Below are 45,406 nucleotides of genomic sequence, written 5' to 3' on the forward strand. Positions count from 1 at the left end.
GTGAGACTCAGGGGCATTGAACCCCTTCGTCTCACCGCCTATCCCCCATCCCGCCAAGCTGCGCTGTGGCGGGAGTACCCCGGAGGTTCTGATGGGTTCGTTGCAAAAACAACAACTGACCCAGAACAACTCGGTCTGACTTCTAATCTGGTTGGGGAACTCTCAAGAAGCGAGAAAGAGCGGGACAATGCCCAGCGCCTGCCGGATGTCGTCATCCAAGCCCTTGGCAAGGGTCAGAATCAAGCGCAGGAGGGATCCGGTTGCAGGTTTGCCCCAGACAGGAGATCATAGAGTCCTATCAAAGCAAAAAGCTCCCATTGACAGCGTGACGGTGGAACCTAAGCAGACTCAGCTAGACCCTCGGCCCGCCGGCCTCACCACAGCTACCGGAACCATCAAAGCCCAGTTGGATTTGCTGTTGCTGGGGCTGGAGTCCCTGAGCGGAGAAATTTCCGAGGCGGTTCTGGCTGCAGCCAAAGCCCTGAACTTGGAAAAGCAGATCGGCGATCGGGTGGCTCTCTGGCGGCTGCGCAACGCCAACCCTCTGCGCCGCAGCAGCGGTGGGCGAAAAGAAGTCGATATCGAAGAGGCGCGCGCCCTGGTGCTGGTGATTGCTCATCTGGCTGCTCAGAAGCAGGCCCGTATCCGCAGCACCTTGGAGCAACTGGAAGCTGCTGTTGAACAGGAGCTCAGCCCTTTCCGTCAGCCACTGGTGGGCGACTATCTAGATGAGTTTATCTCCCACTACCGCAGCCGCATGGTGGATGGGGATGTGCGTGACGAGAACAGCCTCGCCGAGCTGGCTCTGCGCATCTTGATCGAGCTGATGTTTTACAGCAGCCCAAGAGGGGCCCAGCGTCTATGGAAAGCCCTGCTCAACCGCCCTGAGATGGATCTGCCCGCCGGCAGCGACGAAGAAGGGGAGGTAGCCCATAGCTCCGGATCGGATGCTTTGCCCTCTTCCTGAAATAGGCTCCTTGCTTGTGTTGTTTGCCCGCCAGTTGCCATGCCCAGTCTCACCCTTATCAGTCATACCTATCAACAGCCCACCTCGACCCTCACGGTGCGGGGAGAGGCACCTGGCCTGCCCGAAGCTGCCGAGGGTTCCTCAACGCCGCCCCTGCGAGCCATCCAGCAGAACTTCGAGTGTCAGTTGGAAATTCGCCAGGGGGAGACCACCAAAACTCTGCAGGGGGACAGTGTTTGGCTCAGCGATTTGATCGCGGTGATCGACCGCTACGTCGGATCCCAGCTCAGCGGCGCGCCCAAGGGAACCTTCAGCGGTACTGTGGCCATCCGTCCGCTGGATTTTATTTTTCATCGCCTCACGGTGCGCCAAGGGGAGAATCAGATTGCCCAAGTGGATCTGTCGATGACCCAGTTGTACGACCTGTTGGAGAACCTCTCTCAGGTGGCCGATGACATTCCCCAACTGGCCAGCCTGGGAACGCCGGTAACGCGGGCTTGGTATCGACAGCCTGCCGGGAGCGCTGCCCTGCTGGTGGGAGGGATCGCCCTGGTGGCCGGGGTCGGGATCTGGGCCAGCCGCACCCCGGAGAAGAGGGCTCCCACTGCTTTCAACTCGGCCCAGGAGCAGCTCACCGCGCCGGAAGCCTCTGGAGATCCTCTGCTGCGGCTGCAAAACACCCTGGCCCAGCAATGGCAGTCTCCTCCCGATTTGCAGGAGAGCTTGATCTATCGAGTAACGGTGGATGCGGCGGGATCCCTGCTGGCTGCCGAGCCGGAGAATGAGCTGGCCCGGGAACGCCGCGCCGAAACTCCTCTTGCCGACCTGCCGGAGTTGCCGCCGGATCCCTTGCCGACGGGTGCCAAACAGTTCCGCATCAGCCTAGGGCCAGAGAGCCGGGTAGAAGTGACCCAGATAGAGCCCCTCTGAAATCCGGGCTGAGGAGAACGTCACTCCAGACAGATGACCGGCCCCTCTGTGCCACACTGCTCGCCGTGCAGCCACTCTTCCTGGGGATCCGATTGAGCCAAAGACATAGCCGCCAGCAGAGCCAAAGCAGCGACTACCCCCGCGAGCCAGATGCTGCGCATGGTTTTCTCCCCATCTGCGATGAGTTCAATCTCTCGCTTTTCCGCCCGTGTCTTGGTGACCGGATGAGAGGTTCGAAGGCGATCCAAATCACAGTCAACGGCTGGCCGCTCGCCCTCTCCCCTTGCCGTCGCGGTAGAGTTTGGCAGTGATCTTAATCTGCAGGGATCCCCACTTTGCCCTCTTTCAGCGCAGATCCCGGCCAAAAGGCAACAAAGACAGGATGACCAGCTTCAGGTGCTGTTTGGCAAAGGGGATCCCAACGACGGTGACGGCCAGGATCACAGCCCAGAAGAGGTGGTTGAGCACCAGGGGCCAGCCGAAGAGCAACAGCCAGATCACGTTGAAGATCAGCAGCAGCGGGCTGTTGGCAACTCCACCACTTCTTTGCCGAAGGGGGCAAGCACTGCAAACCCCAGTTTGATGCTCTGCCAGCCAAAAGGAATGCCGATGATGGTCAGGCAAAGGCTTAGCCCCCCCAAGATATAGCCCAGACTGGTCAGCAACCCCCCGAAGATCAGCCAAATGATGTTGCCAATTAAGCTCATGATTCAGAACCTCTAGCGCTGAGCCCGGACTGCAGGGCAGGTTTCCGCTCCCCGCCCCCTGGACAAGCAGACGGGGCGGACCCCTTTTTATTGTTCCCATCGCCAAAGCACGTTCCCTTGAGCCTCGCCGAACTGCAATACTTCGTCAAGGTTTGCAACGCTTTTGGGGAGCTGTGGTAGGATGCCTGCTGTCTGACGAGCCGATCTACTTGCAGCGAGGAGAGCGCCTTGAGCCTGAGAGTTGCTGTTGTTGGGGGTGGCCCAGCCGGAGCCTCTGCCGCCGAAGTTCTAGCCCAAGCCGGAATCGAGACCTTTTTGTTTGAGCGGAAGCTAGACAACGCCAAGCCCTGCGGGGGCGCTATTCCCCTCTGCATGGTCTCAGAGTTCGACCTCCCTGAGGAGATTATCGACCGCAAAGTGCGCAAGATGAAGATGATCTCCCCTTCCAACTACGAGGTGGATATCGCCCTCGAAAAGGAAAATGAGTATATCGGCATGTGCCGCCGCGAGATCCTGGATGCCTTCTTGCGCAACCGCGCTCGCCAAAAAGGGGCGGAGCTGATCCACGGCAAGGTGATGCATCTGGAAATCCCCCAAAATGGCCGGGATCCCTACATCCTGCACTACAGCGATTTTTCCGACGGCTCAAATCGGGGAGTACCCCGTTCGCTGGCGGTGGATCTGGTGATCGGGGCAGATGGCTTTCACTCCAAGGTGGCAGAAGCCATCGGTGCCGGCGACTACAACTATGCTCTGGCCTTTCAGGAGCGGATTCGGCTCCCGGACGACAAAATGGCCTACTACGAGGAGCGGGCAGAGATGTACGTGGGGGACGATGTTTCTCCGGACTTCTATGCCTGGGTGTTCCCCAAGTGCGACCACGTGGCGGTGGGCACCGGCACCATGAAGGCCAACCAAGCCCAGATCCAAAAGTTGCAGGCCGGGATCCGCGCCCGCGCTGCCGAGCGGATTCGGGGCGGCCAGGTGATCAAGGTGGAAGCCCATCCGATCCCAGAGCATCCGCGTCCGCGCCGTGTGGTGGGTCGGGCAGCCCTGGTGGGAGATGCGGCAGGCTATGTAACCAAGTCCAGCGGCGAGGGGATCTATTTTGCCGCCAAGTCGGGCCGCATGTGCGCCGAGACCATCGTCGAGACCTCCGAGGGCGGGAAGCGCATCCCCAGCGAAGAAGATCTCAAGCTGTACCTCAAGCGCTGGGATCGCCAATACGGCCTAACCTACAAGGTTTTGGACATTTTGCAACGGGTGTTCTACCGTTCCAACGCCACCCGCGAGGCCTTTGTGGAGATGTGCGCTGACCGGGATGTGCAGCGGATGACCTTTGACAGCTACCTCTACAAGACGGTGGTGCCCATGAACCCTTGGGTGCAGTTCAAGATCACGGTTAAGACTCTAGGCAGCCTGCTGCGAGGGAACGCCCTGGCACCTTAGGGATCCCTACTGCCACTGGAAGGTGACGGTGACCCGATCCCAATTGGCATCGGTTTTCAGAACCCTAGCAGAGGCGCGTTGTCCCGGCGGCACGTCGCTGGGTTCAAACGCGACCACCCGCGTCTCCACCACCTCCTCTCCCCGGTAGAACGTGAAGCGAGCACGAGCGTTGAGGACGGTGCGGGTGCTGCGGTTGATCGCCTCTACGCTCAGGCGGCTGCCAGCCCCCACCCGTTCTTCCTGAATCGAGCCCACGATCACGAAATCTCCCGGGTTGGGTGCAGATTCGGCGGCAGCAGTCGGCGTTGGGCTGGCCGTCGGTGGGGCCGTCTCGGCCTGGCCGGGATCGGGCTGCTTCAAGAGCGCCAAGACGCGGGCCAGCTCCTGCTGAAAGAAGACAAAGGCTTCCCGCGATTGGTTGGCCACCTGGGCCAAGATCAGCCGATCCGACTCTTCCAGGGGGATCTCCAGGAGGGGGGCCGGCCCTTTGAGGGCGACCCGAATGCTGGCGACTTCTTGGTTGATGAATTTATCCAAGTAGGGAAAGATGTTGAGAATGCAGTCTTGAAAGGATCCCATTGGCATAACGCGATTGTTCGTCAGCACTAAGTCGGCTCGCTCACAGCTAGTTCGATCCTCCATATCGATTTCCAGCGGCACCCGAAAAGATCCCAGGCTGGTGTTGGTGATGGTGACGTTAATGCCGTCCACTTCCTGCCGCCAGCCGTGGATGATCTCCAGGCTAGGGCTGGTCACTTCCTCGGTGAAATACTCTCCGGCCCAGGCGGGGGATCCCCATAAAGCTAGGGCCGAGAGCAATCCAGGGAGATAGTAAGTCCGTCTCCAATTCACCTCAACTTTCCCTCCTTGAACTCGCAGATGTCGGGGTAGAGCCAAACCGCACCCAGATGTTGCCTGCTGCCCCGAGATGGCAATAGCCTAGCCCCAGGGCTAGCACAAACCAAGAGGAGACAGCGTTGGTTTAACGGCTTTCAACCTTCTCCTTACTCGGCTCGGCAGCCGAGCGCCCATCTTCTGAGAAACTCGCGGTTGTCTCTGCAGCAGCTCCCCAGAGACCCTACTTGGACGCTCCTGCCGCTGCCGTTTTCCGACTTGTCAGGTGAGGGATCCCGTGTGCGATAGGATCAAAAGGTGCCAAAATCCTGAAAGCCTCGGATCGAGTGCGCCCGTGTTCCTCACCCTTTCAGCAGTATGGCCAGATCTCCAGCTTTGTGGCTCAGTCGCCTCGCTGTTCTGCGAGGGCTGATCTTTATCTTGGCGGTGGTGGTTGCTCTCGTCTACTTGGGCTTCAGCCGCGAAGTTCGTCTTGGCCTTGACCTCAAAGGGGGGACGCAGCTCACCCTGCAGGCTTTGCCCACGGAAGAGGTGCCTGAGATTACCTCTGAGGTGATGCAGGGGGTAGAGGCGGTGATCCAGCAGCGGATCAACGGCCTGGGGGTGGCCGAGCCTCTGGTGCAGATCAGCGGCCAAGATCGCCTGTTCGTGCAGCTGCCGGGGGTGGCAGATCCCGATCGGGCCATTGCTCTTTTGGGCGATACGGCCCGGTTGGAGTTTCGCAAGGGCCTGGTGCCGGTCAGTGCCCTGCCCCGCAACGAGCGGGGAGAGATAACGGCGGGGGAGGATCCCGACGCCCTGTTTGAACGGGTCGGCCTCACCGGCGATCTGCTGCGCAACGCCTATCCCCAAGCCCCCCGCCGCGGATCCCAGACTTGGGAAGTGTTGCTGGAGTTTAAGCCGGCAGGGGCAGAGAAGTTTACTCAGCTCACCCGCGAGTTGGCCGGAACAGGGCGCCCGATTGGCATTTTTCTGGACGACGTGCTGATCAGCGCGCCAATTGTGGGGCCGGAGTTTGCCCGCACCGGCATTACCGGCGGGACGGCGGTGATCACGGGCAATTTCACAGTGGAAACCGCCACCGATCTGGCGGTGAAGCTCAAGGCGGGGGCGCTTCCCGTTCCCATTCGCGTCATTGAAAACCGCACCGTCGGGGCCACGTTGGGGGAAGAGAGCGTGCGCCGCAGCCTCTATGCTGGCATTGCCGGCCTGGTGCTGGTTTTCGTCTTCATGGTGGCCTACTACCGCCTGCCGGGGCTTGTTGCCGATATCGCCCTCCTCATCTACGCCCTCTGTACGTTTGCTCTGTTCCAACTGCTGGGGGTGACCATGACCCTGCCCGGGATCGCCGGCTTCATCCTCAGCATCGGCATGGCGGTGGATGCCAATGTGCTGATTTTCGAGCGCATCAAAGAGGAGCTGCAGGCCGGCAAGTCCATCTACAAGTCCATCTCGGAAGGGTTTAACCGCGCCTTCAGCAGCATCCTCGACAGCAATGTCACCACCCTTTTGGTCTGTGGCGTACTTTTCTGGCTGGGGATGGGGCTGGTGAAAGGCTTTGCGGTAACCCTGGCCATTGGCATTTTGGTGAGCTTTTTCACGGCCATCACCTGCACCCGCACGCTGCTTTTGGCGGCAATGGGGATCCCCGCCCTGCGCAAACCTGAGTTTTACGGCGTTCGCATGGAGGCGGCTCAATCATGACAGCTCAAGAGCTATCCCCCACCGATCCGGCGGTGGGATCCCGGCGGTCGCTTGACTACCGCTTCGACATCGTGGGTCGCAGCAGGCTGTGGTTTAGCTTGTCTCTGGCAGTGTTGCTGGTGGGGCTGGTCAGCATGGCTTTTTCCCTGGCCTCTCTGGGAACCCCCCTGCGGCTGGGGCTGGATTTTGCCGGCGGCACCTTGTTGGATCTGCGTTTTGAGCAGCCTGTCACCACCGACGAGCTGCGGCGGGCTCTGCAGGAACATGACCTGGGAACCAGCATCATCCAACTGGACACCCAGACGGGCCAAGAAGCCCTGATCCGCATGCCCCCTTTGACGGAGCAGGAGCGCCTGGCGGTAGAAGCCACGCTGCGGCAACAGATAGGCCCTTTTGAGCGCAAGCTGGTGGAGACGGTAGGCCCGACGGTGGGGCGTCTGCTCTTGCGCTCCGGCCTTGTGGCCGTGCTCATCTCCTTTGGGCTCATTGTGGTGTATCTGGCCCTGCGCTTCCAGTGGGATTACGCAGTGTTTGCCATTGTGGCCTTGCTGCACGATGTGGTGCTGACAACAGGTCTGTTTGCCCTTTTGGGCCTGACGGTGGGCATGGAGGTGGACAGCCTGTTTTTGGTGGCGCTGCTAACCATCATTGGCTTTTCCGTCAACGACACAGTGGTTATCTACGACCGCATCCGGGAAAATCTGCGTCTGGTCAGCCGCAAGGTCAGCTTTGCCGAGGTGGTGAACCTGTCGTTGAACCAGACTTTTGCCCGCTCTTTGAACACCACCCTGACGACGATGCTGCCCCTGGTGGCCATTGCCATTTTTGGGGGAGCCACCCTGAAGGGGTTTGCCATTGCTTTGCTCATCGGCTTCAGCTTGGGGGTTTATTCCAGCATCTTCATCGCCAGCCCCCTGCTGGTGTGGTGGCGGCAGCGGCGCTATGGCGCCAACAGGGATCCCAATCCCCTGCCTTCCGGCGCAGAGGGGTAGGATCTTCCCTAGCCCAGGGGTAAAGCGGCGGCAACGGCCTACCAGTGCAGTCGCTGGCCGTAGGCAACCAGGTAGCGCTGCAAATCGGCCATTTTGCCCTGGGGCACGATCTGGGCTGGGGTCAAGCCGGGATCCTGGCTGCGGAGCCAAGCCACGGTCAGCCCCGCTGCCGAGCCAATGGTCCACTCGCCGTAATGGGTGCGGGTGGCGGCGTTGACAATGTGGCTGGCGGCGATCCCCTTGCCGCCGATGAGCAGGTTATCCACCTTCTGGGGGATCAGGGCCTCTAGGGGGATGACGATGGGGCGGACGGAAAACTCGTTGACCGGCGCCGAGCTGGCCGACCGGGAAGGCTCCCAGTTGCGGTAGCGACAGCCGTGCATGTCGATGGCGTAGTGGGTGATCCCAACTGCTGTGGGGCTAAAGTCCCGTCCCCCGCTGGCGCCGACGCGAATATCCTGCTCCAGCATCAGGAATTCCGCCTGGCCGTAGGCGGCCCGCCCCAGGATACGCCGCCCCTCCCGGATGTAGGGGTAGAGGCTGAGGCCGGAGCGGGTGCCCAGCAAAGACTCTTCGCCAAACAGCAAGGAGAGGGGATAGCCGGCGCGGGACTGGGTTTCCATCAGCCATTCGGCAAACAGCAGGGCGTGGTTCTCCCCATCTTTGATGGCCGAGACATCCAGCCCCCCCAGCCAGTTGTGGCGCTGCCCTGAGGCCAGCAGCCGCTCTTCCGTTAGGATTAGGGGTGGGTTCATGATCCCCCAGTCGTTGCCGCGGTTCCAGTTCACCAGGGTGAGATCGCCGGGAAGCGGGGTGCCGTAAAAGGGATCCGTGCGGCCTTTGCTGACGATGCGGCGGTAGTTGAAAAAGCTCTGGCCGCTGAAGGTGGGAAACCCCTCCAGGTCGAACTGGCGGCGGTGCTCGGCGCGGGAGTAGCCCGGCTGCAACTGGGCCAGCTCGGCGCGGGAGCGCCCGCCGTCGTCGTGGATGGCCAGCACGAAGGGAAAAGTGAAAGCCTGGGTGCACTCCGGGTTGCTGGCCGGGGCGGCGTTGGGCTCCCCGGTTAGATCTCGCCCTTCTGAGCCCAGCCGGTAGGGGATCCCGGCCCAGCCCACCAGCTCGCCGGTGTCGGTGGCGTCGATCACGAACAAGGGGCGGCCCGGCGGCGCCTGCAGCCGCAGCACCCGCTTGGCAAAGACTTCCGTCTCCTGCCAGCTATACCAGCTCACCAATTCCCGCCACAGCCGCCCCGGCGGCACAAAATCGGGATCCCGCGGCTGCCGCTGCACCGCGTAGATGCTCTCGAGGCGGGAGCCGTCGGCGCTGAAGGTGGCCCCCTTAAAAGCGGTCTGGGTGGCCCAGCGACTGTGGGGGGCGCTGCGGGCGGCCTGTTGCAGCCAGGTTTCCACCGCCTGCAAACCAGCCTGGGGCGGAAAACACAGCCCCCCTACCCAGCAACTGTTGATTTTGGAGACACGGGTTCCCGGCGGGATCCCTGTCCAGGCGGGCAGATGCACCGGCTGGCTTTCGATGAGGGCCTTAAACTCCAGCCAGTGGCGGGAAAAATTGCCCCGCTGCCGCATGGGGAGCGACTCGTCGATGGCTGATACCCCCTGGGAGGTGATCTGGCCCCCCAGCCAAGGGGTGAGCTCGATGAGACAGGTTTGCACGCCCCCCCGCATGGCCTGGCCTGCCGCCGCCACGCCCCCCAGGGATCCGCCCACCACCACCAGCTCGCACTCCCAGATCTCGTCCGGCTGGGGCAGGGGATCCAGCAGCGGCCAGCCGTGGGCCGTAAAACGGGGCACCTCCGGCTCTGGAGCGGCGACGGGCGATCCCCCTTCCGGCTGGGAGAGGGCGGCAAACCCCATCCCCGCCACAAAGCCCAGCAGCGACAGGATCCCCAGCCCCAGAGCTTGTTTGCGCCTGAGTTGCTGCCGCGCCGCTGGGATCCCCTTACCGGCCGTCTTCACCTTAGTTTTGCCTCACACCCCAAGCTTTCTTCCGCAATGCTAGCGGGAGAACCCCTCTTGAGAATAGCTGATGAATAAGGCCCCCTTGAATGGCTGCGGGTGGCTCCGGATCCCCCAGATGGAAGTGCCGGACAAGGGGATCCAAGCAGGTGAAATCGGGCATAGGCAACCGTTGAGCCCTGGATGGCAAGGGCTGGGTCGTTGCCTGGCGTTGGATTGGGCTTTTGTTGGTATCCTACGCGATAGCCGGTCTCCGACTGCTGCTCCATGCTGACCTTGCAAACTGTGGCCGACCTGCTGCAAGCCCCTTTGCAGGGAGATCCCCACCTCTTGGGGTTGCCGGTTCAGGCCCTCTGCACCGACAGCCGCCGGTTGCAGCCAGGATCCGTTTTTGTGGCGCTGCGGGGAGAACGCTTCGACGGGCACGATTTTATTCCGCAAGCCCTGAGCAAGGGGGCCGTTGCTGTCATCAGCCAGCGGCCGGTGGAGGGTCCCCACTTCCAGGTTCCCGATACCTTGACTGCCTATCAGCGCATTGCCAGAGCCTGGCGGGAGCAATTTTCCATCCCGGTAGTGGCCATCACCGGCTCAGCAGGCAAAACCACCACCAAGGAAATGCTGGCGGCTGCTCTTTCGCGCTACGGCAGCGTTCTCAAAAGCGAGGCCAACCACAACAACGACATTGGGGTGGCGCAAACGCTGCTGCGGCTACAACCAGAACACCAGTTTGCCGTTCTGGAGATGGCCATGCGCGGCCCTGGTGAGATTCGCCGCCTTGCACAGATGGCTCGCCCCACCCATGCCTTGATTACCCACATCGGCACCGCCCACATCGGCAGGCTGGGATCCCGCGAGGCCATTGCTGCTGCCAAGTGTGAGCTGCTGCAGGAGTTGGGGCAGGGGATAGCTGTGCTCAATGGTGAGGATCCCTTGCTGTTGGCCACTGCCGCCAGCCTGTGGTCGGGAAAAACCCTCACCTATGGCCTCGCCCAAGGGGACTTGCAAGGAGAATGGGATCCCCAAGCCCAAACCGTAACCGTGGAGGGCTTGACCTTGCCGGTGCCCCTGCCAGGAAGGCATCACGCCCTTAACTGGATGGGGGTGCTGGCGGCTGTGCGCAGCTTGGGTCTGAATTGGGAGCGCCTGCAAGAGCCCCTTGACCTACCGCTGCCTCTGGAGGGGCGCAATCGCCATCTCAAGCTGGCTGGGGACGTGGAGATTTGGGATGAGACCTACAACGCCTCGCCGGAAGCGATGATCGCGGCTTTGCACCTGCTGGCTCAGACTGCGGGAAAACGGCGCTGGGCCATCCTCGGCCCAATGCGGGAACTGGGAGAGCATGCCCCACAGCTCTACGCAGAGGTGGGTCGGGCGGCTGCCTCCTTGAGACTGGAGCGGGTCTGGCTTTTGGATCCCGACGGGGAGATGCAGCCACTGGTTGACGAAAAGCCAGCCGCCGAGGTTGAACGCTTTGAGGAAGCTTCTGCCTTAGTGGAGGGTTTGCAGCAGCAGGTGCGGGCAGGGGATCGACTGCTGTTTAAGGCGGCGCGAGCCGTCGAGCTGGAGCGGGTGCTGCACCGCTTTTTGCAGGCTTGGCAGGGATAAGCTAAGCTAAAGGACAGTCGATAAGTGGCGCCCTATCGAGGCCATCGACCCGAAGCTTGCCCACACCTTCTTCACAGCTGCACTTCTTCTGGACAGCATGTACCACAACCCTTCTCTGCGGGAAGAACCTCGCGATCAGCCTCCAGTAGTGCTGCCCCTGCCCGGTAGCATTTCTATCCTCGACTGGTTGCGCCAGGAAGGCCGGCTGATCGAGCAGCCTCTTGAAGTCCCTGAAGCTGTTTTGGAAGAAGACATCGACGACATCGACGATTTGATCGGGGACGACTACGACGAAGACTTCGAGGCGGAAGAAGAGTAGGCATGCCTGCTGAGATCGCCAACTCGTTTACCCCTCTGCCCAGCACCGCAGAGGTGCCCACTTTGGCGATGCCAATGGAACGCTAACTTGAACAAACAATGTAAACAAACGTAACGATCCCTCAGCCTCAAGGGATCCTCATCGGGCGTGTTTTGGATGGTTCACCGCCATCCCGCGATGATTGTTGCAAATCTAACCTCAGCGGAGAGTAGCCTTGTAAGCCTTGTCAAAAAGGTATTTTGGGGTAGTAGAAATATCTTTTTCGGGGACTTTTTGCGATTTTGAGGAACCCGAGCTCTATCCCGTCCGTCACATAGAAATGTGAACCTACTCTTCACGGAGGGTTACATTGCATGATTCGCAATCTCTTCGCTCTCTCCTTGGCTGTTGCCTCGGCCACCACGTTGGTTGCAGCCCCTGCGGTCATTGCCGGCAGCCACGGCGCGACTTCTGAAAGCGTGAAAACCGCTGCCCCTGCCAGCAAAACCATAGTAGATGTTGCTGCCGAGGCCGGCTCTTTCACCACCTTGATCCAAGCCTTGGAAGCTGCCGACTTGGTGAAGGTGCTCTCCGGGGAAGGCCCCTTCACCGTTTTCGCTCCCACCGATGAAGCTTTTGCGGCGCTGCCGCAAGGCACTCTAGAGGAGCTGCTGCAGCCGGAAAACCGCGAGAAATTGACCCGGATTCTCACCTACCATGTGGTGCCCGGCAAAGTCCTCTCCAGCGATCTAAAGGAAGGTGAAGTGACGACGGTCGAAGGATCTTCTGTGAAGATCTCCTTGAGCGACGGAGTCAAGGTCAACGATGCCAAAGTGACGCAAGCAGACATTGAGGCCTCTAACGGCGTCATCCACGTCATCGACAAGGTGATCCTGCCCCCGCAAAGCTAACTTGTCGGTGCTAAGGCTCTAGATCCCAGGGGGGTCTAGTCCGGCCCCTGCCCTCAGGGGTGTGGGCTTTGCGTTGCAACCCAGCCCGGCGACCCTGGCCTTGAGCTCTACAGGTCGATGCCGACGCTGGAAGTGTAGATCGCCTCCACCGACACGCCGGACACCCGCTGCGGACGCACGATCATGTACTCGTTGTCCATTTGCTTGGGCAATGTGATGAACTCGTCCCCACCCACCATCAGTTGGTTGATCAGCTCTGTGTATTCTCTAGCTTCCTTGACCCGTACCTGCATGGTTTGTCCACCTTCGAGCATGATGTGGACAAGGTATCCATCGGGTTTTCTGGCCATGGGTGCTCCTATTGGGTGCAGCGAAGGTCGATAAGGGGCGTTCTCATGAACATTATTCCCCCATCGGAGAGGCCTGGCCAACCCTTGCCCCCGCCAGGAAATCTGGAGTTGCGGCGCGACCAACCGACTTGAGGCAGTTTCCCGGGCGCCTCCCCGGCCCACAGCTCCCCTCCCAAAAAGAGAGGAAAGGCGAAGGAAGGCCAAAGCAAGTGGTTCCCCTGCGATTGGGGATGGCTATAGATTACTAGGATGTGCCTATTTTGGGCTTCCTACCCAACTTGCTCGATCTCCCCGCTGGCTGGGATAGCTGGAGTGACTGGCGCAAACTCCCTTCAACGGCTGGACTGGCGCAACCTCAACACCCTCTGGGGATCCATTTTGGCCGAGACCTTGAGCCGGCTGGGCTGTCGGGTGGCCGTGGTCTGTCCAGGATCCCGTTCTGCCCCCCTCACCTATGCTCTGGCGCAGCACCCTGAGATCGAGGCCATTCCGGTGCTGGATGAGCGGTCGGCGGCCTTCTTTGCCCTTGGCTTGGCCCAGCAGCTGCGGCAGCCCATCCCGCTAGTGTGTACCTCTGGCAGCGCCGGCGCCCATTTTTTCCCCGCTCTCATCGAGGCGGCAGAAAGTGGTTGGCCCCTTTTGGTGTTGACGGCGGATCGGCCGCCGGAGCTGCGCCACTGCCGCGCCGGTCAGACCATTGACCAGGTGAAGCTCTACGGCCACTACCCCAACTGGCAGGCGGAGCTGGCCCTGCCCAGCGCCGACCTGGAAGCTCTGGCCTACCTGCGCCAAATGATCATCCACGCCTGGGAGCGTGCTCTCTACCCTTTCCCGGGTCCGGTGCATCTCAACGTGCCTTTGCGGGATCCCCTAGCTCCCGTTGCCGATGGCAGCACGGCGCCGCTGGTTCATTTGCAGGAAGATCCGGAGTTTGAGAAGACCTTTTTCCGCGGGGTTATCTCCCCATCTGGCCTGGTCACCCCGGCTGGCGGTTCTGCATTCGCGTCAACAGCTTCCTTTTGGCGGGAGTGGTGTGGCTGTGAGCGGGGGGTGATCTTGGCAGGGCCGGCCCAACCGGCAGACCCCCAGCGTTATGCAGAGGCGGTGGCCCGCTTGGCGCTGGCCCTGGGCTGGCCGGTGTTGGCGGAGGGACTCTCCCCTTTGCGCAACTACGCTTCCCTCAACCCCTACCTCATCACCACCTACGATTTTCTCCTCCAGGGAGAGCAACCTCCTCTTTGGCCAGAGCAAGTGATCCAACTGGGATCCTTGCCCACCAGCAAGGCGCTGCGGCAAACCCTAGCCCAAGCCCGACCCCGCACCTGGCTGCTCGATCCCCGGGCCCAGAACGCCGATCCCCTCCACAACCCCACCACCCACTTGCCCTTTGTCGTGGAGGAGGTGGCGGCAGGGATCCCGGCAGGCAAGGCCAAAGCAACCGCTTTTCTACAAACCTGGCTGCGGGCGGAAGCCAAAGCTCGGGCTGAGCTGGATCGGCTGCTGGCTGACCTGCCGGAGTGGTTTGAGGGCAAGCTTGCCTGGTGGCTGGCCCACCACCTGCCGCCGGAGACGCCGCTATTTATTGCCAACAGCACGCCGGTGCGGGATGTGGAGTGGTTTTGGCCACCCAACGACCGCCGCATCCGGCCTTACTTTAACCGCGGCACCAACGGCATCGACGGCATCCTCTCGACCGCCTTTGGGGTGGCCCATCGCCAGCGCCCGACGGTGTTGCTGACCGGGGATCTGGCCTTTTTGCATGACTGCGGTGGCCTGCGTCTTGCCCAATGCCTTCAGGGATCCCTGACCATTCTTCTCATCAACAACCAGGGGGGCGGCATCTTCGAGCTGCTGCCCATTGCCGAGGCGGGCCCACCCTTTGAGCCCTACTTTGCGACTCCCCAGGCGGTGGATTTTGCCCTCCTCTGCCAGGCCCATGGCATCCCCCAGCAGCGGATAGAGACCTGGGAAGAGCTGGCCCAGGCTTTGGATCCCTTGCCCGCCCAAGGGGTGCGGGTGTTGGAGATCCTTACGGATCGGCGGGCGGACGCGCGGCGACGGCAGGAGTGGTTCCGGCGCTGGTCTGAGCTGCCATCCACGCCGTAACCCGCTTCCAGATCTGTTCGGGCAGATCCTCGGCCTCGCAGTCCAGCCACTGGATCCCTGGCATGGCCCGAAACCAGGTCATCTGCCGCTTGGCAAACTGGCGGGTGCGCCGCACAATCAGAGGCTGCAGCTCGGCTGCCGGGATCCGCCCTTCCAGGTAAGCGCCGATCTCCGCATAGCCCAAGGTCTGCAAGAGGGGCAGGTCTGGGCCGTAGCGCTGCCGCAGCGTTTTTACCTCCTCAATCCAGCCTGCCGCCAGCATTTCTACTGTGCGCCGGGCAATGCGTTGTTCCAGACGGGGCATTGGGCAGTGCAACCCCAAGAGCAAAATGGGGTAGTCAGGAGGATGGGCCTGCCGCAGGTAGGAAGCCGGCTTCCCAGTGGTGTAGATGATCTCCAAAGCCCGCAGGGTGCGCACTTCATCATGAGGGTGAATCTGCCCCGCTGCCACAGGATCCAACTGCTGCAGCCAGGCGTAGCGGATCTCGGGCGGCCACGTCTCCAGTTGAGCGCGCAACTGAGGCTGGGGGGGAACTGCCGGGATCCCTAAGCCTGCCGTGATCGACTGAATGTAGAGCCCTGTGCCCCCCACCAGAATAGGAGTCTGTCCCTGCCGATGGGCTGCGGCAATGCGCGCCTGGGCCGCCTGCTGAAACTCGGCCACTGTATAGGTGTGGCGGGGATCCACAAAGTCAATCAACTCGTGGGGCCAGAGGGCCCGCTCGGCGGGAGTGGGCTTGGCAGTGCCGATGTCGAACTCCCGGTACACCTGACGAGAGTCGGCGTTCAACAGGGGGGATCCCAGCCGCTGGGCCAACAGCAGCGCCTGGCGCGACTTGCCGGTGGCCGTGGGGCCAGCGATGACGACAAGCCCCGGCCTTGCAGTCGAGGAGGGGGAGGGAGGTTCTCGACAGTCGCGCCCATTTGGAGACCGGTTTTGATCCATCCGCCGGCAAGAAAGTTCACCCAGGGCAGCAGATTAAAATTTTCAAAGAACCTTAGCGCTGTGGCTAGAATAGAACATCCATAGTCTCTATCGTCTTCCCAGCTCTTCGAATTTCCCCGTGATCTCATCTTATGTCCCTGCTTCCGTTGCCATGTGGGGCGGGGCACGGCCTCGGTTTAAACTGCCCCTTGTCAAACTGCTTTTCCTGTTGCTGCGGGCCTCGGCACGGCTAGGTCTGGCCGGCCTTGGCAGAGCCCTCGGAGCAGGAATCCTGGCGGCGTTGCTGGCGTGGGAACCGCGCCCTGCCTTGGCAGAGGTTTTGGTGCTCAAGCAGGGAGAAGTGCGAACTTTGCCCCTATTGCAAACAAGTGCCCGGCTGCCCCTGCAGATGGAAATGCTCTATTTGGGCATGGTGGAGGAGCGCTTCTTGAGCTACGCCCGCGCCAACAATTGGGAGACTATTTCCAGCGACCGGGAGGATCCCCGCTGGAGCCGCTGGCAACTGCGCCCGGGCGGTGAGGCCCTTTACCTGCCGGATGCCCCTTCGTCGCGGGATCCCTTAGAGCCCCCCCTCTATGCCCGTGGGTTTTATGTGGAGGCCTACTTCATGGGCGGGCGGCTGGCGGGGATGCACCTAATTGACAATCCAGAAGAGCCGGGCTTCAATTTAAGGCAACTGCAAAGGCTTGTTCGCGCCTGGTTCCCCGATAATCGCCTGATGGTGTACTACCAGGTGCTGCCGGAGGATCCGGACCAGCAGGTGCTGGGCGCCTACTGGGGCACTGTCCCTCCCCCTTACCTTGCCACCATTCAGCGCAACAGCCGCCTGCCCTTCTGCCAGACCTTTTTCAGCCCCACTTCGCCCCAGCCCATCACGCCTCCTTCCACACCTCCCTATTGCCTAGTCCAGGCCGCCGGTGAGGACGGTACCGTGCCTTTGGCTGCCCAGAAGAAGACCAACGCTCTGCGCTAGAATTTCGAGCCCATCCTCCCACCAGAAGGGATCCCTGCCGCTGAGCCGTGGCCCTTCCCAATGGGCTGAGGGTGAGGAGCGCCAGGCCTTCTCCCCTCTCTTTTGCGCCTTGGCCTGAGAGGAGTCCAAGGGCAGGGTTTTCCCAGATCAGCTCAAATCAAACCGTTACCAGCTCGGGGCGGCGGCTGTGGCGAATGGCACGAATGGCTTCCCCGTAGTCCTTGGCCTTGAACACGGCTGAGCCAGCCACGATGGCGTTGGCCCCCGCCTCGATCACCTGCCAGGCGTTGCTGGCCTTGATGCCGCCATCTACTTCAATCCAGGGATCCAAGCCGCGCTCGTCGCACAGGGCTCGCAACTGGCGAATCTTGGGCACCACCGCCGGGATGAAGCTCTGCCCGCCAAAGCCAGGGTTGACACTCATGATCAACACCAGATCCACCAGATCCAGCACGTACTGGATCAGCTCCAGGGGGCTGGCGGGGTTGAGCACCACGCCTGCTTGCTTGCCCAGATCCTTGATTTGTCCGAGGGTGCGGTGCAGGTGAATGGTGGAGCTGGACTCGGCGTGAACGGAGATGATATCGGCCCCCGCCTTGGCAAAGTCGGCCACATACTTTTCCGGCTCCACAATCATCAGGTGGACATCCAGAGGCTTGGCCGTAACCGGGCGCAGGGCTTCTACCACCAGCGGGCCGATGGTGATGTTGGGCACAAAGCGGCCATCCATCACATCCACGTGGATCCAGTCGGCCCCTGCCTCGTCCACCGCCCGCACTTCTTCCCCCAAGCGGCTAAAATCGGCTGAAAGGATGGAGGGGGCGACGACGATCGGCTTTTGCCCAGAAGCTGCTGACGGCTGAGTCATGGTGAGTATCCAAGTTGTAAACCGCAAAATAGGGGAGCTCGCTCCTCTATGGTACGGAGTTTGATCCCCTTTGCAAACTGCCTCTTGGCTCGGAGCCTAGGGTTGCAGGGGAGAGGTGGAGCCAGCACTGGCCTCGACCCACCGCCATCCCCGGAAAACTTAGGCCAGATGTCCCCAGAGATCCGGTGGCTGCGCGTTGCTCTGAGGCTCTGGAGCAGCCTGCTCTGAGGGAGCCGGGTTCACCTCTTCTTCCAGCCGCAGGGCCAGCTGCTGCAACTGCATATAGATGCTGTTGACAGCCAGCATGGCCAAGACGGTGCCGAAAAACTTGGTGCGGGATCCCATAGACCAACTCCTGGGTAAGAACCAAGATAGGACAAAGGTACGTTCCTCGCCGCTGCCCTAGCTCCAACTTAGCGCACAGGCGGAGCAGGCTCTTGGAGAAAATATGGTTTCCCTCGACAGATGCAAGCACTTTCCCGGAGCAATGTCATGACCGCCTCCCCAAAGCCCGCCTACCAGCACCTGCACACCGCCCTTTGGGTCAGCGATCTGGCCAGGGCCGAGCATTTCTACGGCACGGTGCTCGGGATCCCCAAGGCAGAACGGTTTCCCTTTGACTTTCCCGGCGCCTGGTACCAGGTGGGGTCTTCGCAGATTCACTTGATCGTCACTGAGGAGCCGCTTGACCAGGGGCAGCAAGCCAGTCGTGGCAGCAGGGCGAAGTGGGGGCGCCTTCCCCACGTGGCGCTGGGAGTGGAAGATCTGGAGGCGGTGAAAGCCCGCCTGCTGCAGGCAGGCTATGAGGTGCAGCCCAGCGCTTCCGGGCGGGCGGCTGTGTTTGTCCGCGATCCGGATGGGAATGTAATCGAGCTAAGCGCCATTGGCGCAACTGAGCCATGAACCCTCTCCCCCCAGCGATACCGCCTGTAACACCAGCGCGGCGTGGCGATAGGGATCCCCGCTGCCAGTTCGACCCGGCCACCGCCCTGGTCAGCGCGGCGCAGATGCAGCGCCTTGAGGAGGAGATCTTCGCTGCCGGCATGCCCGTGGCCGCCCTGATGGAAAAGGTAGGGCTGGCCGCTTTTGCCCAGTTGCAACAGGATTTTCCCCAGGCCCAGCGCATCGGCATCCTCTGCGGGACAGGGCACAATGGCGGCGACGGCTTGGTGGTCGGACGAGAGCTGCGGCTGGCGCAAAGGTCGGTGAAGGTGTGGCTGGGCAAGCCAGATCTCAAACCCCTGACCGCCGAGCACGCCCGCTACCTCAGGGCCCTGGGGGCGGAGTTTGTGGAGCGGGTGGAGGCGTTGGCCGACTGCGACCTGCTCATCGACGCCCTCTTTGGCATTGGCCTAAACCGGCCCCTGGGGGATCCCTGGGCGGAGGCGGTGGAGTGGGCCAACGGCAGCGGCATTCCCATCCTCAGCCTGGACCTGCCCTCCGGCCTCAACGACCAGACAGGCGAGATCTGGGGCTGCTGCATCCGCGCCAGCTACACCTATGCCCTGGGCCTCTGGAAGCGGGGCCTGTGGCAGGAGGCGGCTCTGCCTTGGGTGGGACGTCTGCGCCGCCTCGATTTCGGCATTCCCCCTTGGGCCTGGCCGGAGGTGGAAGTTCCCCAGGTGTTGCTGCACCCCTGGCCCCATTTCCCCCCCGATCCGCCTTTGGATACCCACAAATACCGCCAGGGATCCCTGTTGCTGGTGGCGGGATCGACAACCTATGCCGGGGCGGCGGTGTTGGCCGGGCTGGGATCCCGCGCCAGCGGCGTGGGCATGGTAACCCTGGCGGTGCCGGCAGAATTGAAAGGGCTCGTCCACAGCGCTTTGCCGGAAGTCTTGGTTCACGCCTGGGAAGGGATCCCCTCCCTGCTGGCCGAGAAACCCTTTCAGGCAGTGGCGGTGGGGCCGGGCGTGGGAGAAACCCGCCGTCTGCTGCTGGAGATCCTGCTGCAGGATTGGGCCGGGATCCCTTGGGTGATCGACGCCGATGGCCTCAACGCCTTGGCGGAAATAGGGGTGGAGCGCTTGCCAGAACACAGGATCCAAGCCATCCTCACCCCGCACCTGGGGGAGTTTCGCCGGCTTTTTCCGCACCTCCCGCTTTCAGATCGCATGGAGGCAGCCCAGAGAGCAGCAGCCCAGAGCGGGGCAGTAGTGGTCTTGAAGGGGGCGCGGACGGTCATCGCCTCTCCTACGGGGGAATGCTGGGTCAACCCGGAAAGCACACCGGCTTTGGCCCGCGGCGGCAGCGGCGATGTTCTGACCGGCCTGATCGGCGGCCTGGTGGCGCGCAGAAGGGCTCAACTGGGTCAGTCGATGGGGATCGCGGAGCTGCTCAGTTGCGCCTGTGCGGGGGTGTGGTGGCATGCTCAAGCAGCCATCCATTTGGCGGGGGAACGGGGTCTAACGGGCGTGGATCCGGCCCACCTGGCGGAGCACCTGCCGAAAGCGCTGCGGATTCTGCGGCAACAAAAGCCCACTTAAGGTTGCAAAAACCCCAGGGCCAGCCCCAGGAAAATGAACAGGCCAAAACCAATCCGATAGACAATGAACACCCAGGTGCTGCTGCGCTGCAAAAATCGAATTAGCCAGTCGATGGACCCGTAGGAGAAGACAAAGGCCGAGAGCGTCCCCAGCCCCTGCGACAGCAGCGCCTCTGCCCTGAACTCGGCGATAAACTCCGCCACCCCGGCCAAAAAGAGGGCCGGGATCCCCAGCAAAAAGGAGTAGCGGGCGGCAGCCGAGCGCTGCAAATCCAGCAACAGAGCCGCCGTCAGCGTCACACCAGAGCGGGATACCCCTGGGATCAGGGCCAAAGCCTGGGCCAGCCCCACACAGAGCCCATCCCCAATGCCCAGGCTGTGCAGATCGCGCCGGCGCTTCCCCACCCGTTCTGCCCAGCCCAAAGCCAGGGCCAAGCCGATGGCGGCGGCGGCAACCACCCACAACTGCCGGGGCGGGGATCCCCAGATGGCCTTGACGGCCCAGCCCGCTATGACAATCGGCAGCGTTCCCACCAGGATCCCCATGAGCAGCCGCCAAGACTCCTCCTGGAAATCTCGCTTCTGCCAAGCCTTCCAGGAGCCGAGGAGCAACTGGCGCAGGTCAGAAGCAAAGTAGATCAACACCGCTCCCAGGCTGCCCAATTGGATCACCGCCGCAAAGGAAGCCCCCGCATCCGGCCAGCCCAGCAAAGCTGGAAACACCCGCAGGTGCGCCGTGCTGCTGATGGGCAGAAATTCCGTGATCCCTTGCACCATGCCCAAGACCAGGGCCTGCCACCAGTTGGGATACCAGATATCGGCCAGCACCAAAGACCGTCTCTCTCGATAGACCAGGCTGCCGTCTGGAGGAGAGTTCCCCTTAGAACGTGAGCCGCTCGGGATCGTCGATGGTAATCAGCCAGTTGCCCACATTGCGGAAGAGGGGGTTGGGCTCTGTCCCCCGTACCCGCGCCTCTACCCGGTAGATGCCGGCAGCGGAAGGATTGCGCACATTGGAGAGCACCAAGCGGATCTCCTGGCCGGCGGCAATGGGCTGACGGGCCACCACCTCCAAAGAGCGAAACTCCTCGTTCCAGTACACTTCCGCCAGCTCCACCGGCTTGCCCTCCACCTCTAGGCGCACGTTCTCCGGGTCGATGACAGCATCGAAATTTCTATCCCCGTTGATCTGCACCTCTGCCACCGCCACGTTCTGAGGCGGGATCGTCAGGCGATAGCGATCCAACCGACCGCGAATGCCGCGAAAATCCAGCCGGTAGCTGAGGACAGGTACCCCTTCGCTGCCGGTGATCACCAGGCCCGACTGCGCCGCTGCCGAAGGGGACAGCACCCCTACCAACAAGCCTGCCAAAATCAGCCTCGTCCCCAGCCGGGCCAAGCGGAGGCTCCACGAACGCTTCACTGCTCTCAACACCCAAACCTCCCAAAAGACATCAGTGTAGGCACAACTTGCCGCTGACCTAGGGAGCAGCAAGGCCATGAGATTAAATTAAATTGCTATCCATTGTAAGGGGTGGGATCCCTTCTACCGAGAGCGCTCAAGGCCCACGCGGGTGCGGAGATGCGCAGTTTTCCCCGCCCCCAGAACCTTGCAGTCGCAACCCTGATGCTCTGCAACGTCCAGGAGCCTGGGGGATGGGCGTCGAAGGATATCACTTAAAGAAACTAAGTACCCCCACCCCGATCACCATCAGCACCCAGAGCAGGGATCCCACCAAAATCACATTCTTGGCCCGGCTCCAGTCGCTGGCCGAGCTGAAGAGCACCGGCACCGCCACCACCAACAGCAAGCTGTAAAGCACCAACACCAACAAAGCAATTTGGAAAATGAGCATCATGGTCTGGATCCCTCACAAAAGTCTTGTCTTGGATAAAAGCTCCCGACAACACCGGGCTGCCCAACCTGATCCGGCTCGCTGCGCACCGGCGGCAGGGTAGATAGGATAACGCTGTAAACTACCCGGCTCCGACCGCCCCCCCTTCCAGCCCCCCAACCCCCCGTATACGGGGGGCAGGGGGGCGGGGGGATTGAGGGGGGTACGGAGCGGGCTTTTGGTAGCCCTGCAGCTGGCAAGCCAACCACGAACCCCCCTCTTGTCCCCCCGCATGCGGGGGGATGTAGGTGGGCTGGTTTACAGCGACCCCCAAAAGTGCAATCACGTTGGCACCGTTCAAATCTGCATCCCCTTCCCAACCACAAGCCGGGTTCACACAGCGAAAATGCTTCCCTTCCCGTTGCCCAATCCACAGGCACTGGTGGCAGGTCTGCGAGCTGTAGGCCGGCGAAACCACCACAACCTTCACCCCTGCCCGCATCGCCTTGTAGTGCACAAACTGCCGCAACTGGTAGAACGCCCAACTGTTTGCCCGCCGCCGCTCCGTCTTGCTGCGCGGCTGCCGGTTGACCCGCTCCCGGATCCCGGTCAGGTCTTCCAAGGCAATAAAACGGTGAGTGGCCAGTGCACTAGCAACAATCGACTTGGAGATGCAGTGGTTCACCCAAGTTTGAAAGCGTCTCTCCCGACCAGACAGCCGTTGCAGCAGTTGCTGACACCGACGTCGTGTACTGCGTGTGCCCTTGCTGGCCTTGCGTTGGAGAACCCCTCTCAAACGGGAGTAGTGGTCTCTGACCTGGTTCAACTGCTGTCCATTCCAGTTATCTCCCTCAGAGGTGTGGGCAATATCTCTCCTACCCAAGTCCACACCAATGGCCTTGACGGCGTGCTCCGGCTCCGGCACCTCAGACTCCACGCCAATCTGGATGGAGTAGGAGCCGCCTTGGCGCTTGACCAACGTGGCTGCTTTGGGATTTGAACCCGCTAGCAGGCCGCGCTGGTAGTGACCTATATCCAGTTCAAAGCGTTCCCGTCCCTCAACGGTGGTCAGCGACACCGTCCAGTCCTTCTCACGGAACGAGAAGATGCGGGCATCGTAGGTAACAAAGCCAGACTTGAACGCCTTGACTGGACGGTTTTTCTGCTGGGCAACCTTGCGGGCACCGGCTAACCTTCTGCACACCTGTTGTGCCAGGTTGCTGGATAGTCCGAAGCGGGTACGAATCTCGCGGTAGCAGAGAGATTGGAGCTTGACGGCGTTGACTATCTTCTCTGGTGTGTTCTCATTCACGCAGTTCAGTGCCTTTGCGAAGGCATCCAGGGTCGCATCCAGCTTGGCGGCTTGCGACACAGACACCTTGAGTTTGCAGGAGATAGTCAGGACTTGGGCCATGTCACGATTATAGGTCGTCCGCATTCCTCCCGACCCTGACCGGCACAGCCCCCGGCCCCCCAGTCCCCCCGTATACGGGGGGATATAGGGGGGTACAGGGCGGGGCTCCTGCGGTTTCTAGCTGACTATACCAAAACTGGGATCCCTCTTTTGGCCATATCCGTCGGGGCAGCCATGGACGAATGAACTACCCAGATACGGACTGCATTCGGAAAGGGTTGAAGTCGGTTGCCACGTCAAAGTAGTCTTCCTGTTCTTGCTGCTTCAGCCAGCCGGTGATGACATAGGTCAGGGGCGTACAGACCGCCTCAACGGCACACTTGAACACGTAGTTGGAGACAATGAGGCTCATCAGACCGGGAAACACCCCCCAGAAGGCGATGAGAATAAACAGGCCCGTATCCACCGCCTGGCCCACCAGGGTGGAGCTGATGGTGCGTGTCCACAGCCAGCGTCCCCGCGTCCACACCTTCAGGCGGGCCAGCACATAGGCATTGGCAAAGCTGCCGCTCCAGTAGGCAATTAGGCTGGCCAGTACAATGCGCGGGGTAAGGCCGAGAATCTGTTTGTAGGCTTCCTGGTAGGGCCAGTCGGGGGCTGCCGGCAGGGATCCCACGATCATCAAGGTCGCCGACATCAGGGCCGCCGAGATAAATCCCAGCCAGATCACCCGCCGCGAGCGGGCATAGCCGTAGACCTCCGTGAGGATGTCGCCGAAAATGTAGCTGAGGGGAAAAAGGACGGTGCCGCCATCGAACGTAAACGGCCCCAAGAGCACGATCTTGGTGGAGGCGATGTTGGAGATCAGCAGCACAGCCACAAACAGGGCCGTCACCGCATCCAGGTGCCGATAGGCGCGCTCAAAAACCCTCTCAGACATCAGGATCCCCCCAACAGCTTGCGGATGTGCTTTAGCTCCTTGACGATCAAGGCCAAGCCCTGGCTGTGCCGTTCCACCTCGCTGGTGAGCTTACGGATCTGCTCTTCCAGGTTAGCGCTGTGGGATTCCTGACGCTCCAGGCGCTGGTTGAGATCAGAAAGCCGCGTCACCACTTCCCGCTGGATAAGGTTTTCCGTGCCTTGGATGAGCAGCGTCTCGATGGCGGTGAGCTTGTTCAAGAGCAACTGGGTGTTGGTTTCCGATCCCGGCTCTGCTGCCGCCGCAGGGGCTACTTGCAGGGCCTTTTGAATGCGAGCCAGAAGAGCCTCCGCCTCAAACGGCTTTTCAATAAAATCGAAATCGACAAAAGGCTCAGGGACGCGGGCTGTTACCTGCTCTTTCATCCCCGACATGATGATGACAGGGGTATTCTTCAGGCTCTCTTCCTGCCGGATGGCCTGCAATGTGTCATAGCCGTCCATCTTGGGCATGACAAAATCCAGCAAGATCAGGTCGGGGTGATGTTTTTTGGCAGCCTCCAGGCCCGCTAGGCCGTCTTTGGCCTCCAGCACCTGAAACTGGTCAGCCAAGATGCTGGCCACCATCTTGCGGATCATGATGCTATCGTCAATGACCAACACCGTCTTGGCTGTCATGCTCGGGCGCCCCCTTTTCCCAATCTACTCGACCTGCTCAGCCTCTTCCTCCAGCGCATGAAGCATCAGAGGCGTCCTTCCTGGGACACCAATAGAGTACTCTCCCTCTCAGGGAAGTGGAGTGTTTACAGCTCCAATTTCGCCGACTCTCCCAAGGCCCAGAACTTGCCGGTTTCGCATCGCTGCCTTGCTATAATCTAACGTAAACAAACATTAAGCATTCGCACCTTGCAGGGTTATGAGCTTACAGTTGAGCTCCGAGCTGTCGCTGCCGATCCCATCTCCAGTCGGAGAAGCTGCTTACCGCGCTTTTCAGTGGGGCAAAAATCTCTTTGGCTTTGCCCACAAGGCTCTCTCCACCCAGGCTTTGGAGCTGATGCTCTCTGTGCTCAGGGAGCTGCAAAGTTTTTCCTCTGGGAAGCCCCTACCGCCGCGGGAGCGGGTGAAGGTCAGCCCAGCTACTTTGCAAGAGTTGCGGGCTCGTTACGAACGGCTGCTACAGGTCGATTGGCAAGACGCCGAGGCAGGTTACTACCCTCACGCCCTTCTTTTCGATAACCCCTGGCTGGACTTTGCCCGCTACTACCCGCAGGTATGGCTGGATCTGCCGCAGATCACTCAGCGGGTACACAGCCGGCGCTACCAAGAGTTTTCTCCAGACATCTCCACCGAGGGCTATCCAAAATACTACCTGCAAAATTTTCATTACCAAACCAACGGTTACCTGAGCGACAGCTCGGCTGAGCTCTACGACCTGCAGGTGGAACTGCTGTTTGGTGGCGCGGCAGATGCGATGCGGCGACGGGTGATCCGCCTGCTCAAGGATGGTCTCGATCCTGCTCTATCCGACCCCCACATCCTCGACGTAGCTTGTGGCACCGGGCGCACGCTGCGCCTGCTGCGGGGATCCCTGCCCAAAGCGGCGTTGTACGGCCTGGATCTTTCCCCTGCCTATCTGCGCAAGGCCAACCGGCTGTTGCAGGAGTTGCCCGGGGAGCTGCCCCAGCTCATCCGCGCCAATGCCGAGGCCATGCCCTACGCCGACGCCACCTTTGATGCGGTTGTCAGCGTGTTTCTCTTCCACGAGCTGCCCGGCCCGGCCCGCCAAAATGTCATCAACGAGATGAGCCGGGTGGTGAAGCCGGGGGGCGCCATTGTCATCTGCGACTCGGTGCAACTGCTGGACTCGCCCGAGCTGGAGGAGACGATGGAAGCTTTTGTGCAAACCTTCCACGAACCCTACTACCGGGACTACATCCGCGACGACCTGGGGGTGCGCCTGCAGCAGGCAGGCTGTGAGGTGTTGCGCCGAGAAACCCACTACGTCAGCACTTATATCTTGGCCCGTAAGAGTTGAGCGCCCTTGCCAAAAGCTTAAGAGGGTAAGGAGATTCGCGGTCGCCTGGCCAAAGGCTGTATAGTAGTATCAGACACGAAACCTCGGATAAAAAGCTAGGTCATCAACGCCCTTAAGTGCAAGGCGTCAGAATCTTTTCTATACTTAGGCTCATGTCCCCTCCGTATGGATCCCTTCGTGCCGGCATCACTGCTCTCAAGCAGGAGCGCTACTTAGAGGCGATCAACCTCCTTGAGTCTTTCTGCTACTGCTGCTCGATTCACGAGAGCTCGCCCCGCCAGAAGGAGCGCAACGGTTCCAGGATAAACCCTGAGGAATGCGCTTTGGCGCGGGTAGCCCTGGTCATGGCCTATCAGGGCAGCGGCGACTTGGAGCGCTCGACCGCGCTCTGTCAGGAGCTGTTGGAGCAGGGGGAACCCTCCTCAACAACACCCCTCTGGGCGCAGGAATGGGCAGCTCAAGCTCTGCCCACCCTCAGGCAGGCTTCAGAGCAGTCTATGCCGCCTGAGGAGGTGATGGCGCGGCTGCCCGTCCCCCGGCAGTTGGAAGACTGTCAGACCCTGTGTAGCTCCCGCGATCCCGCCCCGCATTTACTCAAGTCTGCCAACTAATCCTGCCAGTAGGCTGAAGTTGGCAACTCTGGGTGAAGAGCCGACAGGAGAAGTTGTGTTTTCGCCAGGAGCGCGCCTCTAGGTGTTCGAGTCTCACATGTTAATCGTAGAGTATGCCTGCTGCTGAGCCCACCACCTACCACTTTATTGTTGCCAGTCTGTCTTTTTTGCGCTCTGAACCTCTGGAGGAAGTGCTGGAGGAGCGTCGCCGACACTACGAGGAGCACCATCGCTCCATCGATTTCTTTTGGGTGCCCCAGCCGGCTTTCATGGAAGCTCCAGAGCTGCGTCCCCTGCGCCACAAGTTAAAGGAGCCGCTGGGGGCAGTGGTCTCGACCAATGAGGATTTCATCCGTTGGCTGGCGGTGCGCCTCACTTTTGTGGAAAAGGGCAGCTTCGTGGCCCCCAGCGAGTCGATCCCGGATCCCTTGCGCTCCCTGTCCTTGGCAGAGGGTTGATGAGATCCTGCCGGCGCGACCGATGGGAGGTGTCGCCCCCTCCTCGAGACGGGCGCGCAAGTTTGATTGCGGGATGGGCCAAGATTAAGATCAGGGCACCTCTCTCCGTCCAGCAGCAGTGGCGGCACGAGCCGGCATGAAAAGCACCTGTCAGGGCCAAGGCGGGGGAGGGAGAAAGGTTACACGGGGCACTATGACTTTGGAGCGACGAGGGGATTGGCCGGAAGGGGAGGCGGAGGTCTGCCAGCGGACTCCTCATCTTCGGGATCTTCCTCCCACATTTCCTTCAACTGAGGTGCTAAAGTCGGAGGCCCCCCCACTTGAGCCGCCGGCAAGTCCTCCCTCCGGCTCGCTGGCGTGTTCGTCCGGGAATCCCTTGCCGGAGCCGCTCCCTGAGGATCCCAAAGACGACGGCCCAACCGAGAAGCTGAAGCAGGAGGATGCTGCTCTGGCCGGGCCAGGCCTGAGAAATTTCCTGGCCGTGCTGCGCCGACGCAATTTCCTGCTGCTGTGGATAGGGCAGGTGTTTTCCCAGTTGGCCGACAAGGTGTTGTTGGTGCTGCTGATTGGGTTGATCTCGAGGCAGTTTCAGCCGGAAGGGGCCTCCATCAGCGGCTGGGTGGCGGCGATCATGCTGGCTTTTACGCTGCCGGCGGTGTTGTTGGGCAGCCTGGCGGGGGTATTTGTGGATCGCTGGCCCAAGAAGGGGGTGCTGGTGCTCTCCAACGTGGTGCGCGGGATCCTGGTGCTGCTGTTGCCGCCGCTGCTCTGGCTGACGGCGGGGCGCAACCTTTGGCCAGGGATCCCTTTGGGCTTTGGCGGGCTGCTGTTGATTAGCTTTGCCGTGTCTGTTTTGACCCAGTTTTTTGCCCCTGCCGAACAGGCCACTCTGCCCCTGATCCTGCCCAGGCGGGAGCTGTTAGCGGCCAACTCCCTCTACACCACGACGATGATGGCTTCGCTGATCGCCGGCTTTGCCATCGGCGAGCCGCTGCTAACGCTGGCGGATCGTTGGGGGCGTGCGTGGTTGCCCGGCTGGGAGGTGGGGCCAGAGCTGTTGGTGGGGGGAGCCTACCTGTCGGCGGGAGCCCTGCTGCTGCTGTTGCAACCCCACGAGAAGCTGGAGCCCAGACCTTGGGAGGCTCCCCATCTCTGGGAAGATCTCAAGCTGGGCCTGGAATACATCGGGCAAATGCCCTTGATCCGCGCGGCCCTGCTGCAAATGGTGGTGCTCTACTCGCTGTTTGCGGCGCTGGCGGTCTTGGCGGTGCGCATGGCCGAGGTGACGGCGGAGCTGGAGGCAGATCAGTTTGGGGTGTTGCTGGCGGCTGCCGGCCTGGGCATGGCCATTGGGGCCTTTTGGGTGGGGCATACGGGCCGGCAGGTGAGCCGTCGCGCCTGGAGTGGGCTGGGATCCCTGTTGCTGTGTCTGTCCTTGGCGGCCTTGTCCTGGACGGAGGGGAAGCTGTTTCCCAGCTTGGCTTGGATTGCCCTGCTGGGCTGTGGAGGGGCGTTGGTGGCGGTGCCCATGCAAACCCTGCTCCAGGAGGAGACCCCCGAACATCTGCGCGGCAAGGTTTTTGGACTGCAGAACAATGCGGTCAACATTGCTCTCAGTTTGCCGCTGGTTTTGGCGGGGGTGGCGGAAACCTATTTCGGCCTTGCCTGGACGTTTCTCGGCCTGGCGGCCCTGACCGGGTCGGCGGGGCTGTACCTCTGGGGTCTGCTGGGCAGAGAGGGGCACAGATAAGTTTTTCTGCTGGATAGCTGCGACGTAGGGCTGGGTATCTGTCAATGCCTTGTCGGTCTGGGTTTCTCCCCTGAGAGGGGAGGAGCGGGCCGAGGTGGGATGCGAGTCTGCTACCCTTATAGAGGCTTTGGAATCGCACATCCCCTTGTAGATCAGCGTTCTGGCGGCGTAGGGATCCGCCCATGCACATCGCCTGGATAGGCAAGAAGGCACCTTTCTGTGGCAACGTCACCTATGGCCGTGAGGTGACCAACGGCCTCTTGGAGCGGGGACATCAGGTGAGCTTTTTCCATTTCACCAACGAAAGCCCCTCCCCCAGCCTGGAGGCGCCTGCTGTAGAGGGATCCCGTCCGGGGAGCCGTTGGCGTGCTGAGCTGGCGGGGCGGGATGTCTCCCTGCCCTGTCTGTACAAGTCGCAGATTTATACGATCCCAGCTCCCAACGCCAGGCGGCTGCTCACCCAGGCGCTGCGGGAGTTGCAGCCGGATCTGGTGCATGCCTCGCTGACGATTTCTCCCATCGACTTTGTCTTGCCGGAGATCTGTGCGGAGCTCAACCAGCCGCTGGTGGCCACCTTCCACCCGGCCTTCGACCGGCGGCGGCGCAACATTGCCTCCCGCACCCAATACCTGGCCTACCAGCTCTATGCTCCTTGTTTGGCCCACTACGACCGCACCATCGTCTTCTCGGAAACACAGCGGCAGATCTTGCTCAGGCTAGGGGTGAGCCGCGAGCAGGTGGTGGTCATTCCCAACGGCGTCGACGTGGATAAGTATTCGCCGGGGCCCTCCACCCTTAAGCAACGGTTGGGGCTGGAGCGGATCTTCGTTTACCAAGGGCGGATCTCGCCGGAAAAAAATGTGGAGGCCTTGCTCAAAGCCTGGAAGCAAGCTCAAATGGGCGAGAAGTGCGGCCTGCTCATTGTGGGGGATGGGCCGCTGCTCAATACCCTCAAGCCCTTCTACACCCGCCAGCACGGGATCCACTGGCTGGGCTACGTTGCCGACGAGCAGCAGCGCATCGAGATCCTGCGCGGATCCGACGTGTTTATCCTGCCCTCTTTAATCGAGGGGCTCTCTTTGTCGTTGCTGGAGGCGATGGCCTGTGGGGTGGCGGCGGTGGCCACCGACGTCGGGGCCGACGGCGAGGTTTTGGCCGATGGAGCCGGGATCCTGTTGGATCCGGCTCGGGTGACGGTGGAGCTGCAAACGCTGCTGCCCCTGCTGCGGGATCAACGGGAATTTACGCAACTGCTGGGGATGAAAGCCCGCCAGCGGGTGCTGGAGCGCTACACCCTCAGCCACAACCTCAGCCGGTTGGAGCAGCTCTACCAGGAGCTGTGCCGGGGATCCCGTCAGCGCCGCCGCGCGTAAGGAAGACTATTGGGATTGGGCTGAAACTTTTGCGACAAAGCTTTTGATATTTTTGCTAAACTGCATCGTTATGTTTCCAAGGGATTGCCTCTAAGTTCCCGATGGATGAGTACGGCCCGCAAAAAGCCTTTCCGGCGCAGCCCCCTGCCGGGCTGTCGGGTTCGTCCTGGACGGAGTCTTTGCTTGCCCAAGGCGCGGACAGAAACTCCTTTCCCGCCAACGTTCCGGCTGCGTCGCTGCCGCCCACCGACGAGCAGGGCGATCTGCGCTCGGCCCAAGCTGGCCCAGATGGGGATCCCGCCGGTGCGCCCAAGGCGGCCTCGGAGGAGAGAAAGCTGACGGAAGTGAAACCGGCCATCTTGCCCGCCCCGCCGAAGCCGGAGCCGGTGGCAGAGCTGGGGACAGACCAGCAGCCGATGCTGTATTTGCTGGGGGGATTGGCCTTTGCCCTGCGCTCCTTCAACAACCTGAACCAGATCCTAGAGCTCACGGCTTTTGTGGCCAGCCAACTCACCGCTGCCGACGGCGGCGCGCTGGTGTTGTTCAACCCCAACGGCACCATCCAGCTAGATCAACTGCATTGTTCGGACCTCGACCGCCGCGAGCAGATTCGCGCCGAGATGGAGCAGATCGCCCAAGCTCTGTCTGCGCAGGAGCCCATTTTAAAAACCGAGGGATCCCTGTCTGTGAAGATCCCAGCCCTGGAACATCTCTTGGACGAGCGCCTGCGCCAGAGTCTGGGGCCAGATGTCCGCCTGTTCGGGACGCCGCTGTTGATTCGCAGCTCCGTCCAGGGGCGCCTGTACGTCTTCAGCCGTCAGCCCGGCTACCAGTGGAATGAACGTCGCCAACAACTGCTGCGGTTGGTGGCTGACCAAGCGGGCGTGGCCATCGAGAACGAGCGCTTGACGGCGGCCTTGCGCCGCAAAATGGCCCTGGAAAAAGAAATGGAGATCGGCTCCTACATCCAGACCCAACTGTTGCCCCGCCAGTACCCCCAGGTTCCGGGCATTCGGCTGGCAGCCCGCTGCCGTGTGGCCAGCAAGGTGGGGGGCGATTACTACGATTTCATTAAGATCCCCAGCGAGCGACCGGAAAACTCTAGGGCCGCCGCCGATGAGCCGGTTGGATCCCTGGCCCCTTCCCCTGAGCCATCCGAAGACTTTCGCCTGGCCATCGTAATTGGGGACGTGATGGGCAAAGGTGTCCCTGCCGGCATGTTGATGAGCATGACCCGCGCCATGGTACGGGCAGAAGCCCTCAACCGCCACTCGCCGGCCCGCGTTCTCCAACATCTCAACCGGGCCATGTACAGCGATCTGGAGAACTCCAATCGCTTTATCAGCCTGTTCTACTCAGAGTACGATCCCCGCTCCCGTCGCCTCTGTTTCAGCAACGCCGCCCACAACCCCACCCTCTGGTGGCGGGCCCGCAGCCGCGACATCCAGCCCCTCGACACAGAGGGAGCGCTGATCGGCTTGGAGGAACACAGCCAATACTCGGAAAGCTGCGTGCACCTGCAGCCGGGAGATGTTGTAGTTTATTATACCGATGGCTATGTCGAGGCCGCCAATACCCGCGGGGAGCGGCTGGAGACTTCAGGTCTGATGGAGGCCATCCAGCGGGCTGCCAGTCGCTACGAGTCGCCCGAGGAGATCCTGGAGAACCTTTTTGAGCAGATGGACGCCTTCCGGGGCCGCCAGGGATCCCACCCTGTTGTCCCAGGGCCGCCAGTGGATGCAGGGCTCTTGTTTCAGGATGAGATTTCCCTGCGGCCTGAGCCGGTGGACGATACGACGCTGGTGGTGTTGAAAGTACTGCCCGATTCTGAGCCAACCTAGCTACGAAGGTTCAAACTAAGGGTACCCTCTAGCTAGGGAGGCCACTTAGGTGGCGGCCCGCTTTCCCAGTTGACCTTTGCCTGAGGTACATGCATGCACTCCACTGCTTCTGGCTCTGAGCCCTCCTTAGTTTACTTGCCGGCCTCGCCGGCCTTGCAGACGGAAGCGATCGTCGCCCAGGTGTTCCGGCAGGACGTGCTGGGCGATATCCGCAAGGGCTGGAACAACTTCGTGGAATCGGGCCAAATTTGGGCCCTTTTGATAGGGATCGTGGCAGGCTACATGCTCAAGAGCATCACCAGCTCTCACTAAAGGCGGTGGCGCCCGGATTCCCTGGCCCCAAGGTGGCGGCGTTTTGGCTGTCGTTGCCTTGCTTGCTCTTTTCCGCCTCAACTGCAGCCAAGTCTTTCTGTGGTGGTCATCTCTCTCCCCGTTCCAAGCCCATGGCTAAGCCGACGGCACCTTCCACCCCGCGCCCCTGGAGCGGACGCTTTGCGGGATCCCTCCACCCTAGGATTGCCCGCTTCAACGCCAGCATTGGCTTCGACATTCGCCTTTTGCCCTACGATGTGGCCGGATCCCTGGCCCATGTGCAGATGCTGGGGGCCTGCGGCATCTTGAGCCGCGAAGAGGCAGAGCAAATTCGGCAGGGGCTGGAGCAGATCGAGAAGGAAGTTGCCGAGGGCATCTTCCAGCCTGACCCTGAGGCGGAAGATGTCCACTACGCCGTCGAGCGCCGTCTGGTGGCCTTGGTGGGGGAAGTGGGCAAAAAACTGCACACGGGGCGCTCCCGCAACGACCAAGTGGCCACTGACCTGCGCCTCTACCTGCGGGATGAAATCGACACCATCCGGCAGGCTCTCTGGGAGCTGCGGGGGGTTTTGTTGGACTTGGCCAGCCAGCATGTGGAGACAATCCTGCCCGGCTACACCCACCTGCAGCGGGCCCAGCCCATCAGCTTGGCCCACCACCTTTTGGCCTATGAAGAAATGCTCTGGCGGGACTGGCAACGGTTGGGACGGGTGCGGGAAGAGGTCAACGTCTGTCCCCTGGGCTCCGGGGCCTTGGCCGGCACTTCCTTGCCCATCGACCGGCAACTGGTTGCTCATCTGCTGGGCTTTGAGCGCATCAGTGCCAACAGCCTAGACGCCGTCAGCGACCGGGACTACCTGGTGGAGTTCCACGCTGCCGCCAGCCTGATCTTGGTGCATCTCAGCCGTCTCTCGGAAGAGCTCATCCTCTGGGCCACCCAGGAGTTTGGCTTTGTCGCCCTCACCGATGCCTGTGCCACGGGCTCCAGCCTCATGCCCCAGAAGAAGAATCCCGATGTGCTGGAATTGGTGCGGGGCAAGACAGGGCGGGTGTTCGGCCATCTCCAAGCTCTGCTGGTCACCTTGAAGGGGCTGCCCCTGGCCTACAACAAAGATTTGCAAGAGGACAAAGAGGGGCTCTTCGATACCGTCGATACTGTGAAGGCTTGCTTGGAGGCGATGACCATCCTGCTGCGGGAAGGGATCCAATTCCAAACCCAACGCATGGAGGCCGCGGTGCAGGAAGACTTCTCCAACGCCACCGACGTGGCCGACTATCTGGTGCGAAAAGGGATCCCCTTTCGCGCCGCCCACGATCTGGTGGGTCAGATCGTGCGTACCTGTGTGGCAGAGGGAATTCTGCTCAAAGATCTGCCCCTGGAGCGGTGGAAAAGCTTTCATCGAGCCTTTGAGGAGGATATCTTTGCGGCCATCGATCCCCGCCAGGTGGTGGCCGCGCGGCTCAGCGCTGGAGGCACTGGCTTTGCGGTGGTGCGGGAAGCCTTGCAACGGGCCCAGGCCCGCTACCAACAGACAGAGCCGGCAGAAGAACCCCCGCTGCCCCCCTCCTCACCTGGCTCTGGGCTGCCCTTGGAGAGCTGAGCAGCGGCCCTGCCTCCATTCCCGCTTGCCCCCTCTGTCCGCGACCCCAGAGCGACCTCCCAGCCATTGGCCTTGAGAAAGCGGAGGAAGGATGCGATCCCAAGCCATCTCCCCACCCCCCTCTGCCCTGGGAGAAGTGGTGGAGGCCAACACCACCACCCTTGTGGCCCAGTGCCTAGAGCCAGAACGCCTGAGCTTCCCGCCCCTGCCCGCCCTCGGCAGTTGGATCCGCTCGCAAGACGAGGAGACCGGCAACTGGATCTATGGAGTGGTCTGCTATGCCGCCATCACTCCCATCGACACCGTTCACCGTCCCAGGGCCTTGGGCCTCTCCCCCCGGGAACTGCGGGAGCAGCAACCCCAGATTTTCGCCATGTTGCGCAGCGATTTCCGCGCTGCCATTGTCGGCTTCGTTGGCGGGGGGCGGGTTTATCAGTATCTGCCGCCGCGCCCGCCCCAGATCCACCAGCCAGTTTACCCCTGCTCTGAAAGCGAGGTAAGGGAGTTTTGCCGCTCTTTTGAGTTTTTGCGCACCCTGCTGCGTGTCAACGGGATCCCCAGCGACGAGTTGGTGGCCGCTGTCATCCGTCAGACTTACCGGATCTTGAACCGGGATCGCCACTGGTTGGTGCAAGCAGGGCGGCAGTTGAGCTCGCTGTTGCGGGACGACTACGAATACCTTAGCGCAATTTTACGAAAGATTGAAGCCTAAGCGAAGAAGTATTGAGAATAGTCCTGAATCCCGCCGAAATTTCATCTGAGAGTGATAGCCTGAGGCGAAATCCTTGTGAATCATCCCTTTTGTACCCCATTGCTTGCGTCAAAATGTTTAACAAATTTAATCCCTCTGACAAACCCTCCAAAGGCAACTGGGCAGGTCGCACTTTTTCTGCTGCTGTGGGCGCTTCGCTGGCAGCGGCTGTTTGCATGGCTCATGGCCAGCCGCCCTTTATATCGCTGCTAGTGGCCAGTTGTGCAACGGTGTTTACCCTCGTTTGTGATGAGATGGGCTGGATATAGGCTCGGGGTCAGCTTTGGGCTCTCAGCCCCTCTGAGGCAACCATCGAACGACATGCAAGATACCCACGGATCAAACGCCGCTAAGAGTCTCTCCGCCCCTGCGCAATTTGTTTCGGCGAGCCATAGCCCTCGGCAAGCTATTGGAGGGCAGTAGAAGAGGGCGGATACGGATTCCTGTCTCTCCAGGCTTTTGGCTGGATCTAGAGGCCCTGGTAACTGTCCCCGGCCCGGCAGCCTCTGGGCCCACTTGGGCGAGGTGGGCAGGGAGCGAGCAGCGCTGTTTGGTTTTGATGTTTTTTGCCGGATCCCTGCCCAGGGCTGGCTTCGGCGAAGCAAAAGGTAGAGCAATCGGGGGTTAAGATCGGGGGGAGCGCCCTCTGCTGGTTTCTCTTTGCCTATAGTTGGCCCCGGAAACATCCCCATCTACAGAGGCTGTGCTGCCGTAACTTGAGAACCAGGCAGGCGGGAGCCTCCGATCCCAGTCAGGGCCTTTCCAAAACCCGATTTGACGGCCGATCTGTCTGGAGCGGGGCCAGAGTTGCTCGCTTCCCCCAGGCGCCGATGCCCTTGAGCCTATGACCTCCCTTCCTCTGGTTTCTGTGATCTTGGGCACGCGGCCCGAAGCCATTAAGCTGGCTCCGGTAATCCAGGCCCTGCGGGCCAGTCCCCACCTGCGCACCGAGGTGATCCTGACAGGGCAACACCGGGAGATGGTGGATCAGGTGATGCGGCTCTTCGGCCTACGGGCGGATCGGGATCTGGAGATCATGCGTCCCCGCCAAAGCCTGACCGACATCACCGAAGCCACCCTGCGGGGTCTAGAACCCTACTTGCAGGCGCAGCGGCCCCAACTGGTTTTGGTGCAGGGCGATACCACCACCGCCTTTGCCGCTGCCCTGGCTGCTTTTTACCAACGCATTCCAGTAGGCCATGTGGAAGCCGGCCTGCGCACCGACGATCTCTACCACCCTTTTCCCGAAGAGGCCAATCGCCGTCTCATTTCTCAGTTGGCCAGCCTGCACTTTGCTCCCACGCCGCAAGCGGTGGATAACCTGAAGCAAAGCCGCGTGATCGGCTCTATCTATTGCACGGGCAACACCGTCATCGATGCCCTGCTACAGGTAGCTGCGCTTGGGATCCCCTGCCCCATCCCTGGCTTGGACTGGGGGCGCTATCGGGTTTTGTTGGTTACTGTGCACCGGCGGGAAAACTGGGGGGATCCCTTAATAGCCATCGGCCAGGCTCTGCTGCAGATTTTGGCGGAGTTCCCCGACACGGCCCTCCTCTTGCCTCTCCACCCCAACCCCGCGGTGCGAGAGCCCCTGCAGGCCCTGTTGGGATCCCGGGAGCGAGTTTTTCTTACCGAGCCCTTGGACTATCCCTGCTGGGTCAGCGCCATGCAGCGCTGCACTCTCATCCTCAGCGATTCCGGCGGCATTCAAGAAGAGGCGCCAGCTTTGGGCAAACCGGTGCTGGTGCTGCGGCAGACCACCGAGCGCCCTGAGGCGATTGCTGCCGGCACCGCCCGCCTGGTGGGCGCCCATCCCGAAAAGATCCTGGAGGCGGCCCGAGAATTGCTCACGGATCCCCAGGCCTACGCCCGCATGGCCCAGGCTCAAAACCCCTTCGGCGACGGCACCGCTGCCAGGCAAATTTGCCACATCATCGAGAGGCAGTTTAACTCGCCCAGCTCACCAGAATAAGGCCCGCAGAGACTCAGACTGGGGTGAGAAAACCGTTGCCTGCTCCTCCCTTTCTTCGGCTGCCCCGAAAAAAACTAGGATCGACTGCTGGTACACCGGCAAAGCCGTCATCCGCACCGCCAAGATCCTGCCCAGCTACCCGGCCGTGCTCTGCCGGAGCGCCACCTGCGTATGTGTTTATAGCCTTGGGACAGGAGCCATTCATCATGGTCATGGCTCCCCCCAAAACCCTCCCCGACCTAGACAAAGTGCAAGCCCTGCGCTTCCCCCCTGGGCACGGGCTGCTGCTGCACCGCGGCACCTGGCACGCTTTCCCCCTCGCCTGCGAGCGCCCCGTTGTGGTGCTGACTGCCAACTCCGACGAAGTGGTAGAGGCCCTGGCCAGCAGGACGACGGCGCAGGATCAGGGGGATCCCTGTGCCAGCGGCTGAACGCCGAGATCCATTTGCAGCCGCTCTAAGCCCATGGCGCGGATCCCCGACGGCACCCCCCCACCGGCTCTTTCGGCGCAGAAGCCTTCGGCTTTAGCCGTGGGGTAGTTTGCAGAATACCCAAACCTCAGCATTAAAAATCGGCAAAAATTGGCGGTTGGTCTGCCAGGCTCGAATTGGGAGGGGTGAGTATTCTCGAATACTCCGAAAAGAAAACGCAAAGTTAGCTTTTAGGCAAGCGCAAGCTCAGCTCCGACCGAAGCGCGCTGGGGGCAACAGTTCGTCCTAATTTGGGCTCTATCTACTAGGTGTTCGGGAATACGTACCCTTCGATAGGAACCTCGCTTGTACAAAAGAGGAAGCTTAACTGCGAGAGAAGATTCATAGGCAAAGTACGAAACATGAAAGCGCCCAGATTATCCGGATGAGGCTCTTTTTGGGGGCCGCATCCGCCTAGCTAGAAGATCCGCAAACGTCTTCACCGTTGGCATCTGAAGAGAGTTGCCTTATATTAAATCAGCTAGCATGTTCGATATTTGCCAGAATTAAGCTATCTTGAGGGCTGACATGCCATCTAACCATTGGTCAGACTTCCATCCTCCCAGTCCTGGGCAAGGCTTGGAGCAAACTCAGTCAACGCCTTCCCATTGGAGTGAGCGCTACACGGGGGAGGACTCTCAGGTCGAGTATGAAAGAAACGGAGCCCAGACCAAGGCAGCGGCTCATCCAGAGGAGAACATGCTGAGCAATGCTGCGAAAATTAAGGTGGTGGGCGTGGGGGGTGGAGGTGGCAACGCGGTCAGTCGGATGGCGGCCAGCAACCTCAAGGGTGTTGAGTTTTGGAGTATCAACACGGATGCTCAGGCCCTTGCGCAGTGCTCGACATCAACGGTGAACCGCCTGCAAATCGGGCAAAAGTTAACCCGCGGGCTGGGGGCAGGCGGCAACCCGGCCATTGGTCAGAAAGCCGCCGAAGAGTCCAGCGAAGAAATTGCAGCGGCTCTCAAAGGGGCAGATTTGGTCTTTATTGCCGCCGGCATGGGAGGGGGCACGGGCACCGGTGGAGCCCCTATCGTCGCCCAGATTGCCAAGGCCAGCGGTGCCCTGACGGTGGGGGTGGTGACGCGGCCTTTTTCCTTTGAGGGCAAGCGGCGCACCAAGCAGGCCGAAGAAGGGATCCAAGCGCTGCAGGAGGCGGTCGATACCCTGATCGTGATCCCCAACGACAAGCTGCTCTCGGTGATCTCTGAGCAAACTCCTGTGCACGAGGCTTTTCGCGTCGCGGACGATGTCTTGCGTCAGGGGGTGCAGGGCATTTCGGATATCATCCTCATCCCCGGCATGATCAACGTGGATTTTGCCGACGTGCGCAGCGTGATGGCCGATGCCGGCACTGCCTTGATGGGCATTGGCATGGGATCCGGCAAGTCCCGCGCCCGCGAAGCTGCCATTACCGCCGTCTCCTCTCCCCTTTTGGAAACTTCCATCGAAGGGGCCAAGGGCGTGCTCTTCAACATCACCGGCGGGCTGGATCTGTCGTTGCACGAGGTCACGGTAGCCGCTGAGATTATCGCTGAGGCAGTGGATCCAGAAGCCAACATCATCTTCGGCACCGTCCAGGACGAGCGCATGCAAGGGGAGGTGCGCATCACCGTCATCGCCACCGGTTTTGACGGATCGCGGTCGGCTGCCGCTTCTGGATCCAAAGCCTCGGTCGCCAACAAGGGGGGGGTGGGGACGCGTAGGACCACTGCCTCTGGCTCTGAGCCACCGCCTCGACAGCCCCCTGAGCCTGAGCCCCCTGCATCCGGGGGCTTGGACATTCCCGAGTTTTTGCGCCGCCGCCGTCCTCCTTCGTAGGTTAGAGTGAGGGAATGCGGCTATCCTGGTGCCGGTTGCTGGGAGTGGGGAGTGCTTTGGGGTTAAGCCATGAACATTGTTATCTTGGCAGGGGGTCGTTCGGCAGAACGTCAGGTTTCTTTGGTAACGGGCAAAGCCTGTAAGCGGGCGCTGGAGGATCTGGGGCATCGGGCGAAGTTGATCGACCCCGAGGAGGATCTGCCGCTGCGCCTTTGGCAGGAACGGCAGGCAGGCTGCGACTTCGTCTGGATTGCCCTGCATGGCCCCGGCGGTGAGGATGGGGTGGTGCAGGGGATGCTGGAGTGGCTGGGCTTGCCCTATCAGGGATCCGGGCCGTTGGCCAGCGCTCTGGCCATGGACAAGCTGGTCTCCAAGCAGATCTTTCGGGCCGAAGGGATTCCCACTCCTGAGTGGCTGGTCTGGGATGAAGCGCAGCCGCTCTCCTGGGCCGAGTGTGTGGCGCGTTTGGGATCCCCGCTGGTGGTGAAGCCCAGCAACAGCGGCTCGACGGTGGGGATTAGCCTTGCGCGGGATGAGGTGTCGTTGGCTCAGGGGCTGGCGTTGGCCAGCTCGGTCTCCTCGCGGGTCTTCCTGGAGCGCTACATTCCCGGCAAGGAGATCACCCTCTCCATTCTCTCCGGCCAGGTTCTCCCGGCCATTGAGATCATCCCTGCCCAGGGAGATTTTTACGATTACGAAGCCAAGTACGCCCCCGGCGGCTCACGGCATTTGATCCCCTGTTCCCTCAGCGCGGCAGGGCTGGCCCGCTGCGAGGCGGCAGGGCTAAGGGCCTATCGGGTGTTGGGATGTGAAGGTCTGGCGCGGGTGGATCTGCGGGTGGATGCCGACGAGAACCCTTGGGTGCTGGAGGTGAACACCCTGCCCGGGATGACCCCCACTTCGCTTTGCCCAGAGGCGGCGGCAGCTCTGGGCTGGACGTTTACGGAGCTGGTGGAGCGGATGCTGCAGGATGCCCTGCAGAGGGCGGCATTGACTCGCTCGGCCCCGTCTGGATCCCGGCCTTCGCCACAGCCGGCCTGATCCCCAGCCAGACTGCTTTCTAGAGAAAGAAAAGAAGCAAAACCGCCACCGCCATCCCGACCATCAGCACTGCTCCTGCCGGCCACAGCCAGGCAATAGGGGATCCGCCTTTGCCAGCAGCTTTTTGGCCGGGACCCTTTTCTTTGGGCTCAGGCTGGGGGCCGGCGGAATCGGGAGCAACCAGCGTTAGATCCTGCAGCAGCCGGTTGCCTTGCTTTTCCAGCACGAGCGTGGTCTCCTCAGCGCTCAAGAGAGGATCCCGCAGCGGCTGGGTTTGCTGCCACTCGTATTCGGAATGTCCTGACGCTCGCCCATAGACCGTCACCTGCTCCAGGCCGGATAGGCCCAACGCCTCCAGCGCGGCTCGCACCTGTTGGGTGAGATGGGGATAGTCGAGCTGGGTTTGCGGGGAGCGGTTGAGGAGAACGTGCAGGTGAGCCTGGCGACGCTTGACGGCGATCTTGACAGGGACGGCCAAGCGAGCCTGCAACGCCTGGGCAATCTCAGCTTCCGTCATTGAGTTTTATTCCAGTGAAGGCAAGTTAATTCTAATACAGCCATGGGACAGGCGCTGGGAGTGGCGGCAGCGGCTTCGGGGTAGAATGTATCCGCATCGGCAAGGAAGGCCCCTGAGGAGGTCGTGTAGCTGGAAGTTCTATGCAAGAAAAAGCCATTGTCCGCAATTACTTCAACACCGTCGGTTTCGAGCGCTGGCGGCGCATCTACGGCAACGAGGAAGTCAATTTTGTCCAGAAAGATATTCGACTGGGCCATGCCCGCACAGTCGAGACGGTGTTGCAATGGCTGGGGGATCCCTCCGGTCTGCGCATTTGCGATGCCGGCTGCGGAGTGGGCAGCCTTAGCTTGCCTTTGGCCGCCCGAGGGGCGCAGGTGTTTGCCAGCGACATTTCCGAGCAAATGGTCAACGAAGCGCGTCGCCGCCAACGGATGGAGCTGGGATCCACAGACAACCCCCAGTTTCAGGTTTTGGATTTGGAGGAACTGACGGGGGAGTACGATGTCGTCGTCTGCCTGGATGTGATGATCCACTATCCCGAAGCCGACGCCCTGCGCATGCTCAACCACCTAACTTGCCTGGCCCGCTCTCGCCTGATCTTCAGTTTTGCTCCCAAAACCCCCTGGCTGACGCTGCTGAAGAAAGTAGGGGAGTTCTTCCCTGGCCCCAGCAAAACCACCCGCGCCTATCAACACCGCGAGGCGACGTTGGTGGGCCACCTGGCCGAGTGGGGCTGGAAAGTGCAACAACGCCGAACCATTCGAAGCCGCTTCTACTTTGCCTGGCTGCTTGACCTGGTTCGCTGAAGCCGTCGCTCCTAGCTTGCTCTGGGGCCGAGCTGCCTGGGCTCGACCAGGTCAGTCGAAGTTACCCAGTTTTTCCAGCAAATCCGGATCTGCCAGCTTTTGCAGGGCAAGTCGCGCATCATCCTGGACTCCCCAGTCAGGGTCGCCGCTGGCGCTGGCCAGCAACTGCTTGGTGAGCATTTGATAGAGAGCTGTATAGGGCGTCGCCGGCTTCAGATGTTGCCCTAGGATCCCTAGGCTCCAGGCGCAGTTGCCGCGGACTGCCGCCACCGGATCGTGGGCCAAGCCCCGACAGAGGGCTGCCGCCACCTCTTGCAAGGCCGGGCCGGGCAACACCTGAGCTTGGGCCAATTGTCCGAGGGCGCTGGCCGCCCACAGTCGCACGGCTGTGATATCTCCGGCCAATACTTCCAGCAACACCGGATAGGCCCGCGGATCCTTGGCATTGCCCAGGGCCCACACCAACCCTTTGCGCACATAGCCATTCCAATCCCGGCGCAAGCTGTCGATCAGCAGCTCCACCTCACAGGGATCCGAATTTCGACCTAGGGCATAGGCCGCCCCTACCCGCACCAATGGGCAGGGATCCCTGAGCAGAGCCAACAGGGACGGCACGGCACGGGGCTCTTCGATCTCACAGAAGGCGCGGGCCGCCTGCATCCGCAAACGGGGATCCGGATCCTGCAACTGCTGCAGCATCCGCTCCACATCTACCTCCGGCGGCGAGTGAGGTGGCAGCTCGTCTAGGGGAGAAAAGGCATCTTGGTACATGAAGGGGCGCGGGCAGATTGGTGCCGTTGGCGGGGAGGGCAGGAGCACGAAAATCTCTTCTCCCCAGGCAAAAGGCCAGAATGAAGGCGGAAAAAGCAGCCAAGCAAGCAAATCCTGGCTGCAGCCCATCATAAGCCGCCGAGGTCCCTAGTTTGCAGTTGAATCTGGAGATCCGGGAACCTGCAGCAAGTCCGCTCCTTCCAGCACCCGCGCCGAGCGGATCACATCCCCCACCTGCAGGCGCTCCACCCACTCCATGCCACTGGTGACATAGCCGAACACCGCATAGCGCCCATCCAGGATCGGCAGAGCAGAGAGGGCGATGTAAAACTGGGAAGAGGCCGAATCCAGCGGGCTAGAACGGGCCATGGCCACCGCGCCCAAGCGATGGGGCAAGGCCAGCTTGCTCAGGGCGATGGGATCCTCAATCAAGGTGTTGTAGCGGGGGTGAGGCTCCCCACGCACCTGAATCTCCAAAGGGATGGTGCGCAGGCGGTTGCTGCCCGGCTCGGTAGCGCCACCGGTGCCATCTCCCCGCGGATCCCCTCCTTGCACCACAAAAGGTTGGGGATCTTTCTCCACTCGATGGAAGGTGAGACCGTTGTAAAAGCCCCGCTGCACCAAATCCACAAACTGGCCAGCCGTGAGGGGCGCCTCCTCCCCGTGAATCTCCAAGATCACCTTGCCCGCTCCCTCAGCAGTTTGCACCTCTAGCTCCACCAGCGCCTTGCCCTGCAGTTGCGGGCGATGGGCGTAGGCCGGTGGGATCCCCGATGGAGAGCCAGAGGAGGGGAGCGCACGGCGACAAGCGAACAGACCAAGACAGAGGTACCCCAAAGCCAAGCCCAACCCCACTCTGCAGCGGCTCATTCGCCCCAGCTTGGTAAATTGCATCTGCCCCTTCTCCCTTTTTCGATTTGATCCAACTTTCCACAGGGATCCCTCTCCAGATGTCAAGAGAGATATCTAGAGCCGTTGCGACAACCCCAATTGCAAGGTGACGCTTTGAGCGCCATTGCTTACCCTCACCCCGTAGGGGCTGATGGAGGTGACCCGCCACTCTGCTTTCACCGCCTGGCCAACCGGCACCTGTCGCACCACGTTGTCGATCAGAATCAGAGCCTTGGGATCGCCCGGATCGTGGATCAACCCCACCAGCTTCATCTGCGGCGGCGGTTGAGGCGGGATCCGCACCGGCGCAGACCTGAGGGAGGGAGGAGAAGCGCTGGTTGCCGCTGCAGGGGTAGGAGCGGTGGCCGCTGGCGGCCTTACGGGGGTTGTTTTCGCCTCTGGCTCGGCTAAGGTGATCCTAGGTGGCTCCTGAGACGAAACTTCCTCAGAGGGATCTCGAGGAGTTTTACCTCCCGCCTCTGGGGGCCGAGATGGTTCCTGTTCCTGGGCCAGCCGGAAATCCGAGTTGGGAGAATCGGAGGCCTCAGTCACAGGATCCCTCAGCCAAGGAGAATTGGCCTGAGAAAAGACTCCCGCCCGGCGGCGCAGGGTCGTCCAGAAGGCTAGCCCTGCTACCAGAGTGGCCGCCAAGGCCAAACCCAGTAGGATCCCTGAGGCCATAGAAGAGCGCCGCAAAGGCAGCGGCGGGCGCGTGCCCCAATAGGGGTACTCTTCCACCAGCCCTTCTTCAAGGCTGTGCTCCAAATCCTCAAGCAGCTCATCCAGCAGGGAATCTGCTTGACTCTTGTAACGCAATACAGCCCAAGGAGAACGACGGCTCCTGTCTGCCGAAGCATCAAACCCGGACATAGAACCTCCCTTGGCGGCGAGACCCCTAGCCGACAGCAGCCGTCTCCTCACTCCAGCGCTCTCACAGGAGCCGCATTTCCGGGTACTCGGTCAACAGCGCCTCTGCCGACAGGGTGTCTCCTTCCAACTGCGGCGTCCACAGCACTTCGATCGCCACAATTCGCTCCGCCGGAATGGAGGCCAACTGCAGCAGGCACTGCCGCAGATCCGCCGCAGATTTAACTACAGGTAGTGTACCTAAGTTGCCGCGATACGCAACTAGTAGAGTAACGACCAGATACTCGCCGACATCCGGGATCCCGGCAGCAGCGCGTTTAAGGACCGCTTGGGGAACCTGTTGGATTTGGTTGTTGCGGTTGCTGAGGGTTTCGGCGCTAAACTTGCTGCGCTCTTGCAAAGAGGCTTGGTAGAACAGAGACTCGGCGCGGGAGAGAGGCAGCTTCTCTGCTTGGGCATGGCCATAGGCCCAGTAGTCGCTGTAGCGCATCAAGCCGAGGGTGACCTCTTGCAGGAGTTGGCTCAGCCCTTCCGGCGATTGGGTATCCGCTTCCAGAGCCAGGGCGTTCATGTCTTTTTGCAGTTGCCGGGCGCTGGCCAGCAGGCCCACTTTCACCTGAGCCAGGGTTACTGGCGGGTCAGCAACCCCCTCGTCGCCATCTTCGGAAACAGCCGAGCGCAGGCTGCGCACCAGAAAGCTACCTGCCCCGATGAGCAGCAGCAGTGTCAGCAGGCCGCCACCACCACCCCAGAAAAAGGGCACCACCAGGGGAAAGCCGAACCCCCCTCCATAGCTGGGGTACACCGGAGCCGAGCGGGGGCCAACGGAGCGGGGGGCAGAGAAGGTCGGAGAGCGGAAAGAGCCACCGCCAATGCGACCACCACTGCGCGCCCAGACGGCACTGACGGGGGCCAAGGCCAAGATCAAAGCCAGGGCAATGGCCAGCAGGGGCCGGCAGCTTCGACTGATTCGTTTCAGCATGTTCACGTGTCCATCACGGGGCTAGTCTTCCTCAATTGTATGCTCTTTCCTTAGACAGCAGAGGGCAGGGATCCGAACCTTTTAGCGGGCTATTTGAGCCATTGCTTGTGAATCCCCACCGATTTACTCCTCAGCATCCAACTCAGGATTACTTCAATCTGGCCCATCGAGACTATCGACGGAGGCGACCGCAGTCTTGACACTCCCACCGCCTGAAGGCGGGGGATTCTTACGCAGTCCACAAAAGAACCCGTAACGGCGTTGTCAAAGCGCCTCTAGACAGTTCCTTCACGCAAAGCCCCAAGGTTCT

The 45,406-nt window shown here is 61.3% G+C and carries 45 protein-coding genes and 1 pseudogene; 26 read left to right on the forward strand and 20 right to left on the reverse strand.

The window, feature by feature from the left end:
- The first annotated feature begins 325 nt into the window (after positions 1-325).
- On the forward strand, positions 326-967 hold the full coding sequence (locus ACVW0R_RS09760; RefSeq protein WP_457501994.1) for a DUF3038 domain-containing protein: 642 nt from the start codon (positions 326-328) through the stop codon (positions 965-967).
- Positions 968-1,006: 39 nt separating this feature from the next.
- Positions 1,007-1,897: a DUF4335 domain-containing protein gene (locus ACVW0R_RS09765; RefSeq protein ID WP_457501995.1), complete on the forward strand. Its 891-nt coding sequence runs from the start codon at positions 1,007-1,009 to the stop codon at positions 1,895-1,897.
- 20 nt (positions 1,898-1,917) lie between these two features.
- On the opposite strand, the gene ACVW0R_RS09770 is transcribed toward ACVW0R_RS09765, so the two are convergent.
- Together ACVW0R_RS09770 and ACVW0R_RS09775 are read right to left on the reverse strand one after the other, a co-directional pair.
- Positions 1,918-2,058 (reverse strand): hypothetical protein, encoded by a 141-nt coding sequence (locus ACVW0R_RS09770; protein ID WP_168173324.1) that lies wholly within the window; start codon positions 2,056-2,058, stop codon positions 1,918-1,920.
- A gap of 184 nt (positions 2,059-2,242) precedes the next feature.
- A pseudogene (locus tag ACVW0R_RS09775) lies at positions 2,243-2,604 on the reverse strand (YccF domain-containing protein).
- A 228-nt stretch (positions 2,605-2,832) separates the two neighbouring features.
- On the opposite strand from ACVW0R_RS09775, the gene chlP reads away from it, so the two are divergent.
- A complete protein-coding gene (gene chlP / locus ACVW0R_RS09780) occupies positions 2,833-4,053 on the forward strand; it encodes a geranylgeranyl reductase (protein WP_099884389.1) in 1,221 nt (406 codons plus the stop codon).
- A 6-nt stretch (positions 4,054-4,059) separates the two neighbouring features.
- Here the strand turns inward: chlP and ACVW0R_RS09785 are convergent, their stop codons facing one another.
- Complete coding sequence (locus ACVW0R_RS09785; RefSeq protein WP_011428995.1) at positions 4,060-4,905, reverse strand: hypothetical protein; 846 nt, start codon at positions 4,903-4,905, stop codon at positions 4,060-4,062.
- Positions 4,906-5,265: 360 nt separating this feature from the next.
- Between ACVW0R_RS09785 and secD the strand changes: the two genes are divergently transcribed.
- Entirely contained in the window at positions 5,266-6,612 is a 1,347-nt protein-coding gene (gene secD / locus ACVW0R_RS09790; protein WP_457501996.1) for a protein translocase subunit SecD, read from the forward strand.
- Complete coding sequence (gene secF / locus ACVW0R_RS09795; protein WP_011428997.1) at positions 6,609-7,604, forward strand: protein translocase subunit SecF; 996 nt, start codon at positions 6,609-6,611, stop codon at positions 7,602-7,604. The genes secD and secF overlap by 4 nt, the downstream gene beginning before the upstream one ends.
- A 38-nt stretch (positions 7,605-7,642) precedes the next feature.
- Here the strand turns inward: secF and ACVW0R_RS09800 are convergent, their stop codons facing one another.
- Entirely contained in the window at positions 7,643-9,475 is a 1,833-nt protein-coding gene (locus ACVW0R_RS09800; RefSeq protein WP_457502003.1) for an FAD-dependent oxidoreductase, read from the reverse strand.
- 369 nt (positions 9,476-9,844) lie between these two features.
- Here ACVW0R_RS09800 and ACVW0R_RS09805 point away from each other — a divergent pair, with 369 nt between their 5' ends.
- The 3 genes from ACVW0R_RS09805 (at position 9,845) to ACVW0R_RS09815 (ending at position 12,391) form a co-directional block, all read left to right on the forward strand.
- Positions 9,845-11,182 (forward strand): UDP-N-acetylmuramoyl-tripeptide--D-alanyl-D-alanine ligase, encoded by a 1,338-nt coding sequence (locus ACVW0R_RS09805; protein WP_457501997.1) that lies wholly within the window; start codon positions 9,845-9,847, stop codon positions 11,180-11,182.
- A gap of 97 nt (positions 11,183-11,279) precedes the next feature.
- Positions 11,280-11,501 carry a DUF3134 family protein gene (locus tag ACVW0R_RS09810; RefSeq protein ID WP_011429000.1) on the forward strand — a complete coding sequence of 74 codons (222 nt, stop codon included), beginning with the start codon at positions 11,280-11,282 and terminating at the stop codon, positions 11,499-11,501.
- Between the two features lie 353 nt (positions 11,502-11,854).
- Positions 11,855-12,391: a fasciclin domain-containing protein gene (locus ACVW0R_RS09815; protein WP_011429001.1), complete on the forward strand. Its 537-nt coding sequence runs from the start codon at positions 11,855-11,857 to the stop codon at positions 12,389-12,391.
- Positions 12,392-12,498: 107 nt separating this feature from the next.
- Here ACVW0R_RS09815 and ACVW0R_RS09820 read toward each other — a convergent pair whose 3' ends face one another.
- Positions 12,499-12,741: a hypothetical protein gene (locus ACVW0R_RS09820; protein WP_041438020.1), complete on the reverse strand. Its 243-nt coding sequence runs from the start codon at positions 12,739-12,741 to the stop codon at positions 12,499-12,501.
- A gap of 312 nt (positions 12,742-13,053) precedes the next feature.
- On the opposite strand from ACVW0R_RS09820, the gene menD reads away from it, so the two are divergent.
- On the forward strand, positions 13,054-14,847 hold the full coding sequence (gene menD / locus ACVW0R_RS09825) for a 2-succinyl-5-enolpyruvyl-6-hydroxy-3-cyclohexene-1-carboxylic-acid synthase (RefSeq protein ID WP_457501998.1): 1,794 nt from the start codon (positions 13,054-13,056) through the stop codon (positions 14,845-14,847).
- Here menD and miaA read toward each other — a convergent pair.
- Positions 14,771-15,793 (reverse strand): tRNA (adenosine(37)-N6)-dimethylallyltransferase MiaA, encoded by a 1,023-nt coding sequence (gene miaA / locus ACVW0R_RS09830; protein ID WP_457501999.1) that lies wholly within the window; start codon positions 15,791-15,793, stop codon positions 14,771-14,773. The two genes, menD and miaA, sit on opposite strands and share 77 nt — an antisense overlap.
- Before the next feature lie 118 nt (positions 15,794-15,911).
- On the opposite strand from miaA, the gene ACVW0R_RS09835 reads away from it, so the two are divergent.
- Positions 15,912-16,766, forward strand: a complete 855-nt coding sequence (locus ACVW0R_RS09835; protein WP_457502000.1) for a hypothetical protein — start codon at positions 15,912-15,914, stop codon at positions 16,764-16,766.
- A 157-nt stretch (positions 16,767-16,923) separates the two neighbouring features.
- Here the strand turns inward: ACVW0R_RS09835 and rpe are convergent, their stop codons facing one another.
- Both rpe and ACVW0R_RS09845 read right to left on the reverse strand, forming a co-directional pair.
- On the reverse strand, positions 16,924-17,634 hold the full coding sequence (rpe, locus tag ACVW0R_RS09840; RefSeq protein WP_011429006.1) for a ribulose-phosphate 3-epimerase: 711 nt from the start codon (positions 17,632-17,634) through the stop codon (positions 16,924-16,926).
- 159 nt (positions 17,635-17,793) lie between these two features.
- Positions 17,794-17,979 (reverse strand): hypothetical protein, encoded by a 186-nt coding sequence (locus ACVW0R_RS09845; RefSeq protein ID WP_011429007.1) that lies wholly within the window; start codon positions 17,977-17,979, stop codon positions 17,794-17,796.
- Positions 17,980-18,126: 147 nt separating this feature from the next.
- Between ACVW0R_RS09845 and ACVW0R_RS09850 the strand changes: the two genes are divergently transcribed.
- Positions 18,127-18,537: a VOC family protein gene (locus ACVW0R_RS09850; protein ID WP_011429008.1), complete on the forward strand. Its 411-nt coding sequence runs from the start codon at positions 18,127-18,129 to the stop codon at positions 18,535-18,537.
- Positions 18,534-20,120 (forward strand): bifunctional ADP-dependent NAD(P)H-hydrate dehydratase/NAD(P)H-hydrate epimerase, encoded by a 1,587-nt coding sequence (locus ACVW0R_RS09855; RefSeq protein WP_011429009.1) that lies wholly within the window; start codon positions 18,534-18,536, stop codon positions 20,118-20,120. Before ACVW0R_RS09850 ends, ACVW0R_RS09855 begins: the two co-directional genes overlap by 4 nt.
- Here ACVW0R_RS09855 and ACVW0R_RS09860 read toward each other — a convergent pair.
- The 6 genes from ACVW0R_RS09860 to ACVW0R_RS09885 form a co-directional block, all read right to left on the reverse strand.
- The gene (locus tag ACVW0R_RS09860) at positions 20,117-20,947 is read right to left on the reverse strand and encodes an undecaprenyl-diphosphate phosphatase (RefSeq protein ID WP_457502004.1); all 831 of its coding nucleotides are present in this window, start codon (positions 20,945-20,947) and stop codon (positions 20,117-20,119) included. The genes ACVW0R_RS09855 and ACVW0R_RS09860 overlap by 4 nt on opposite strands.
- A 52-nt stretch (positions 20,948-20,999) precedes the next feature.
- A complete protein-coding gene (locus ACVW0R_RS09865) occupies positions 21,000-21,542 on the reverse strand; it encodes a DUF2808 domain-containing protein (protein WP_414390185.1) in 543 nt (180 codons plus the stop codon).
- Between the two features lie 250 nt (positions 21,543-21,792).
- Positions 21,793-21,978 carry a photosystem II reaction center protein PsbZ gene (psbZ, locus tag ACVW0R_RS09870; RefSeq protein WP_011429012.1) on the reverse strand — a complete coding sequence of 62 codons (186 nt, stop codon included), beginning with the start codon at positions 21,976-21,978 and terminating at the stop codon, positions 21,793-21,795.
- 118 nt (positions 21,979-22,096) lie between these two features.
- Positions 22,097-23,368, reverse strand: a complete 1,272-nt coding sequence (locus ACVW0R_RS09875; protein ID WP_457502005.1) for an RNA-guided endonuclease InsQ/TnpB family protein — start codon at positions 23,366-23,368, stop codon at positions 22,097-22,099.
- Positions 23,369-23,555: 187 nt separating this feature from the next.
- Entirely contained in the window at positions 23,556-24,248 is a 693-nt protein-coding gene (locus ACVW0R_RS09880) for a queuosine precursor transporter (RefSeq protein WP_011429014.1), read from the reverse strand.
- A complete protein-coding gene (locus tag ACVW0R_RS09885; RefSeq protein WP_011429015.1) occupies positions 24,248-24,904 on the reverse strand; it encodes a response regulator in 657 nt (218 codons plus the stop codon). The genes ACVW0R_RS09880 and ACVW0R_RS09885 overlap by 1 nt, the downstream gene beginning before the upstream one ends.
- A 238-nt stretch (positions 24,905-25,142) precedes the next feature.
- Between ACVW0R_RS09885 and ACVW0R_RS09890 the strand changes: the two genes are divergently transcribed.
- The 11 genes from ACVW0R_RS09890 (at position 25,143) to ACVW0R_RS09940 (ending at position 37,361) form a co-directional block, all read left to right on the forward strand.
- Entirely contained in the window at positions 25,143-26,261 is a 1,119-nt protein-coding gene (locus ACVW0R_RS09890; RefSeq protein WP_011429016.1) for a class I SAM-dependent methyltransferase, read from the forward strand.
- A gap of 152 nt (positions 26,262-26,413) precedes the next feature.
- Complete coding sequence (locus ACVW0R_RS09895) at positions 26,414-26,872, forward strand: hypothetical protein (protein WP_049749696.1); 459 nt, start codon at positions 26,414-26,416, stop codon at positions 26,870-26,872.
- A gap of 113 nt (positions 26,873-26,985) precedes the next feature.
- Entirely contained in the window at positions 26,986-27,330 is a 345-nt protein-coding gene (locus ACVW0R_RS09900; protein WP_011429018.1) for an MgPME-cyclase complex family protein, read from the forward strand.
- 376 nt (positions 27,331-27,706) lie between these two features.
- Entirely contained in the window at positions 27,707-29,080 is a 1,374-nt protein-coding gene (locus ACVW0R_RS09905) for an MFS transporter (RefSeq protein ID WP_240527765.1), read from the forward strand.
- 182 nt (positions 29,081-29,262) lie between these two features.
- Positions 29,263-30,453, forward strand: a complete 1,191-nt coding sequence (locus ACVW0R_RS09910; RefSeq protein ID WP_457502001.1) for a glycosyltransferase family 4 protein — start codon at positions 29,263-29,265, stop codon at positions 30,451-30,453.
- Between the two features lie 101 nt (positions 30,454-30,554).
- Positions 30,555-32,294: a PP2C family protein-serine/threonine phosphatase gene (locus ACVW0R_RS09915; RefSeq protein ID WP_228375389.1), complete on the forward strand. Its 1,740-nt coding sequence runs from the start codon at positions 30,555-30,557 to the stop codon at positions 32,292-32,294.
- A gap of 93 nt (positions 32,295-32,387) precedes the next feature.
- Positions 32,388-32,606, forward strand: coding sequence for a hypothetical protein (locus ACVW0R_RS09920; protein WP_099812611.1), 219 nt, complete (start codon positions 32,388-32,390; stop codon positions 32,604-32,606).
- Between the two features lie 131 nt (positions 32,607-32,737).
- On the forward strand, positions 32,738-34,207 hold the full coding sequence (argH, locus tag ACVW0R_RS09925; RefSeq protein ID WP_011429025.1) for an argininosuccinate lyase: 1,470 nt from the start codon (positions 32,738-32,740) through the stop codon (positions 34,205-34,207).
- A 91-nt stretch (positions 34,208-34,298) separates the two neighbouring features.
- Positions 34,299-34,919, forward strand: coding sequence for a hypothetical protein (locus ACVW0R_RS09930; RefSeq protein WP_011429026.1), 621 nt, complete (start codon positions 34,299-34,301; stop codon positions 34,917-34,919).
- Positions 34,920-35,802: 883 nt separating this feature from the next.
- Positions 35,803-36,930, forward strand: coding sequence for a non-hydrolyzing UDP-N-acetylglucosamine 2-epimerase (wecB, locus tag ACVW0R_RS09935; RefSeq protein ID WP_011429028.1), 1,128 nt, complete (start codon positions 35,803-35,805; stop codon positions 36,928-36,930).
- A gap of 206 nt (positions 36,931-37,136) precedes the next feature.
- Positions 37,137-37,361 (forward strand): ureidoglycolate lyase, encoded by a 225-nt coding sequence (locus ACVW0R_RS09940; RefSeq protein WP_206336818.1) that lies wholly within the window; start codon positions 37,137-37,139, stop codon positions 37,359-37,361.
- Here the strand turns inward: ACVW0R_RS09940 and ACVW0R_RS09945 are convergent.
- Positions 37,334-37,495, reverse strand: coding sequence for a hypothetical protein (locus tag ACVW0R_RS09945; protein ID WP_168173323.1), 162 nt, complete (start codon positions 37,493-37,495; stop codon positions 37,334-37,336). The two genes, ACVW0R_RS09940 and ACVW0R_RS09945, sit on opposite strands and share 28 nt — an antisense overlap.
- A 604-nt stretch (positions 37,496-38,099) precedes the next feature.
- On the opposite strand from ACVW0R_RS09945, the gene ftsZ reads away from it, so the two are divergent.
- A complete protein-coding gene (gene ftsZ / locus ACVW0R_RS09950) occupies positions 38,100-39,221 on the forward strand; it encodes a cell division protein FtsZ (protein ID WP_011429031.1) in 1,122 nt (373 codons plus the stop codon).
- Between the two features lie 69 nt (positions 39,222-39,290).
- Positions 39,291-40,262: a D-alanine--D-alanine ligase gene (locus tag ACVW0R_RS09955; protein ID WP_011429032.1), complete on the forward strand. Its 972-nt coding sequence runs from the start codon at positions 39,291-39,293 to the stop codon at positions 40,260-40,262.
- A 19-nt stretch (positions 40,263-40,281) separates the two neighbouring features.
- Here ACVW0R_RS09955 and ACVW0R_RS09960 read toward each other — a convergent pair whose 3' ends face one another.
- On the reverse strand, positions 40,282-40,779 hold the full coding sequence (locus tag ACVW0R_RS09960) for a hypothetical protein (RefSeq protein WP_041438022.1): 498 nt from the start codon (positions 40,777-40,779) through the stop codon (positions 40,282-40,284).
- Positions 40,780-40,919: 140 nt separating this feature from the next.
- Between ACVW0R_RS09960 and bchM the strand changes: the two genes are divergently transcribed.
- On the forward strand, positions 40,920-41,585 hold the full coding sequence (bchM, locus tag ACVW0R_RS09965) for a magnesium protoporphyrin IX methyltransferase (RefSeq protein ID WP_457502002.1): 666 nt from the start codon (positions 40,920-40,922) through the stop codon (positions 41,583-41,585).
- Positions 41,586-41,636: 51 nt separating this feature from the next.
- On the opposite strand, the gene ACVW0R_RS09970 is transcribed toward bchM, so the two are convergent.
- From ACVW0R_RS09970 to ACVW0R_RS09985, 4 genes are all read right to left on the reverse strand, one after another.
- The gene (locus ACVW0R_RS09970; RefSeq protein ID WP_011429035.1) at positions 41,637-42,356 is read right to left on the reverse strand and encodes a HEAT repeat domain-containing protein; all 720 of its coding nucleotides are present in this window, start codon (positions 42,354-42,356) and stop codon (positions 41,637-41,639) included.
- A gap of 147 nt (positions 42,357-42,503) precedes the next feature.
- The gene (locus ACVW0R_RS09975) at positions 42,504-43,250 is read right to left on the reverse strand and encodes a peptidylprolyl isomerase (RefSeq protein WP_011429036.1); all 747 of its coding nucleotides are present in this window, start codon (positions 43,248-43,250) and stop codon (positions 42,504-42,506) included.
- 72 nt (positions 43,251-43,322) lie between these two features.
- A complete protein-coding gene (locus tag ACVW0R_RS09980) occupies positions 43,323-44,117 on the reverse strand; it encodes a hypothetical protein (protein WP_011429037.1) in 795 nt (264 codons plus the stop codon).
- A 61-nt stretch (positions 44,118-44,178) separates the two neighbouring features.
- Positions 44,179-45,096, reverse strand: coding sequence for a DUF1517 domain-containing protein (locus tag ACVW0R_RS09985; RefSeq protein WP_041438024.1), 918 nt, complete (start codon positions 45,094-45,096; stop codon positions 44,179-44,181).
- Positions 45,097-45,406 lie beyond the last annotated feature (310 nt).

Source organism: Thermostichus sp. MS-CIW-15, from assembly GCF_054060575.1.

What these genes read in the sequence shown, in the direction of transcription:
- ACVW0R_RS09765 (WP_457501995.1), top strand. Translation starts at nt 1,007, where the DNA reads ATGCCCAGTCTCACCCTTATCAGTCATACCTATCAACAGCCCACCTCG.
- ACVW0R_RS09770 (WP_168173324.1), bottom strand. Translation starts at nt 2,058, where the DNA reads ATGCGCAGCATCTGGCTCGCGGGGGTAGTCGCTGCTTTGGCTCTGCTG.
- secD (WP_457501996.1), top strand. Translation starts at nt 5,266, where the DNA reads ATGGCCAGATCTCCAGCTTTGTGGCTCAGTCGCCTCGCTGTTCTGCGA.
- secF (WP_011428997.1), top strand. Translation starts at nt 6,609, where the DNA reads ATGACAGCTCAAGAGCTATCCCCCACCGATCCGGCGGTGGGATCCCGG.
- ACVW0R_RS09800 (WP_457502003.1), bottom strand. Translation starts at nt 9,475, where the DNA reads ATGGGGTTTGCCGCCCTCTCCCAGCCGGAAGGGGGATCGCCCGTCGCC.
- ACVW0R_RS09805 (WP_457501997.1), top strand. Translation starts at nt 9,845, where the DNA reads ATGCTGACCTTGCAAACTGTGGCCGACCTGCTGCAAGCCCCTTTGCAG.
- ACVW0R_RS09810 (WP_011429000.1), top strand. Translation starts at nt 11,280, where the DNA reads ATGTACCACAACCCTTCTCTGCGGGAAGAACCTCGCGATCAGCCTCCA.
- ACVW0R_RS09815 (WP_011429001.1), top strand. Translation starts at nt 11,855, where the DNA reads ATGATTCGCAATCTCTTCGCTCTCTCCTTGGCTGTTGCCTCGGCCACC.
- ACVW0R_RS09820 (WP_041438020.1), bottom strand. Translation starts at nt 12,741, where the DNA reads ATGGCCAGAAAACCCGATGGATACCTTGTCCACATCATGCTCGAAGGT.
- miaA (WP_457501999.1), bottom strand. Translation starts at nt 15,793, where the DNA reads ATGGATCAAAACCGGTCTCCAAATGGGCGCGACTGTCGAGAACCTCCC.
- rpe (WP_011429006.1), bottom strand. Translation starts at nt 17,634, where the DNA reads ATGACTCAGCCGTCAGCAGCTTCTGGGCAAAAGCCGATCGTCGTCGCC.
- ACVW0R_RS09845 (WP_011429007.1), bottom strand. Translation starts at nt 17,979, where the DNA reads ATGGGATCCCGCACCAAGTTTTTCGGCACCGTCTTGGCCATGCTGGCT.
- ACVW0R_RS09850 (WP_011429008.1), top strand. Translation starts at nt 18,127, where the DNA reads ATGACCGCCTCCCCAAAGCCCGCCTACCAGCACCTGCACACCGCCCTT.
- ACVW0R_RS09855 (WP_011429009.1), top strand. Translation starts at nt 18,534, where the DNA reads ATGAACCCTCTCCCCCCAGCGATACCGCCTGTAACACCAGCGCGGCGT.
- psbZ (WP_011429012.1), bottom strand. Translation starts at nt 21,978, where the DNA reads ATGATGCTCATTTTCCAAATTGCTTTGTTGGTGTTGGTGCTTTACAGC.
- ACVW0R_RS09875 (WP_457502005.1), bottom strand. Translation starts at nt 23,368, where the DNA reads ATGGCCCAAGTCCTGACTATCTCCTGCAAACTCAAGGTGTCTGTGTCG.
- ACVW0R_RS09880 (WP_011429014.1), bottom strand. Translation starts at nt 24,248, where the DNA reads ATGTCTGAGAGGGTTTTTGAGCGCGCCTATCGGCACCTGGATGCGGTG.
- ACVW0R_RS09885 (WP_011429015.1), bottom strand. Translation starts at nt 24,904, where the DNA reads ATGACAGCCAAGACGGTGTTGGTCATTGACGATAGCATCATGATCCGC.
- ACVW0R_RS09890 (WP_011429016.1), top strand. Translation starts at nt 25,143, where the DNA reads ATGAGCTTACAGTTGAGCTCCGAGCTGTCGCTGCCGATCCCATCTCCA.
- ACVW0R_RS09895 (WP_049749696.1), top strand. Translation starts at nt 26,414, where the DNA reads ATGTCCCCTCCGTATGGATCCCTTCGTGCCGGCATCACTGCTCTCAAG.
- ACVW0R_RS09900 (WP_011429018.1), top strand. Translation starts at nt 26,986, where the DNA reads ATGCCTGCTGCTGAGCCCACCACCTACCACTTTATTGTTGCCAGTCTG.
- ACVW0R_RS09910 (WP_457502001.1), top strand. Translation starts at nt 29,263, where the DNA reads ATGCACATCGCCTGGATAGGCAAGAAGGCACCTTTCTGTGGCAACGTC.
- ACVW0R_RS09915 (WP_228375389.1), top strand. Translation starts at nt 30,555, where the DNA reads ATGGATGAGTACGGCCCGCAAAAAGCCTTTCCGGCGCAGCCCCCTGCC.
- ACVW0R_RS09920 (WP_099812611.1), top strand. Translation starts at nt 32,388, where the DNA reads ATGCACTCCACTGCTTCTGGCTCTGAGCCCTCCTTAGTTTACTTGCCG.
- argH (WP_011429025.1), top strand. Translation starts at nt 32,738, where the DNA reads ATGGCTAAGCCGACGGCACCTTCCACCCCGCGCCCCTGGAGCGGACGC.
- ACVW0R_RS09930 (WP_011429026.1), top strand. Translation starts at nt 34,299, where the DNA reads ATGCGATCCCAAGCCATCTCCCCACCCCCCTCTGCCCTGGGAGAAGTG.
- wecB (WP_011429028.1), top strand. Translation starts at nt 35,803, where the DNA reads ATGACCTCCCTTCCTCTGGTTTCTGTGATCTTGGGCACGCGGCCCGAA.
- ACVW0R_RS09940 (WP_206336818.1), top strand. Translation starts at nt 37,137, where the DNA reads ATGGTCATGGCTCCCCCCAAAACCCTCCCCGACCTAGACAAAGTGCAA.
- ACVW0R_RS09945 (WP_168173323.1), bottom strand. Translation starts at nt 37,495, where the DNA reads ATGCTGAGGTTTGGGTATTCTGCAAACTACCCCACGGCTAAAGCCGAA.
- ftsZ (WP_011429031.1), top strand. Translation starts at nt 38,100, where the DNA reads ATGCTGAGCAATGCTGCGAAAATTAAGGTGGTGGGCGTGGGGGGTGGA.
- ACVW0R_RS09955 (WP_011429032.1), top strand. Translation starts at nt 39,291, where the DNA reads ATGAACATTGTTATCTTGGCAGGGGGTCGTTCGGCAGAACGTCAGGTT.
- ACVW0R_RS09960 (WP_041438022.1), bottom strand. Translation starts at nt 40,779, where the DNA reads ATGACGGAAGCTGAGATTGCCCAGGCGTTGCAGGCTCGCTTGGCCGTC.
- bchM (WP_457502002.1), top strand. Translation starts at nt 40,920, where the DNA reads ATGCAAGAAAAAGCCATTGTCCGCAATTACTTCAACACCGTCGGTTTC.
- ACVW0R_RS09970 (WP_011429035.1), bottom strand. Translation starts at nt 42,356, where the DNA reads ATGTACCAAGATGCCTTTTCTCCCCTAGACGAGCTGCCACCTCACTCG.
- ACVW0R_RS09975 (WP_011429036.1), bottom strand. Translation starts at nt 43,250, where the DNA reads ATGCAATTTACCAAGCTGGGGCGAATGAGCCGCTGCAGAGTGGGGTTG.
- ACVW0R_RS09980 (WP_011429037.1), bottom strand. Translation starts at nt 44,117, where the DNA reads ATGTCCGGGTTTGATGCTTCGGCAGACAGGAGCCGTCGTTCTCCTTGG.
- ACVW0R_RS09985 (WP_041438024.1), bottom strand. Translation starts at nt 45,096, where the DNA reads ATGCTGAAACGAATCAGTCGAAGCTGCCGGCCCCTGCTGGCCATTGCC.